Consider the following 57,671-nt stretch of genomic DNA (forward strand, 5'->3'; position numbering starts at 1 on the left):
GTGATAACTGGGAACCCATTCTTGAAGGAGCATGTCTCGCTCCTGCTCCACAAGCCTTGAAAAGTGAAGCACCTTTTGATACGTTCCCTGGTCCAGCTTGTCTCCGAATTGAAAACGAAGACTTCTTTCCCCCGTTCGCATCACCAACGGCAAACGGTTTTGCTCATCTTTACCTTCTGTCATCCGTTTCCCTCCATCCCCCGGTGTTTATAGCTTGAATCCTACAAAAATATTCGAATCTTTTCAATAGTTAAATCAGACAGGTTCCCAGAAAACTGGATGGTGCCTGTCACCTGGAATTGAACTGGAAGAACCTAAACATACACATAAGGAATAAGGAAAATAATGTGGTGTATAAAGGAGGGATTGTTCATCGAACAATAAGCTTATTGGAAATTTGATTGGAGGAATGCAGGATGGAGAATCAAAACCGACAGCAACAGATGAATCAGAGTCAGAGTCAAAGTCAAAGTCAAAAGCAGAACAACAAGACACAACCAAGTCCGCTAGACGGTCAAGTACATGGTGGAATAATGGAGTCTTTTGATCAATTCGCTAATGTGATTAGCGGAACGGTTGGCAACCTCACCGGTAATGAAGCACAAGAAGTGCCTCAACAAGGGCAAGGGCAAAGTAAAAATCAATAAGTTCTTACATCCATATATTTTGATCCGTTTACCTTCAAGTACAGGTGTTGGCTCTTATTTTTGTTCCATTAGACTAACCTATAAAACCAGCAAATACAGTCTATGCGTAAATTTGTATCACCCTATTTTGTGGTGAAATAAGTACCTGTCAGTTCGCTTTTTTGGGAGAAAATGGTTAGTGCCTGGCACCATCCATTTTCTCCCACCCCAAAGAATTATTATCAGAAATCCTTTTCTGATCTTTAGCCAAACGTATTTCCCCACTCCCAGACCCAAGAGCAGTGTCAATGCTAGGAAAAACCAACTTACTAAAGGATTGAACCGCGGGGTCGCTAGTTAAGGGGGCTGCTTTCTCCTCTACAGAAAAACCTACATAGAAAACAACCAAATTTCCGTCCTACTTTTATATACGTCCTCTTGTAGGAAAGAAGTCGAAGGGTAAATATTCTTGGTTAAGATAATCTTAATATCACCCCTTGAATTGGTAGGTTTCTTTCTCATTGCCGTCTCCGTTTACCGGAACTGCGCTGCCTGTTATGCCTTGGTCATTTAACAGCCCAATCAGTCGCTCTAGCTGCTGTCGGTCTGGCACAACGACAAAATTGTTCTGAAAAAAATTGAACTTTTTAAAGCGAAAAGTCAATTTATAGCCATTGTTGACACGGTCATCTAATCCATATAATTCATGCCACCGTATGATTTGTTCTACTTTGTACGATTCAATCTGTTTAGAAGAATAATACTTAGCATTCATAATCACTCCGTTCGGAAAAATAAATAAATTTCCTCGATGTGGAATCGCTTGAATCATAACAAAAAGGAAATAAATAACGTTAAAGAAAGAAGAGCTTAACCAATCAGTAAAAAGGATGATTCCCATCAAAACGGTCGCTAAAAATAAGACAGCCGCAGTCCCCCATTTAACATAAAGATAGGAGTTTTCTGTTTTTGAAAGTGGCTGCATTGCTTTCCATTCTGCGGGGATGAGTATATTATCAAACTCTTCCTTCAACTTTGGATATATAGCCTGATGAGCGATTTCAGCAGCTTTCTTCAAGTTCAACTGATAACTTACTATATAATAAACCGCAACAACAAAAATAACCCCATACACAACATCGAGCATGAAGCCAGTCCCCCCTCTCTTAAAGACTTCTATTCTGTTATTATGACATACATATGAAAGTGGGAAAACAGATTCCAAGGAAGCGGTTGGTAATTGTGGTAAAAAAATGGATGGTGCCAGGCACCATCCATTAAATTTCCATATTTGGTTTGCGTTTTTTTCGTCGGCCAGTCATCCATTTTGTGAGGTCGTCAAACATGCTGTAGATGACAGGGACAAGGAATAAAGTGAATAGAGTCGATACGCTTAAGCCAAAGATAATCGTTATCGCAAGCGGTTGTTGCATTTCGGCTCCTTCTCCTAAAGCCAACCCTAGTGGAATCATGGCAAGAACGGTCGTTAACGTCGTCATTAAGATTGGGCGCAACCTACTTCGTCCAGCCTCAACAATGGCTTCATTCCGTTCCATTCCACGGCCTCTTAAAATATTGATGTAATCCACCAACACGATTGAGTTGTTCACGACAATCCCGGCGAGCATAATGATTCCAATAAAAGCAGGAACACTCAATGGGATATCTGCAATAAACAAACCACCAAGAACCCCAATCACTGCTGTTGGCAAGGCGAACATGATAATAAATGGATATAAGAGGTTTTCAAACTGAACCGCCATCACGGCATAAACCAAGAAAATCGAGAAAACCAAAGCAACTGCTAGGTCAACGAAAGCGTCTGCCATGTCGGCCGCGTCACCACCTATGGTGTAGCTATAGCCTTCTGGGAAATTCATCGCATCAAGATGCGACTCGATATCCGATGTAACCTTTGCCAAGTTCCGTCCAGAAATATCACTAGTAACGTTTGCTTGTGGTTGCTGATTTTGTCTATGCAACGCTACCGGGCCTTGAGTTTCAATGAAATCTGCTACTTCGTCTAATGGAATTTGAGCACCTGATGCGGTTTGAATTTTCATATCCATTGCATCATTAATGGTGCTACGTTCACCCTCCGGATAGACGAGCACGACATTCATTTCTTGCCCTTCTTCACGATAACGTGTCGCCGTTTGACCCATAAATTGCATTTGAACTTGACTCATAATTTGCTCTTGAGTCAAGCCGTAAGACGCCGCTTTTCCCTCATCAATCACTATACTCATCTGGGGAACACCTTCGGATGCTCCAGTAGATGGATTTAACACCCCATCAATTGTGGAAATTTCCGCAACCACTTGATCGGATAACTCTCTTAAAACTTCATGCTCGGGACCATTTAATTCGATTTGAATTGGACTACCAGTGCTTAAGCCCGCATTCATTGCACTCGCGGTGATATCTGCCCCGGCAATCGATTGAAGTTTTTCATCCATTTCGAGCATGATATCGGTTGTTGATTGATCCCTTTCCGAAACTGGAATCAATTGCAGGGTATATGTGGCCTGATTGGATGAAGTTGGCCCCATCATGCCCATCCCACCGTTGCTCACCGTTACATAACTAACGTCCACCACATCGTCATACTCAGCGATGATTTCATTCACTTGCTCAACAATTCCGAGCATATAATCCGAATTTGTTCCGACCTCGGTCTCCACAGTAATTTGGGCTTGACCTTGATCCGCTGCAGGCATTAGTTCCGCACCAATCAAAGGAATCAACGCCAAACTTCCGACAATGGCTAAAATCGTAATAAATACAGTCGTTTTTCTGAATTTCAATATTCTTTTTAACCCGCTGCTATATCGCGTGCGAACCTTGTCAAGGAAGCGGTCAAACCAAGTGCGACGTCCATCTTTCTCCATTGCCTTTGACAACAACTTCGAAGACAACATTGGCACCAAGGTAATCGCGACCACAAGCGAGGCCACAAGTGAGAAGGCGACTGCTAATCCTAATGGCATAAATAGGTCTGAGGCAATTCCTTCAACAAACACCATTGGTAAAAACACGACGATCGTCGTTGTCGTTGAAGCAATAACTGCTGGAGCCAATTCAGAAGCACCTGTAATTGCTGCTTCTTTTAAACTGTAGCCTTTCTTTCGATAAGAATAAATATTTTCTAAAATAACTATCGAGCTATCAACCATCATTCCAACACCAAGTGCCAAACCACCAAGTGTAAGGACATTCAACGTCTGACCTGTAAAATACATAAGCGCAAACGTTGAAATCAGCGCAATTGGAATCGAAAGACCAATAACAAGCGTAGCTCTTACACTATTTAAAAATAACAGCAAGACAATGACGGCAATGACTCCACCAATTAAAATATTCGAAATAACAGAGTCAATGGACATCGTGATAAATTCAGATGTATCAATTAAAACCTTGAGTTCGACGTCGGAGCCCAACTCGGTTTCTAGTCCTTCTAGGCTATTTCGGATGTTGTTCGCCACTTCAACGGTGTTCGCATCCGTCTGTTTCATGACAGATAATACAAGCGAGGTTTCTCCATTCACAAACGCGCTTGACGTCGTCTCGTTAAAGGTATCTTGAACATCTGCGACATCTTTTAGTAGAATATTTGCTCCAGTTGGAGTTTTTATGATGGTTGAGCCAATATCCTCAACCGACTCAAATTCTCCTTTCACCCTTAACTGAAGATTTTGTTGCCCCTTATCGACCGTACCTACCGAACCCGATTGATTCGTGCTATTTAGCGCTTGAATGATATTCTGCGCATTCACACCATATTGCTGCATAGCTGCCAAATCTAACTCAATCTGAATTTCACGTTCTTTGGCACCCTCTACAGAAACCGATGCTACGCCACCTTGGCGCTCCAAATAAGGAACAATTTGCTCATTGCTCAATTCTGTGAGCTTAGCTGCGTCTTTTCCTGTTAACCCGATATACATCACCGGCATTGCTTCAGGACTGAATCGCAAAATAGTAGGGTCCCCTGCTTGTTCTGGCAGCATTCCTTTCACTTGATCAACCTTTTCTCGTACATCGAGAAGCGCTTGATCCAAATCCACATCATTTTTAAACATCATCATTACAAGTGAAGAACCTGCTTGTGATTGGGACTGAATCGTATCAATCCCTTCTACTGTACTAACCGAGCCTTCAAGAACACGGCTGATTAAATTTTCTACATCTTCTGGGGCGGCATCTTGATAGCTTGTGGCCACAACCGCAATCGGAAGGTCAATTTTAGGAAAAAGATCCACTGCTAAGCTGCGGACTGAAACAAAGCCAAGTGCGATGATGGCCAGCACAATCATAATGACGCCGACTGGACGTTTTACAGACGTTTCAACAAGTTTCACTTACTTTCTCCTTTCACGACGTTCACTTGAACGCCATCAGAGAGTGTCAGTTGACCTGTAACCACAAGTTGATCTCCTTGTTTGACTTCCCCTTTAATCGCAGACTCGACAGATTGCGTTTCCACAACAGTGACCGCTTGTTTTCTTGCTAGATTGTCTTCAACAATATATACATATGTTTCATCGTCTTCTTCAACAATCGACGCGGTTGGAATAATTACTGCGTCTTTTAACCGCTTTTCCGGAACAGCCAGTTCAGCTACCATCCCTGGTAAAATCTCTTTTTCTTCATTTTCTACTATTGCCTCAACTGGGTACAAACCGCTATCATCTGGCATCGTGCTAATAGAGGAGATTGATGCCTCATATTCTTTATTGTTGATGGTTGCCGTCATTTTTTTATCAACCTCAAACAAGTTCCGGACATCAGCTGTGACCGTGAAGTTCACCTTGATGGTTTCAAGGTCAGCTACAATCGCAAATGGCTCTTCATTTGAAACCGTACTGCCTTCGCTAGCCGCTAAGTTGGCAATCTCTCCGTCTTTAGGCGCGCGGATGTTTTGCGTTCCAACTTGGGTTTTAATTTTTGCGATGATTTCATCCTCTTCAACCTCATCACCATTGCTGACTTCTAATGAATCGATTTCACCAGGAGCTTGGAGAAGAATGGGCGTCGTTTGATTTGGAGCCGTACGTCCGAACAGGGAGCGTTCCAGGGTAAAATCTCCCTTCGTTGCTTCCTCCACTTCAACAGCAGCAATTCTTTTTTCCTCGCTAGCATCGGTTGAATCCGAATCTGCTCCTGAACATGCGGCTAACGTCGAAAGCATCAGCACCGCTGTGGCACTGAGAAGTATTTTTTTCATATAGGTTACTCCTTTCAATTGAGGGGATTATTAGGTGTTCTTCTATGGCAATAAGGTAATTTTTAAAAGCTTGGCTAACTCCTGGCATTCCTTCTGTACTTCAGGAAATTGGTTATAATGCGCGAATAATCCTTTTAGCACAACAGGCTGGCATTCGTCTTTTGCTAACTCCCCTTCTATGACTTGCATAACTTCCTGCAATTCATTCATTTTAGAAGCGGGAAGATTCATAGATTGTATTTTTTCCTTTAATTCCACCAGTAAACCATTCAGTTTTTTGGCGTCGGAGTCTTTGGTATGTACATAAATGGTTGGAACTTGGTTAGGAGAGAAAAGCGCAGACTCCTTCTCCATCATCCCAGTGACAAGATTGTCTAGCCTCTGAACGAGAAACTTTCCACCCTTTTTAAAATCAAACTCCACTCCCTCAAAGATCATCCATTTTAAGTAAGAGTGGAGCATGCCATCCATTTGAATCACTGCATCCATCAGAAAAGGTTGGATTTGACTGGCCCCATAGAGGTTTTCGATATTTCCACGTAACCAGTGGTAGTTATCCACTTTGATTTCTGTCGCCAGCTTCTCCAAACTCCCTGCAATTGTGATCTGCTCTTCCAAATGCATGATCAGAAAATCACGATGTTCATAGACATATTGAAACCAGTTGGCAATCTGAATGGCGAAACTTTCCCGTGGTTTAAGGTTTTCCTTTCTTACCTGCTCCATTTTCTCTTTCATTTGCGAATAAAAATACTGATAGGCCACAGCGATAAACTCTTCTTTTGATTGAAAGTAGAGATAAAACGCGCCTTTTGACACACCCGCTTCACTGGTAATTTCCTGAACCGAAGTCCGGTGATAGCCTTTGCTGGCAAATAATTTCATCCCAGCTTGGATCAAATTTCGTTTCTTTTCATTCATCAGCAACACCTACCTCAACATACGGTTTTGGTAAAAAAGCTGTCTTCATGGACAATTTGGTTTATCGTTTAACTTCTACAGCTAGCCTGTTTGCCCTAAAGTGAAACCAGTAGGCCAATTTCGTTAATGATAGAACGGTGCTCTGGATGCACAATCAATTTTCTTCTTTACAGGGCAAAAAGTAAAAGCAGAGTGCCAAGGGTAAAATAAGTTTTCTATAGAACTAATCCCATGGTTTGTTTACGGCTTAACCTGTCCAATGGTTTCTTTTTTTATTTGGAAAAACAGATATGACTAACTAGTCAGTCATAAATTTTTCACCTTTCGATCATATACAACTTCTAACCCTACTACAACTAAATGCATGGGTAGCATTTCAAAAGCTAAATTGGGAATAAACTGGATGGTGCCTGGCACCATCCAGTAATTCCCACCTATAAAGTTGGCAGGGTTATTTCAACCGTGGTTCCTTCCCCTACTTTGCTTCGATAGTGGATTTGACCATGATGTTGCTGAATAATTTTATGACAAATCATTAAACCTAAGCCGGTTCCTTTTTCTTTTAATGTATAAAAAGGCTCACCTAAGCGTGGCAGAAGTTCTTCCGGTATCCCGTATCCAGAGTCCTGAAAGCGGACCTGACATTGATCTTCTCCGGACTTCTTTAGTTCAACCCGAATTTCCCCTCCACTTGGCATCGCTTCCATAGCATTTTTTATAATGTTTAAAAACACTTGCTTTACTTGATTCTGCTCACAGGTAATGAAGATTGGCTCATCTGGAGCCTGAAATTCAATTTCAATATTACTCATAACAGCTTGAGGTGCCATAATTTCAAGTGTGTTTTCCACAAGCCTGCCTAGATTTGTTTGCGAAAGCGTTACTGCTTGAGGCTTCCCAAGCGACAGCAGTTCTGTTGTAATGCTTTCAATTCGCTCCAATTCACTTAAAACCAAATCATTGTATTGAACTGAGCCGCCTACTACCCTATTTAATTGTACAAACCCTTTAATGGTGGTAAGTGGGTTTCTGATTTCATGTGCAACTCCTGCTGCTAATTCACCAACAATCGAGAGCTTTTCTGACTGCAATAAAAGTTCCTCCGATTTTTTTCGTTCAGTAATGTCTCGACTAATATTGACAATATGTTTAACGCGATCATTTTCTCCCACAACCGGTTTACAGCGTGACTCGAATTCAATCCAATGTCCATCTTTGTGCTGTAACCGAAACTCAAGCGTTGAAGATTTTTTAGTAATAAACATTTTATCAATTGTCGTGAGAAACATTTCTTTATCATCAGGATGCAGCAAAGTGCCTAGCTTCATGTTCATAAAATGTGCACAATCATACCCTAGTACAGAGTGATGTGATGGTGATAAATAACTAATCTTTTTGTCTTCAGAAATGACTAAAATGAGGTCCGATGTATTTTCAGCAATCAGACGGTAGTTGGATTCACTTTCTGCAACCAACTTATACAATTTCGATAACTTTTGATTCATTCGATAAAGCTTTGCATACGATTCCAACAACACGGAACCGAGGATGACTGCAAAGAGAACAAACAACACGTATTCGAAGTGAAAAAACGGATTATCGACCATAATTTGAAAAACTTGTACTGTCAGTAAATAAAAACCTGTATAAACAATAAATAATGTACTAAGTTTTTTTATGAGACGGAGGTGCTTTATGAAAGGATAAGTGAGTGTGAATGCTAATAAAATACAAGACCAGCCGATTATCACTGGCAGCAAATTTCCACCTTCAATGAGTCGTGCAGCTAGTGCGAAAATCCCGGTCAAAAACCCTGGTATTGGGCCAAAATAAGTAAATACTAGAATTACCGGGGCATAGCGTAAATCATAAGAATACCCTTCTTGATGAATGGCCAACCTGACTAAAAGAAAAGAAACGACTCCTCCGTATAAACCAATCCATAACTTGTAGTGCTTAAGAGGTTGATACTGTTTATATCCTAGAAAAACTAGTGGCAAAACTACAAGCAACGAAAAAATTGCTAGATTGATTAGATAGTCCAATAAGTACAAATTACACTCCACCATTCTAGGAAAATTGTCAGATATTCTCCTATCTTAAAACACCTTCGTTCCATTTTCTATACTTATTTCGCTAAACTTATTCCAATTTTTTGTATAAATAGTGAAATTTAGTGATAAAGTTCTTTTTTATGGGGAGTCGACTGTCTTGTTTCAGTGTGATCAACTTTTGAATTACATTGTAGATGGGTCATTTTTCCCGTCTTTTAGAGAAGTTCTCATATCAATGCTCAGAAAGCTCGTTGCTTGGTAGTAAACGAGGATAGAAGAAGACATAGGTCCAATTTCGTACTTAAACGTTTGGGGAAGATAAATGGAGAAAAGAAAAAACCCTGCTCCTATAGAAAGAGCAGGGGCAAAATATGATAAAGAAAACGGTAATGAGAATTATATCATAGGATTCTACAAATCCCTAATCATTTTGCATACCAAATTTTAGAATCACGACGGCGAGGTGTTTACCAAAAGCTGGATGGTGCCTGGCACCATCCAGTTTTCTCCCAGTTAATCTCTATTAGATTAACTTAAATGAATTTAAAATCCTGCCAATGTATTAGGCGAGGAAGCTCAAGATGTTGATTATAGGATTGATCTTTCACATAAACTTTCAAAGATTCATTTCTCAAAGTCTCTAATACCTCTGGCTTATCGTCAAAATAATAGTCAAGCCTTAAGTCCCGAATAATTTCCACTTTCTCCGAGTCTTTCATTCCATAGTAAAATCGGCCTTCTTGTACAGGGAATCCTTGTTCAATCATCCACTTTTTCGTTCGCTCCCCATGTTCTTTTGGTCTTGACGTAATATAGTAGATTTCATGACCTTGTTCCGCCCACTCGTTCAGCTTTTCCAACGCACCCGGAAAAGCAGGGCAAGATGTATAATAGATCTCTTCTAATGATCCGTTCCACATCTGCTGCCCTTCTTCGTCACTCAAACCAAAAGGCTCATGAATTTCCACTCTATTCAAAGAGTGAAAAGCCTTTACATCAATGTTTTTCTTCAATTTATGATTATAAAGATGAAACGCATGCTCCCGTAAATTAATCAACGTATCGTCAATATCAAAACCTAATCTCATGTACCAAACACCTCTTTCCAGTAAAATGGATGGTGCCAGGCACCATCCAGAATCTGTTAACACTATGCTTTTGTGTAAACAGGATAGCCTACAATTTTAAAGTCTTTGCCAATCGGAGTGATGGTGGTATCTGCCAAGTCAATCGCGTCGCTCATTTCTGCGACTCCATCTCCTTCTAAAAACGTTGGAGCATTCTTTCCACCTACTAGTTTTGGAGCCATGTAGAGGACAACTTTGTCAATCAGCCCTGCTTGTAAGAACGCACCATTTACGGTTCCACCGCCTTCAATGAATACAGAGGAAACCAGTTTCTCACCTAATATAGCGACGACATCCTGTAAGTTGACTGTCTCCGCCCCACTTGTCACAAAAACAGAAACCCCCATATCCTCCAGCTTAACACGTTTTTCTGGATCATGTTTTTCACTCGTAAACACCCATGTCTCGGCTTTTTGATCGGTGACTACTTTTGACTCTAGTGGAATTCTTAAACTGGAATCCAAAACAAGTCGAATTGGATTGCGGCCGTTTGGTATTCTAGCTGTTAATTCTGGGTCATCATGAATCACCGTATTAACGCCAACCAAAATCGCCATATTTTCGCTTCGAAGTTTGTGAACATCCTGTCGCGCTTCTTCAGATGTAATCCATTTGCTGCTATTAGTATGAGTAGCAATTTTCCCATCTAAGGTCGAACCGGATTTCATCGTGATAAACGGTGTTTTTTCCACAATAAATTTGTTGAAAACTTCATTCATCTGGCGTGACTCTTCCTCACAGACTCCAGTAATGACTTCAATACCGGCATCCTCGAGGATTTTCACCCCATTCCCCGCAACAACTGGGTTAGGGTCTAAAGTGGCAATTACCACTTTCTTAAGACCTGCCTTAGCGATTGCCTCAGCACACGGACCTGTACGACCGTGATGGGAACATGGTTCAAGCGTGACATAAATGGTGCCACCTTTCGCCTTCTTTCCCGCCATTCGAAGCGCATGAATTTCCGCATGGGGCTCTCCAGCTTTCAAATGAGTACCAATCCCGACAATTCTGTTTTCATTCACGATCACCGAACCGACAATCGGGTTAGGGTCGGTCTGCCCTTTCATCGCCCGCGCATTTTGCAAAGCCAACTCCATATAAAACTCATGATTCATCCAGCCAACATCTCCTTTTTTGGAAGACAACTGGAAGGTGCCAGGCACCATCCAAGAAATTTCCATTTATTGTTTCAGGTGTCCTGACTTTTTGATTTTTGTTTGTAAGTAGCGTTCATTGTATTCGGATATGTCTCCCCATAATGGAGTACGCCCAGAAACAGGGAGTCCTGCTGCTTTTAATGCTTCTAGTTTTTTCGGATTGTTGGTAATCAAAGTAACGGGTTTTACAGGCCGTAGCGCTTTTAACACTTGGATGGCTTCGTCGTAGTCTCGTGAATCATCCTCAAATCCAAGTGCTTGGTTTGCCTCCACCGTATCATATCCATTTTCTTGAAGAATATAAGCCATAGCTTTGCTAAATAGCCCAATGCCACGTCCTTCATGATTTGCTAAGTAAAACAACGCTCCGGTTCCATGCTCGACCATCATTTTCATCGATTGACGAAGTTGGAAACCACAATCACAGCGTTTGCTTCCAAAAATATCACCTGTATGACAAATGGAATGCATGCGAATCAACGCATCCTCTCCATACTCAAAATCACCATAAACGAGTACGCTAGATTGTTGCATTTCCGCTAGTTTACTAGTCGACAACCGACGAATGACAGTCTCAAAATCCTCGATGACATCTTCTGTTTTCAACCAACTATACCATTTGAATTCTACCGTTTCCCCATCTAGTTTAACTGGGAGCTTAATCGGGCCAACCAAATAAATGGCTTCTTCTCCCGAACGAATCAATTGGATTTTATCTTCTAAAATCGAAAGCATATTTGTTTTTACTTGAACTTGTTCCATCTACGTTCCTCCATACCTCCCAATAACTACTCCTAGACGGAAGCAGGAACGGGAAAATTCTCTATATACGTTTCTTCTTTCAACCGTTGCATTTTTTGTAAGGTAAGCACTGCATCCCAACGCTGTGTTTCAAATTGTTTTAGCCTCTCCATGCTGACATCACCCGCTTGTAGCGCATCCACCAATAACTCACTCAAAACATTTGCATCAGCTAGTGCAGCATTAATTCCATACGCACCGGTAGGGCTCATCGTATGAGCTGCATCCCCCATAAGGACAACTCCGTCCTGCACCCATGTCTCACATTGAGAGCTATGGACATTTAATAAAATAAAATCATTCCAGGAGTGAATTTGCTTCCGTAGGCTGTTCTCCAAATCAGGAAACGCATCGATTGCTAACTGAAGAAAAGGCTCAAATGACTGCTTTCTTAAAAGCGGAAACGCCCCTTCCTCAATATTCCAACCAATTTGCACATAACCTCCTGCTTGGGTGAACAAAGCCAACTGCTTTTGTTGAATCAGAGCTTGGCGAATCGTCGGCTCCCAACCACTCGGGCTCTGAATTTTCGCCCAAAGAAGATCATATCCATGTTTATACGTTGAATACGGGATTCCGGTTAATTTACGAACTGTTGAAAACCGCCCGTCAGCCCCAATTACAACCTTACAATGGACGGTCACTTCCTGGCTATCTTTTTTAGCTTTTACAACCATATGTGAGTGATTTTCATCGTAATAGATATCGGTTACCTTAGCACCAATTTCTAAGCGATAATGAGGGAAAACTTGGGATTCCCCTAGCAAAATACTTAATAAATTTCGTTGAGGAACATGTATGCCGACATGGCGTTCATCACCACTTGGAGAAATGGTTTTAAAAGCTTTTCCATCCTGCCAGTACTCCACTCGCTCCATCAACAACAAACCTTCGTGTTCCACTTTTTCATATAAGCCATATTGACGTAAAATCGCTTCGCCTTCTTGATTCAAATGTTCGCCGCGGAATTCCTTATCGATTCCTGTATGTCGTTCAAGAACACTTACGGATATCCCCTGTTTTGCTAGCAATAGTCCTAACAACGCCCCTCCTGGTCCCGCACCAACAATACATACATCCTTTTCAAGTATCACAATTCTACACACTCAATTCAATTTTATTTCCAGAAGGATCCTTAACAAACAGTTTCCCTTGTACTTCTGTCACTTTAGCGCCAATATCCTGTAATCTTACTATCGCCTCTTCACGTGCAACTTCGCTTGGGAAAACCGTTGTATAAAAACTCATTCCAACACTGTTCTCTGCAGGTGCCGGAGCGCCTACGCCACTCCATGTATTTAAGCCAATATGATGGTGATAACCGCCTGTTGAGATAAACAATGCCTGGCCACCGTATCGACAAACAATATCAAAACCTAGCGCTTGACAGTAAAACTCTTCAATTTTTTTAAATTCAGCAACATGCAAATGGATATGTCCCATAATCGTTCCTGCAGGAAGTCCAGTAAATGCTGTTCCATCGTCTTCTCTTATAATGCTCTCCACATCCATCGGTTCCGTTGTCATCACGACTTCATCGCCGTTCCATTTCCATTCTGAAGCAGGGCGGTCCGTATAAACTTCGATTCCGTTCCCATCTGGATCCGCCAAGTAAAGAGCCTCACTGACATCATGGTCTGATCCGCCTTGCAATGGATATTGTGTTTTTACCATATGAAGAATGAATTTCGCCAGATCCTTTCGATTCGGCAACAACAATGCATAATGGTAAAGCCCTGTTGTTCGTTGTTGCTTTGGCTGAACGCCTTCTGGCTGTTCAATCGTAACAAGTGGTTGCTTTCCGTCTGCGGTAAGCACTGCCTTGTGATCATTTTTTTCTATTATTTTCAAACCAAGAATTTCTTGGTAAAACTTAAGTGAACGTTGCAAATCTTGTACATTTAAATGAACCTGTGAGACGAATGTGTGTGGTTTTTGGTGAAAGGTCATTTATTTATTCCTCCAATTTGGTTGTTTTGATTTTATATTAGTCAGTTACTTTATGTAAGTAATTATATTTTTAAAATTAACTTGTGTCAAGTTGGTTAATGAGGTATTGTAAATATATAGAGAATGTTAAAGACTATCATATAATAGATTAGAGGTGTTGGAGGATGGATCAAACAGTCATTTGCCCGCGGTTTGAAAAAGCAATGAGTATTTTAAGCCAACGCTGGACAGGATTAGTCATTTATCAATTGCTTCCAGGTCCAAAACGATTCTGCACTTTAGAATCATCCATGGGGATTAGCGGCAGGGTCCTTTCCGATCGGCTCAAAGAACTGGAAAACCAAGGCATCGTAAAACGAGATGTTTATCCGGAAACTCCGGTGCGCATCGAGTATTCGCTAACGGATAAGGGACTTGCTCTAGAACCCCTCATGAAAGAACTCGAAACCTGGTCGCAAAACTGGGTCAAAGTGGAAGATAATGAATAAAAGCCGATTGTCCTTTATTGGACAATCGGCTTTTTATCTTACTTTATCATACTTCCGTTCTTTTAGACCTTCTCCAAGTTTAACATGTGATTGCTCATTGCTCCTTTTAAGTTTTGCAATTGCATGAACTCGAATGGATTCAGTACATTTATCTCTTCTTACACTGCGCGACATATAAAAACAACTAATCCCTAGGATCTGATTTTCACTTTCCTACTACATACTACGTTCTGTCAGCTTATTGATCTTCTACTTATATAAAGAACCTAAAACTCAAACTTCTGAACAAACTGGCACCCTTCACATGCTCTGCCAATTTGCTTTTTGGTAGAAGGTTCAAGGTAGTATATTTCGTCAAAACCACAAACTTGACATTCCATCACATGCAAAATTTCTCTTTCTCCGAATAGGGCATTTAACAGGTTTTCAAAATACATCCCTAGCATCCCTCTCTCTCGTTCTGTCTGTTTCTAAAATAGCAAATTCAACAAGCGAAGTTACAAGAAACCTGTCAATAGGCCCCTCTTTTTTTCGACAAAACCCAAAAACTGGATGGTGCCAGGCACCATCCAGAAATTCCCACATTACTAGATTACATCCTTCTTACAATTTTCAATTTTCTCCCTTTTTGTCTAGTAAATGTGGTAAAATGACTTTCATTGTAGGGAAAGGAGAGATTAATTTGAATAGAATGTTTTTGAAAGGTTCGATTGTTCTAGCAATCGTTGTAATGATTTTAGGTGCTTGTAGCAATAATGACAGCAGTGATAAGAAGGAAAGCAGTAAAGAAGGCAGCAAAGTCGTCGCTACTGTGAATGGGGAAGAAATCTCAAGAGCTGACTTTGAAACTGAAATGGAAAATACGAAAGCTACTTACGCACAACAAGGGATGAACATCGATGAGATGGATAAAGAACAGCAAAAAGAATTCGAACAAGTTGTGTTAAACCAACTGATTAATACAAAATTAGTTCTTCAAACAGCTGAAGAAGGTAAAGTCTCTGTTGAACAAAAAGACATTGATGGCGAAATTAAAAACATCAAATCTCAGTTCGAAGATGAAGCAAAGTTTAAAGAGGCCTTAAAAGAAGGCAAAATAACGGAAGATGAATTAAAAGAACAAGTTAAAACTCAATTAACTGTAACCAAGTTTCTTGAAAGCAAAATCGGAGAAATCGATGTAACTGAAGAAGAATTAAAAGCGGTCTATAACCAATACAAAGAGGCTGCTGAGCTTCAAAAGCAAGAGCCTGAAAAATTTGAAACAATGAAACCTCAATTAGAACAGCAAGCAATTGCTCAAAAACAAGGCGAAAAAGTAAATGAAGTCATTGAAGAGTTACGCTCAAGCAACGAAAAGAACATTAAGATAACATTGTAATAACCAAAACCCCCTTGACGAAATTAAGTCAAGGGGGTTTTTTATTGGTAATGAAGATAAACGATTAATCAGACAAGACAGGATCCCAAACAAACAACCACAATGCAAATATAAAGACTACCAAGTTTTAAGCTGCGGTCGCTTCCGTCACCTTTTGCTTCGCCTCTTGTTTTTTTACCAAGCTAACAAGCAAGTAAACGACTGGCGTTAGCACAATTGTTGCAAGGAATTTAAAGGCGTATTGCGTGATAATTAACCCTCCGAGTACGGATAATGGCATCATGCCATAAAACGCAATCGTAATAAAAATCGTTGTATCAATTAACTGACTCAACATCGTCGAAGCATTGTTCCGTAACCACAGTTTTTTCGCTCCATGCTTCGTTTTCAAACGACCAAACACATATACATCAAGATGCTGGCTGATCGTATAAGATATTAAACTTGCCAACACAACACGGAAACTTCCACTTAAGATCGTTTCATAAGAAGTTTGTTCCGTAAACGTTGGCGCAGCTGGCAAGGCAATTGTGACCGCAATAAAGATGAGCGCCATCAATTGGGTAATTAATCCAGCACGAACGGTTCGTTGCGCTTCTTTTTTTCCGTAAACTTCAACAATAACATCGGTTAATGGAAACGTAAAAATATAAATAATGACTGCAGCCGGCAGCATCGCCCATGTCCCGATGCTAAACAGCTTTACCGCAACAATATTCGATAGAATCAATAAACCGACAAAAATTCCATTTAAATATAAAAGCATGAAAACTTCTCCCCTTTGATGATGTTCTTGCTGATTCCTGCAGTTTAGCGATTATCGACTTTTTCAGGATACAGGTCATGATTCATCAAGCGGAAGTTCGCCATTTCTTCATACTTCGTCCCTGGCTTACCGTAATTGCACCAAGGGTCTATTGAAATCCCTCCACGTGGCGTAAACTTGCCCCACACTTCAATGTATCGTGGATCTAAAAGATTAATTAAGTCGTTCATAATAATGTTGACGCAGTCCTCATGAAAGTCCCCGTGATTACGGAAACTGAATAAATACAATTTCAATGATTTGCTTTCCACAATTTTTTTATCAGGAATATATGAAATGTACATCGTCGCAAAATCCGGCTGCCCAGTAATTGGACACAAACTCGTAAACTCCGGGCAATTAAATTTCACAAAATAATCGCGGTTTGAATGCAAGCTATCCACGGCCTCCAACACTTCAGGCGCATAGTCACTTGGGTATTGTGTATTTTGATTCCCTAATAAAGTTAAATCCTGTAAACCTTGCTCTTCTTTACGTCCAGACATAAAAATAACCTCCCTGTATCATCTAACCCGACAATCGACAAGGAGGTTTCATAGCAATTTCTTTGGATGTAAAAAAGCCACATCCGGAATGGATATGGCTTTTGAAAAGTCATAAATCCATAGTTTTTTATAGAGGGTTTCCGCTATGAACCTCTCCCGTCTTGCGTACGGGTATTAAATTCATGTTTTATCATAATGAACATTTTTACATCCGTCAATGAAAAATTTCATATTCAAGGGATTTAGAAAAAGTTGGTTTAGTAGCTGCACCTGTACAATTGACTGAGTTGCTCTTTTAGAAAAAATAAAGAGATTCCATCAGATGCCTTTCACAACATTGCACCACATATAGTCAAGAAGTGGAAAACAACTGGAAGGTGCCAGGCACCATCCAGCTATTTTCCAGCATATTTGATTATCGCCGGTCTCCCTACCGGATAGTACTCGATTTTTGAACAACTGCGGATTTTCTCTTCGTTGAGGCAGTTACGGCCGTCGAAAATGATTGCTTCGTTCATATCTTCCACTAGTTTACTAGGTTCCAATTGTTTAATTTCGTCCCATTCAGTGACAATCAATACTGCATCTGCTCCCGCGATAGCCTCTTGAATAGTCTTAGCGTAAGCGATCCGGTTTCCTAATATTTTTTGCGCATTAGACGTTGCGACAGGGTCATAAGCAATTACGTCTGCTCCCTGCCTTGTTAGCTCTAGAGCGATCGGAATCGATGGGGCTTCTCGCATATCGTCCGTTTCCGGTTTAAACGCTAAACCAAGCATTGCGATTTTCTTCCTTGCAAGTTTTCCATTAAAACGTTCAAACGCTTTTTTCACTAACAAAACTCGTTGCTGTTCATTGAGTTCCATCGTTTTCCCTAGTAGTCCAAAATCAACATTGTGCTGCTTCGTCGTGTGATATAACGCCTGCACATCTTTTGGAAAACAGGAACCGCCATAGCCAATCCCCGCTTGGAGAAAACTATTTCCAATTCGTTTATCCATCCCCATCCCTTTGGCTACATCCAGAATATCCGCTCCAACCGCTTCACAAACATTCGCCATGCCATTAATAAAACTGATTTTCATTGCTAAAAAGGCATTTGACGCATACTTAATCATCTCAGCACTTCGCAATGAAGTCATCACAACAGGGACATTCAGCGGGCGATATAGCTCCCGTACTTTGTTCCCTGCTTTCCGTTCATCACAGCCGATAATAATCCGGTCGGCTTCAAGTGTATCCTTCATCGCCGAACCTTGTCGCAAAAATTCTGGATTGGATACGATCTGAATCGAAATATCTTCATTGCAATGAGCTTCAATTAGTTGTTTCATTTTATCATTCGTCCCGACCGGTACTGTACTTTTAATCACGACGATTGTATCTTGTTGAAGATGCACTGCAACATCCTTTGCTGCTTGTTCAAGATACGTTAAGTCAGCAGCTCCATCATTGCTTTGCGGCGTTCCCACTGCTAGAATCACAATCTCAGCTACGGAAATTCCTTCGCGGTGCGATGTTGTAAACCTCAATCTTCCCGCTGCTATATTTTTAACTAATAATTCTTCAAGGCCAGGTTCATAAATTGGCGATTTCCCTTGTTTCAATCGCGCAATCTTCTTTTCATCCACATCCATACAGCATACATGATGACCAATTTCCGCCAACGCCACACCTGTCGATAAGCCAACATAGCCAGTTCCTAGAATCGCGACTTTCATGCTACATCGGCTCACTTTCTTGTGGCTGGTCCTCTTTGACTCGCTTTTTTAGAAACGATAATACATCGTCACGGAGTTCATCTCTTTGTAGCGCAAAATCAACGGTTGCTTGAATAAACCCAAGCTTATCTCCAATATCGTAGCGCTCTCCTTCGAACTCATAAGCAAACACTGCTTGCTCTTGGACCAATAAATTAATGGCATCGGTTAATTGCAGTTCATTTCCTGCACCGATTGGCGTTTTTTCAAGAATTGTAAATATCTCAGGACGCAACACATATCGGCCCATAATTGCATATTGAGACGGCGCTTCCTCTAGCTTCGGCTTTTCGACTAGCGACTCAACAGGTAAAATTCTCGGGGCCATCATCATTCCTTTACTTTTAATGATGCCATATTTGCTCACGTCTTTTTCTGCAACCTTTTTAACCGCAACAATCGAGCTATTCATATATTCAAACGCCTTCGTTAATTGCTGCAAACACGGAGTATCAGACCGGACAAGGTCATCCCCGAGTAACACGGCAAACGGTTCATTGCCGATAAACTCTTTTGCCGCTAGAACCGCATCTCCTAGTCCGTTCGGTTCGTGTTGATAAAGATAATAAATTTTCACCAATCGCTGAATTTGTTGGACTTCTTCCAATTTATCTAGCTTTTGCTGTTTAACCAACATCGTTTCCAGTTGATGCGATTTGGTAAAATGATGTTCAATCGACCGTTTTCCTCTGCCAACAATGACGAGGATTTCTTCGATCCCAGATGCCACTGCTTCTTCGACAATATATTGGATTGTTGGTTTGTCAACAATCGGCAGCATTTCCTTTGCCTGAGCCTTTGTTGCCGGTAAGAAACGGGTTCCGAGTCCTGCAGCAGGTATAACGGCTTTTCGAATTTTCATTCACAGTCCCTCCTTGAACCACAATACTCACGAACAAGTGGGCACTTTGATAGCGCTTTAACTTCCTTGCTACCATCCTCCATCAATTCCTCATTTTCCTTCTTTTATTGGGCGATAAATACGCTTTAGAAAGCGTTCCATCAATTTAGGCAACACTTTATGACGCCGATACAGCAAAGCTGTAATGATTGCCTTCCGCTCTTCTTTTGTGACTTCCCATTGTTCTGGAATCAGCTCGACAATTTCTTCTAATAGTAAAATTGGAATACTTTGGATCACTTCGAGTTGCTGATAAAAATATTGTTCATGATCAATGAACTCAATGAGCATTTTATGAGCCGTGCTTTTAATTAGCTCTGTTGGCAATTGCTCGAGGTTGGAGAGATTCCAATCGAACCCAGTAAGAATCTCCGCTTGGTCAATCGCCCATAGTTGGTAGGCTCCATGTTGTTCTGCAGGTTGAAACAAAATATTCTTCCTTGTCCGGTCACGGTTTGCTACCCAATAATCAAAGAGAATGATGCCCGCTAAGCTTTCCGGGGTATTTGTGAGCGTTTCAATTCTCCCAACCTCATGACCGTTTATACAATCTGGGACGAAGAGCGAAGCAAAATGCTGTTGCATTTTTTCACCATTCTCTGCCACCTGCTGCTCATTTAGAAATTCAGCCGGAAACTCAACAATCCGACCGAAGGGAACAGGTAATTGTAAATAACGCGCTATTGCATATCCAAGCCACTCATTCGCCAAGCTCCGTGGATATTCAGGCTTCCATGATTTCACAACATAATCTTGACCATCATCAAATGTTAGCAACTGGGCATTTGATTTTCCCGGTAGGGTTTTTAGGGAAGCTGTTGGTTTAATCATCAGACTTCACCTCGTTTTTGCCTGAATCCATTGGTACGAGCTTCTTCAACAAATTAACATATTGCTCGGCAACGGTTTCAATCCCGAAATTCTTCTGAACATGCTGAATTGCTGCTGTAGACATTTTTTGATGAAGGGCTGGGTCATCAAGGAGCTTATGAATTTGCTTTACAGCATCTTCGACATTTTGACCGCGATATAGCAATCCTGTTTCTCCCTCTTTGACCAGTTCCGTCACCGGCATCATTCTTGAAGCAATGACCGGCACTCCGGAAACCATCGATTCAATAAAGGTATTGCCAAACGACTCAGACTTGGTCGTGGCGAGTGTACAGCCACCGGATTCTCGGATTTTTGCATACATATGTGGCATTTGTTGGTACGGAATAACTGGAAACCACTTTACAAACTCTGTGAACTGCTCAGCTCGCCAGCGTTCAGCAAACTCTTGGCGTTGAACACTTTGTGCCCCACCAACGACCCAGAACTCAACATCCTCACGCTCTTGGCGAACCTTTTTGGCGATTTCTAAAAACAATGGCCAGTTTTTACGTTTGTCCACACGACCAATATAAGCGATTACTTTCTTATCTTTTGGCATATGCGGCTCGCTTTTATAATCGATTTCGTCTAGGCGTAATGCTCTGAAAAAGCTTGTATCGACGCCATTGTAAATCACTTGAACTGGTACATCGTTCGTTAAAATCGATACCAACCGTTTTTGGTAATGAGAAGGGACAATAATGGTTTCCGGGGTGATTCCTCTGAAAGATTTCACATGTGGAGTAAGCTTAATGAGCTCTGGCGTCCTAGCCTCTACTATGACTGGACCTTGATAATTGGCTTTTTGCAACCATTTAAACGCCTTCCCTGTATCTACAACAATGATGGCATCATATTGATTTTCACGGATAATGTTGACGATTTTTTCCTCATCCTTTGTCAAATAAACAGGAGCAACATCCTCCATAATATGAAGTCCACCATGATCGGTCGTATAAAGAAATTCTGTTTCAATTCCATGTTTTTTAAAATAAACTGCACGATTTCGCCATCCGGCATTCACTCCCCCAACGGTGAGCAAACGCCAGATTATCAGCACTTTCAATTTGGTTTCTCCTCCTTTTTAATCACATCCTTGTATCATTCTCTGTTTATGCCAATCCAAAGGTCCACCAGCTGCTGTAGCCTTTTTTCAAGCCACTTTTATTTTGCTTTTTCTCCTTGTTGTCTTTCGATTTCTTTTCTGCTTTTTTATTCTTATCTTTTCCTTGCTTGTCTGCCTTTTTTCCCTTTTTGTCTACAGGCTGGGCTTTGCCCTTTTTGTTTTTCTCTCGATTCTCTCGTCTGGCCCGGATTCTTTCTAGCCGCTGCTTCTCCTTTTCTTTCTTAGCACGAAGTTTCTCCTGACGTAACTGTTCTTTTTTCTCCTCTTTTGTAAGCTCGCGTGGAGGCTGATTCTTGCGGTCGCCACCACCTGCTTCTAACTCCTTAAATTCGCGTTTCTGTTCATCCCAATATTCATCGATTGCTTCAAGGATTTCATTAGGATCTACTCCTTTAGCAATCATGGTTCGAATCCATTGTTCCTTAAACACTTTGTGCATCAAGCCATACATCAACACAACATAGCGTTCCTCATCTTCTCTCGTCAAAAGTTTGTGACTCATCGCTTTAACGGTTTCTGTTTTGCTCGCATCTTCTTCCATAATAAGTTGGTAGATTTCCTGCGATAGTTCTTCCATGCGGATATAATGGAGCCACTCTTGATACAAGGTCGGGGCCAATTCTTGGACATGTGTTAAAAACACTTCCTTGTTATCCTGGCCAAGTGAATTTAATAGTTTTCGAGGATATGGATAGACGCGATCCCGCCAAACTGTTCGAGCAACATCAATAACCTTCAAACTTCCATCCTTTTGAAGGTAGATTTGCCGTTTATGATGGTCAATTCGCTCATATCCTATTTCCTTAAACGTAATCAACATATCGATTAACTTAACCGAAAGTGATTTTGATAAAGGTTGAGACTGAAGATATTCGCGTAAATCTACGCCTCGGATGATTTCCATCGCAATATGAAGCGGTCCTTTATGATAGACCTTCGGAAAGAGGTCGGTGTGTTGTCCTAATGACAACGCGTAATATTCGCGGTCACAATCCTCCTGATTGCCAAATACTTTGACACAAATATCGGGCGTAACCGTATATACAGCCCCTTGCCGTCCTTTCCCTAACATTTCTAAAGGTGATTCATTAACCACCTCAACATCTTCATTCTCCAAAGTGGTCACTTTAATTTTAGCGACACATTGTTCTAAAAATTTTTCATCAAACATTCATGTTGCACTCCCCCCATTGATTTCATTACAACGAACATAAAATGGATCTGTAACTCCATTAGTACAGTGAATTCAAAAGAGGGCAAAAACGTCCGGACGAGTATCCCACCTAGCGCAAAATGTATGAATACCCATATTCTGGATGGTGCCTGGCACCATCCATTTACTGGCAATCCTATTTGGTTAGAACGGTTTTCCTATTTTACTAGCAAAATTATTATTTGGTTTTATGTCGATCTCTCGGTTTGGTTCATAAATAATATGTTAATATTCCTCAATAATTTATGGTGTTCAGATTTGATGCTCCCCTGTACGACAGCATTCCCGCGTGTCAAAGTCTAGAGAGAAATCACAAAATGGCCCTTCACGGATCATGTAATTCTTTTATAGAGTGAAAGATGCTTATTGGTTACATATAGCTTTAAAATTATCTGGATCTTTATTTACAGTTATTTTAATATATCAAAGCTTTCCGGCCCTTGTGACCACAACTGCTCATACCCAAGCAAAGGTTTGTAAATGAATCACTCTCAATCATATACCTATCCATATAATAAGAAGAAACACGGAAATTCTTCTTAACCGCAATGCTGACTCCTGAGAATATCCTCTCCAACTCCTTCAGTTAGATCCCTCCAACCATTTTTTTAAAATAATGTAAGCACCATTCTCCTAAAATATTTGTTGCCAAATAAAGCCTTCGCAACATATTTTGTCTAGCTTCGTCACTTCAAAAATTACACGAAACAAGGTCATAGAAAACACGATTACAATAGTTTTGTAGGAAAGATTAAAATTTTGTGAACATTAAAAAATCTTTTGACAAATTTCGATAATATTCACACATTGACAATCTTAGAAAACCGCGAAAACACGGGAATTCCCCTTTTCACCGCCTTAGGGAATAGGAGATAATGTCGAGATTTGTACGTTTACAAACTGCTTTTTCCTAACAATAATTGGGGATGGGGACACAATAGATATAGAGAAAAAGTGTTTACAAGGAAATTCAATTCGTCTAGGAGGGTATTGGGAATGGTCTATCAGCAAAAACCTTGGTTGAAGTGGTATGAATCACAAATTGATGAGCATGTAAGCGTAAAATATGAATCTCTTTATGACTTTTTAGAAGATGCGGTTAAGCGTTTCGGGGATAAACCAGCACTTACTTTTTATGGTAGAGAATTCAGCTACAATGAGACGAAAGCCATCGTTGATAAGCTATCTGCCTATTTACATAGTCAAGGATTTAAAAAAGGCGATCGTGTAGCAGTCATGCTACCTAATTCTCCGCATTATATTTTTGCACTATTCGCTATTTTCCGTTTAGGTGGAATTGCTGTACAAGTGAATCCAATGTATGTTGAAAGAGAAATCGCTTTCGTTTTAGAAGACTCTGGCGCGAAATTTATGTTTGCACTTGATGCCTTCTATCCAAAAATTAAAAAAGTACAAGGTGATACTTCCTTACAACAAGTCATCGCAATCGGCTTTGGTCCAGAAAAAGCAGAACTTGCTAGCGGAGATCTGTATTTTGAGGAAGCGGTTCAAAATGATTTTTCCGTGGAAGAAGAATCCATCAATCCATTTGAAGATGTTGCGGTTTTACAATACACAGGTGGTACCACTGGCGTACCTAAAGGCGTTATGCTGACACACAGTAACCTCCTCTCGAACTTCAACCAGGTGTGTGACGCCATTTACAACCCTTGTGAAAATAAACCTGAGAACTTTAAAATGATTACCGTTCTTCCAATGTTCCATGTATACGGACTTTCAAGTGTTGCTCTATGTGGGCTTCGTGAAGGCGCAAACCAAATTGTCTTGCCTCGATTTGACGCAAAAGAAGTCATTGAAACCGTTAAGCGTGAAAAGCCGTTTATTTTCGCAGCGGTTCCGACGATGTACTTTGCTTTAAATAGCTACCCTGAGCTGTTAAAAGATGCGGGCTTTGATCAATGCTATTTCGTTGGTAGCGGCGGTGCTCCACTACCAGTTGAACAAGCGAAAGCCTTTAAAAAGATTACAGGTGTACAAGTACGCGACGGATACGGGTTATCTGAAGCAGCGCCAACTTTAATTTTCACTCCTCCATTTGTTCCATCTAAAGATGGCAGCATTGGAATTCCAGTTCAAAGCACAATCGTTCGTATTGTGAACAAAACAGAAGACGGTACTTACGTTGACGCTCCAGTTGGAGAAGCTGGTGAGCTAATTGCTCAAGGACCACAGGTGATGAAAGGTTACTGGAACCGTCCGAAGGATACAGAGTCCACAATCAAGGATGGCTGGTTGCACACAGGCGATATTGCTAAAATGGACGAAGATGGTTATTTCTACATCCTCGACCGCAGCAAAGATATGATTATTGCAAGCGGCTACAATGTATATCCTCGTGAAGTAGAAGAAGTTCTTTACGGTCTTGAAGCTGTTGAAGAAGTGATTGTCATTGGGGTTCCAGATGAATACCGCGGTGAAACAGTTAAAGCTTTTATTAAGGTAAAAGAAGGTTATAGTCTTTCTGTTGAGGAAATCCTCGCTTATGGAAAAGACAATCTTGCTCCATACAAAGCACCTAAGTCAGCAGAAATTTTAGCAGAACTTCCGAAGTCTGCGGTTGGAAAACTGCTTCGTAGAGAACTTCGCGATTTAGAGTTGAAGAAAGTACAAGCTTAATAGACTATGAAGGCTGCCTTTGCTTAGGCAGCCTTCTTTGCTTTTAATAACTATAATGTTGTTCAGGTAAGTTGTCATAGATAGCTGGGTCAGCATTTTGAATTGAGCCGTCTGCAATGGCTTTGGCCGTCGTATCCATGGCAAGAAACGCTTGCTTTTTCAGGTATCCGTTTGATTTCTGCCCAAGTACATAAGGTTCATACGAGTGATCCGCCATACCGCGCATTTCAAAAAGGATGACAGGAATATCGTACTGCAGAGCCATGGCATTTGAGGCAACAGCTTCATTCTGAGTCGGCTCATCAAATTTTAAAATAAATGACCAACCTGTTTGATCGACTCCTTGATGTAAAACAGACGCCAATTTTCGGGATTTTAACAGCACATCCTCATCGACCTCAGGGTGTTGTGGAGTTAACAAAGCCCCGGTTGTCAGTTTCCCAAAATAGTCTTCCTGAGTCCCTTGATGATGAAAATCAATCATGTAGTCAATCTGATATTTTTGAAGAACATTCTCATGCAACGCTTTCGTTTCAGGAGCTACTTTTGCAACATGATCACGATTTAAGTCAATTCGATCAGCGTTATAGCGGGTCAAATGACGTCCACTAGCCATGTAATGATCAAGGGAAAAGTTCACATCCCCCATCGCTCCATCCACATTAAACATCGGGATAATAAGAATATTTACATTTTGAAGCATTTCTTGTGTTTTCTTGCTATTTGAACCAAGGTGGCGGATGTAATCGAGCGCCCCTTCCGTTGTCATCACTTCATTCCCATGCTGTTGAGTCAAAAATAAGATGGTCGGATTTTCAGGATCGGTTATGTATTTCGCTAGGTAAAGATCGCGTCCTTTAACCGACTGTCCGATCACTTCAAGTTCCATCTGTTCTTGTTTTGCTGCTTCTTTTTTAAGAAAAGCAGACATTTCATCATACGTCTTCAGCATAGCCGTTTGTACGGTTTCATTTCCATTTACATCTGGCCCGTTTCCTGCAGCCAATACGGGTGTAAAGGTCAAACCTGAAGCCAGTATAGCTGTCGATAGTGAAACTGCGATCATTTTTTTCTTCATATCGTTTCCTCCTCTATATTTCTATTAAAAAAGTACCTCCATTTTAAAATGGAAGTACCTGACAGTCTATTATTTATTTTACTAGTTTGAATTTTTACAACAATGGACCTACTCAAAGAGCTGGCACTAGGTCCGATGATACCGTCGATTAGACCTATTTTTCGGAGGCTTTACTCATGATTGAACGGAATTGGTTTTCATTTTTATCGTAAGAAAGCTCAATACGATGAACACAAAGACCATCACTCCCGAAAGGAAAAACCAGCCTGCGGCAAAGTTACCGGTTTGGTCAACCATAAATCCAAATAAAGGCGGAATGATAATGACCCCTGTTGAGCCGAATGTTAAACTAACTCCAGTAGAAATCCCGGATTGCTCCCGAGGAACAATCTCAGTCGCAAGGTTCATCCAGATTCCGTTAAATCCAGCAATTGCAAAGCCAAAAACAATGACAATAGGGACAAGCATCCAAAAGGAGGCATTGTTTGCTAGCGCCACGAGTAAACTGGATATCGCTGTTAACACACAGATCATGATTAAAATAATGACCCGGTTGCTATTGAATAAGTAATCACTAATCATCCCCCAAGCAATCCTTCCAAATGAGCCACTTACTTCCGAGATTACAAGAAGAACACCTGCTAAAAACAGGGAGATTCCAAGTTGTTCATGGGCATATAGCACAATATAGGTATTTAAACACATCTGTGACCCACTCATCCCAAAAGCACTTAAACTTACGAGCATCAATGGTTTGTTTTTTATCATTTTAAACATTGATTGGTATAAGGATTTAAGGCCTTTCTTGTTGATTGCTTGCGTTTGATCGGGTGGATCGCGGTAGAGAAAGTAAGAGAGAATGCCACTGAGAAGCAATAGCACGCATGCCGCCAACAAAACTGGTCGCCATCCATATTCTGCTCCTAACGGCAGTAAAATCAACCCAGCAAGCGCTGCGCCTGCTGTTACCCCTGTTTGCTTAATCCCCATTGCGGTTCCCCGTTGCTTGAGTGTAAACCAGTAGATAATGCCTTTATTGGTAATCGGATGCATGGATCCGTAGCCGAGACCACCTAAGGTTACAAACAGGAGGACGAGCCAAAATTGACTTAGGTAAGTCATCACCATAAAACCAAATCCGAGACAAAAAGAGGCGCCAATCAATAATCGTCTTGAACCAAACCGATCGGTTAGCATCCCTGCTGGGACAGCCGCTAAAGTTTGCCCTAAAAACAGAGCAGCAGGTAGCATCCCGATTTGCGATTTTGTTAAAGCTAAGTCTTTCCCAATCAATACACCCAGCGGCCCCACACTTCTCCCGACAAACGCAACAAGCAATTGTGCCAGTAGAAGAAACAACAGCATCCGCCATGGATTCAACTTTGCCATCGGCCTCTGAGTGTTTACCATCCCAAGATTCATCTTATTCGCCTCTTTACTTGGCCATTAACATTTCGCTAGCAACAGCCTTTCTTTACTTTCCAGAAGTACAGTATACCTGGAGCATACCTCACATGTTGGAAGATTGCTGGAAGGTGCCAGGCACCATCCAGTTAATTGGTAATTCTTTTTTTCTTTCGAAAATCCTGCTATCTGGGTACGTTTTTACCTTCAACTACAACCGCTTTTCAATCCATTTTAATAAATCTTCATATACTTCTTGTTTATTGGTTTCATTTAGGATTTCGTGTCTTGCTCCTGGATAAAACTTATAGGTCACATCGGTTAGACCAACGGATTTTAACTGTTGATAACTTTGTAGCACTCCTTTTGTATTTTTCCCAACCGGATCTTGATCTCCTGAAAGAAAAAGAGCAGAAAGCTGTTTAGGAATCTGATCATCCTCATCGTAAATGCATAAGAGGCCCTTTAAAAAGTCCTCAAAATAACCAGCTGTAAATACTCCCCCACATAAAGGGTCTTTGATATATGCATCCACTTCTGTTTCATCACGCGTTAGCCAATCAAATTCGGTTCGTCCTGGTGAAAATGCTTTATTATAACTTCCAAAAGTTAAACTATTCATGCGCTCACTAGGGGTTCGGCGTCCCTTTTTTCTTGCTTCCTGTGTTGCTAGGAAATGGCCAATTTTACCGATTAGCCCTGGATGACCTCCAGTCCCTGAAAAAATAACTCCCTGAAGTTCTTCTCCGTAGCGTTGAACGTATTTTCTACTCAAGAAAGACCCCATGCTATGCCCAAGGAGAAAAAGCGGTGCATCTGGAAATTCCTCTTTGACGACATCTGTTAACTGTTTCATATCTTCGACGACCGTTTCAAACCCGTTTTGGTCGGCGTAATAACCTCGGTCCTCGTCCCGCCTTACTGTATGCCCATGACCTCGATGGTCATTTCCAAAGACGTAAATCCCATGTGAAACAAGGAACCTCGCTAAATTACCGTAACGTCCAATATGCTCCGCCATTCCATGAGCAATTTGCAGCACTGCTTTTGGTTGTTGTTCCCCTACCCAACTTTTTGCAAACAGCTCCTTGCCATCTTGAGCGTGAAAGTAAAACGTTGATTCCTCCACACAAATTCCTCCCAGCGTCATTGCTTATCATTAGTTTATTTTGTATTAGTTAGTGAATATGTGCGCCTTCTTGTGCCATTTTCACCTATTTTCTTAATTGTACCTTACTCTGTGAATTCCTTCATTTTTTCAATCATAGAATACACAACTGGGGACAACTTGTGGATAGTGAAGCTATTTTCTGTTCACCATAACAGTTGAGGTGAATAACAGGATGAAAAAGTATACACAAGTTGGTACTGATATCGAGTCCGTCCGGCAGAAAAATGCGGACTCGGGGATGTCCTACAACGAGGTAAAACAATATTTGGCTAAAACAACCGGAGGCCGTGGAACAGCTCAATACAGCAATACCAATGTAGAAGAAGTAAAGCAACAACTAAAGTCGGGGCCGCACACAGAAGAAGAATAATAAAGTGTATGTAGGTAACTACCAAAAAACTGGATGGTGCCAGGCACCATCCAGTTTTTTGGTAGTAAACACCGCTAATTTAGTGCTTCCTATGACGGGGGAACTCGTCCTCCCGCTTAACCTTGTTTATGGTAATGTCTCATCCATTCGATAGAAGTTTTTGAGCAAAGCAGAAGCTGGTACTAGCTCCGCTTGTTGTTGATACTTAGGGAGATGCTGCGCAAGAACTCCCACAACCTTATCTCCTGTTACCCCCACATGCCCAATCGCAATAATTTGCTCTCTTTTCTCTAAATTCTTTCCTAACTTCGCTGCTTGACGTTGGATATGGTCCAACGAATATACGTGGTCAAAAAATAAATCATTCTCTAAATAAGGAACACCTAGCTCACTTGCCAGCCTTGGAATTACACTTTTCCCTGTAGTTTTACTATCTAAATAATAAAAGCCCTTTTCCTTACACACTTCCAGGATGATTCTCATCACTCGTTCATCCTCTGTTACCTTTGAACCCATATGATGATTCATCCCTACCGCATGCGGGACATCCGCAATCGCCTTTTCTACTTTTTCGCGAATTTCCTCATCACTTAAATCGGTTGTAATTGCCCCTGGGCCTAACCAACTTATCTTCCCTTTTTTCGGCTCCATCGGCAAATGCACGATAACTTCATGCCCCTTCGAATGTGCATTACGGGCATCTTCATGAGTTGTTGATAAAAACGGCATGACCGCTACCGTTAGCGGTGCTGGCAAATCCAGCATTTCTTCCGTCCCTTTCATCCCATTTCCAAAGTCATCAATCACAATGGCCAATTCTTTGGAAGCAGACTGCTCCGCCTGGACTTGAGTAAAAGAAATTAGACTCGCAAATGCAAGCAACATCGCCATTCGAAACATGCTCATTTTAACCACTCCTTTTCTTTTAAGATGGCTTAAAAGCAGGAGATTCATCCCAAACAAAGTGATTGTGCATAACTAATTGTGTAAAGGACTTTTTGCAAGATTCAGCTCGCAAGGTAGCGACCAAGAAAACCGTGTGGATAAGTTACTTTTCCACAGCTTCATGTTAATAAATTTTTATATTTAAAAAAGACCTCCACAACTGAAGGTCTTCCCAATCATCTAGGTAAAATAGGTTACAATCAGGATTAACAAGATTGGTCCAAAGGTAATGAAATACCCGATTGGATTAGCAAAATTTAATGTCCACCCAACCCCAAAACGTTTCTCCACAAAGATTGACGGGTCATTTTTATTAAAATAAAACAAGCCGCCTTTCCAGTATTGATCCTCATCAAAATCGCCAACTCCATCTCCCGATTGAACCCAATTGTCTGCGCCAGCTTTGCCCACTTTTACTGCAAAGACAATAGATCCAAGTAATAAGATTAATAAAAAGGCGAAAGGAATGAGCAACATCATGACTTCGCTTAATAAGTTTTCATGAACGGTCATTAATTGCAAAAAGGAAAACAGCATCGTAATAAGAATACTTGTAAGAAACATGAACCAACTTGTGTATTTGCGTAATGTCAATTGCCGGACTCTCGATGCTTCCGTACTTGTTGCACTAAGTTTTATGCCTGATCGCTTCGTTGTTTCATTGATGACTAAGAACATCACCTGCATGATGAAAAGCATGATTGGCGATGAGATTGCTGAAAAAGGGTTCTTTTCAGTGAAGGCATCAGGTTGCCCATTTGGACCCCAGTGCGTCGGAATTTGATTTGGAAGTTGTTGATAATGAACGATTGTATAAGCGATTATCCCCAAAGTGACAAGCATCGGTAAGGCAAACAAATACCAAGGGAGCATTTCGTCTCGGGAACGAACTGACAAGTCCGTAATTTGAAGTTGCTTAACTCCTTCTCCCCACTTCTCTTCCCTCTTTAGTTGAGTTGTTTTCGCGTGAAAATAAACATAGCATGCGAGGCTGACGAATAAAAGAGCAAACGGAGCAGCTGTCGTGATGAGAATCAGGGTTTCTTCCGTGCTATTCACTTGAATCCCCCAAACGAGCAGTCCAATGAAAAGCACCAAGGAAGTCGCCAACACCGTTAGCGAATAACGCCTTTTAAACTTCAACAAGCGGGGATCACGCATCTTTTTTTCTGGAACCGATACCCCAAACACAATGGTTGGCTTCACTAAGTAGGGAATCGCCATCTCAACCAAAGTGATAAAAAAGTAAAGAATGAGAAAAATCGTCACTGTCATAAAATTCGTCCTCCATTCTGTTCATGTTTCGTATTCATCAATAGGAGTGCAACTCTTTTTTTCCATTTCAGTGTAGAAAAGCTTATTGCTTGTTGTGTTTCAAGTCTTCCATAATCATCGCTAGTTCTTGTTCGAGTTGCTCGGTCTTCATTCCAAGGACGAGTGCCTCGGCAATCACCGTTTTTAATTCATGTTGTATCCGTTCAGCATGAGGGCTTCCCTGCAGCAGCTTTGTTTGAGCTTCAATGACTGCGCCCGACTTCGGAACAATTTTAATGATGCCTCTTTTTTCTAGCTCATGATAGCTTTTATTGACTGTATGCATGTTGACACCAAGGTCGGCAGCGAATGCACGAACGGAAGGAAGTGAGTCACCATGGCGCAAATGACCACGGGCAATTCCCTCAATTAATTGATTGGTGATTTGTTTATAAATCGCAACATCCGATTGAGGTTCAATTTGAATAATCATCTTTCAACCCCCATTCTGTTCTACCCTTATTATAACAGAATTGTTCTACACTTCATAGAACAAAATTATTTTTTGGAAAATCAATGGATGGTGCCAGGCACCATCCATTTATTCCCACTCCACCAAAGTGAACAGGCACGTTTGGGTAGGCGTTGTGTATAAAGTAATAGTAGCTCTCTTGTGCTGGGTATGTTTTCATGCAAACTTTGAAAACAAACCCTTTGAAACAGATGTGTTTCTCTTATTTAAAGGAGGGATTCTTACCGTGCATTCTCACTACAAGCGACAAACTTACTATCCACAACGCCCTTATTACTGTTATCCACCTTATCCACAGCCTCATTATCGACAATACCCAGATGTGGACGATACCGTGTTTATCCAATCTGTAGAATCATTTCAAGGTATTGCTAAAGATGCCATTACAATCTTAAACCGATTATCCAATCGAAAGTTTGCACATCAACTGATGACCCTTGCTCAACAAGGAAAACAACAAGAGGTTGACCAACTTATGAAGTCCATTGGCGTCAACGCCCCTATTAAAACAAGCTTTACTCCTTCAGGTCTTAAAATCGAAATCGATGCTTTATCGCAAGGCTCCCCATGTTGTAATTTATCGATGTATTTAAAATGGGGCGACTAATCCATGATTGTGGAAGAAGCAGTATGACAACACACAAGATTCCAACACACTATTCTTTTATAAGCCTAAAAAAAGAACCCCGAAGGTAACGGAGTTCAAATTCGCACTTTATGTAATTATTTTGTCCATTCCTATTTTGTTGTCTTTATACTGTTTTTTTTGGCAAAAAATTGGAACAGCCCGTGGCAACTCTCATATTGCCACTCTTTTTTTAGCTAAAAATAAATCACAGATAAAGCCTTCAGGTGTTGACCACTACGACCAGGCTCAGCACCTGACTTTTCAGAACGGTGTCATTTTCTACCTACTACTATAACAAGGTACCCCACCCAGCTTTGTTCATTTTTCAATTCCATAGTATGTAGGTTGAACAGCCAATCCGAACGTTTTCGTCTATCTCCTCATTTAAAGAGCGACATCCCTTTGGTAGATTTGAAATAATCAATAAAGCTTGCTTCCGATATTTTCAGTGATCTCCATTTTCACTTTTTCTGCTTCTTGATAGTTTTTCATCGTTAAGCCTGTACATAATAAATCAATCAAATAAAGCTGTGTAATTTTTGAAACCAATGACCCACTATCCAGCGGGTTTTCTTTTGCTGATGTGAGTAAAATATAATCTGCAAACTTTGTTAATGGAGATTTTGTATAGTTCGTTAACGCGATCACTGTTGCGTTTTTCTCCTTGGCAATTTCTACAGTATCAACGATATCCTTGGTGCTTCCTGTTAAACTAATCGCAATCACAACTGACTTCTCATTTAATGAAGATGCCCGCATCACTTGAAAGTGTGGATCGGTAAACACACTTACATGCTTCCCAATTCGCATAAGCCGATTTTGCATATCCAGTCCGGCGATTCCGGATGAGCCAATCCCAAAAATAACGACATCTTGGGACTGATTGATCACATCGACACAGCTCTCTAACGTTTGAACATCAATCATATCGAAAGTATCCTCAATTGATTGAATCATATTGGTGCGAATTTTTTCCATATAGGTTTCATCATGCTTATGATTAGAATCGGCATGAACCTCTTGAGCAAATAAAAACTTGAAGTCCTGAAATCCTTTAAATCCTAATTTACGGAAAAAACGCAATACCGTCGCTTCTGCCACTCCACTAGCCTCTGACAATTCTGTGAGGGAATGAAAGATCACTTGCTCCGGATTGGCTATAATGTATTCATAAATTTTTGAATCCGATTTCGTAAAACCTTGTTTATTTTGTTCCATTAGGATTGAAGGCTTCATCCCATTAATCGGTTTCGCTTCCACGACTCATCCCCCTTATGAATGTAGTACCGCTTCTTCTATTTTCAGTTGCTCATTCTATTTTTTCAACTAGAATGTAACATATAAAAATGCTTGGCTGCGCCTAGTAGGTTGGCTTGATTTTCATGCTCAGCCATTTTTAAGGTTAACCCTTTACGATGATTAGGAGTAAGTTTTTTATCTAGTGAGTTCTTGATTGCGTTTAATAAAAACTCGCCTTGAGCGGAAATCCCTCCGCCGATGACCACTAATTTTGGGTTAAAAAGATGAACAAGCGTCTGTAATCCAGACGTAACATCCTCAATCCACCCATTAAAAATGGCCACTGCTTGCGGTTCTTCTTGCTTCACGATGTCAAAGAACTGAATTAAAGAGATGTTAGAGCCTAACTCCTTTTCTACTAACTTAGCTAGAGCAGAACTCGATGCATATTGTTCATAACATCCACGATGCCCACAAGTACAAGGCTTTCCATCTGGATAAAGGCTAATATGTCCAATCTCACCGGCAGCAAAACGTGCGCCCCGATAAAGCTCACCATTTAAAAACAATCCACCACCAATCCCGGTCCCAATCGTAACACAAAGAAAATCGTTAACTCCTCTTGCTGCACCTTTCCAATACTCGCCCAATGCTGTGCAATTCACATCATTTTCTACCGTAACAGGCAAACCTGTATGCTGCTTCAAAAGTTCCGCGAGAGGCGTATCTGTATAATCCGGAATCGTATCCGCAGCGAACACAACCTTTCCTTGATAGGGATCAATTTGTCCTGCCGTACTAATAGCGATGCCTTCGAGGGAGTACTGTTTCATCCAGTCTTCACAGATCACAAACAATTTTTCAACGATGGATTTTCCCCCTTTAATCGCCTCGGTCGGAGTCGAATTGTGAGATAAGAGCTCACCCTGTTCGTTAAGAACGCCATATTTAATCGAGGTTCCACCAATATCAATCACACCAAGCAACATAAATTTTCTCTCCTTTTTTATCCAATGCTGAAAAAGAGAAAAACCCAGTCACGGGCTTTTCTCCATTACTTTGCTAAAAAAGCAAATTGAATTCCTTTCTCTTGGTCGCTGGTCACAAATAGTCGCTTGTTGTATTCAGGGTTTTCATTTGGATAATCTTCACGATAATGAGCGCCTCTACTTTCTCTTCGCTCAATCATTGCTTGTAAGAGAATTTGTGAAAGTTGAAGGAAATTCCGCAATTTAACAGCAAGTTTCCGCGTTGCTCGCTGTGCAAATAGCATTGCTAGATTAAGACTAGCATCCATCTGTTGGATCTCAGCAAGTGCCCCCGTTAATTGTTCCTCAGAGCGCACCACATTTCCATGATACCACATGATTTCTCTAATTCTCTCAATTGCTTGCTGCGCTTGCGTTTGAATATCCTCCACTAGAGCTTCCTTCTGGTTAGTTTGACCAAATAAACTTCCGATGTATTGAATAGCTCCTGCTTCAGAAATCTCTAGTCGCTCTACGTCATGGACATACTCGCCACAATGTGCCGCTGCACGTTTGCCGAATACCATACATGCTCCAGTTGAATTTCCACCAAGGCGATTGGCTCCTTCAATATTACAGGAAAGCTCTCCAATCGCATACAAACCATCTATACCAGTTCGACCTTCCGTATCAATATAAACGCCACCATTACTTGCATGAGCAAACGGCGCAATTCGAATTTCATCTTCTACTAAATGAATCTTCTTTTCTTTTAACCAATTTAAATAGACTGTATAAAATTCTTCTTCATTTTCATATAGTTCTGGCTGATACAACAGCTTAAAACCATCTTCATTCTCTGAGACCAGGATCTTTTTCATCATCGCGATATCAAAGTATTTTGATTCTAGCGAATGTGTAAAAGGACCATGAGTACTGCGAATTTCAAGGCAGTCCTGTTTGGAGACTTCATTTGGGAGGACATCAGCCAGTAAGCTGTTGCCCGCTTCATCCACGATATCTTCGCAATACATCAATGTATGCTCTCCAAACAATGTTTTATAGCGGGGAGTCGTAATCCCTGGGATGAATTGAATAAATTCCATATTCACTAACTGTGCCCCTGCATCAAGGGCAAGAATATGACCCGAGCCATCGACATCATTTGGATTCAGATTATGCTTATAGATGCTGCCGAACCCTCCTGTTGCCATAATAGCGGCTTTGCATTCAACCAGAATCATATCGTTATTTTCATCTAAAAGAAGGGCACCCGCGATTCGGTTCTGTTTTTTAAGCAGCGTAACAACAACCGTTTTTTCCAACACATGCAAATGCTCATATTGGCTAAAAATCGAACGCACATTTTCGCGGATTTGGTCCCAATCGCTTAATAAATAGATATCACGTTCATGGTCAGCAAAGCAGGCTTTCCGTTCCCCAGCTAATTTTTTCGCATTCACACCGATTTCCTGATATTCTTTGACACGTTCGGGAATCTCTTTCACATATACTTCTGCTAAATCCTCCCGGTGCATGCCACGACTCAAATCGGCAATGTCATTTAAAAAGACTTGTTGGTCAGGTTCATCTTTCGTTACTTGAGTTCCAAGAGACGCTTTTAAAGGATAGAAACTTGAACCAGAAGCCACCTTCATTTTCGTTACCATCAAAACATTTAGATTCTGATCGGCAAGCTCTTTGCTAACCTTTATTCCCGCTAAACCGCTTCCAATAACTAATACGTCAGTCTGCAGTTTTTTTCTAATGTGATACATGTTGTCACCTACTAAACTGCTTTTTCTTTGTCGTAATAAGTTAGGTCGCTATCTTCCGCCTTGCTTTTCCCTCCAAACAGAAGACTAAAAACATAACCTAGGACTAAAGATACGACTAAGTTGATAATGGAATAAGCCCATAAAGATATGTCAGTGAAATAAGAGACATAGATTGCGACTAGTGTGGTTCCAATAAACCCATAGAGAGCACCTTTTGTATTGGCCTTTTTCGTCATGACTCCTAACGTAAAGGTTCCTCCAATGATCCCCAACACTAAGCCCATTAAACCATTAAACCAGGAATAAGCAGATCCAACATCGGAATAAGCTAAGACAATCGCAAAGGCGATGGAGAAAATCCCTACAATCGTTGAAACATTCCGGGCAACTTTCGTACTTTTTTCATCACTCATATTCGGTTTCATAATTTTTTGAATATCCAATGTCCAGCTGGTCGCAACACTGTTTAGACCAGTCGATAGCGTTGATTGACCTGCAGCAAATAAACCTGCGATCAATAGACCGGAAACCCCTGCCGGAAGCTCACTCACGATAAAGTTGGCGAAAATCAAGTCGGCTTTTCCTTCTGGCATTGGTCCGGCTTGTTGGGTATAGAACACATATAAACCTGTCCCAATGAAGAAGAACAACGTTGCGGTTCCTAGAGATAAAATCCCGTTGGCAACGGTCATTTTATTCATTTCTTTTGGATCATTTGTTGTCAAATATCGCTGAACCATATCCTGACTGGAAATGTAGGAGAACGCAGTTGATAACCCTGCCCCTACAATCAGAAGTAGAATACTGTTATTCACAAAGTTTGGATCAAAAAAGGCAATATCGCTGAAGAATTTTTCATCCTGAACACCGACGCGGAATACCTCTCCAACACCACCATCAATCGAGAATAGGAGAATGATTAACGCGAAAATTCCGCCTCCAATGAGGACAACGCCCTGGATAAAGTCTGTCCAAAGAACCGATTTGATTCCACCAAAAGCAGAATAAATCGTCGCGATTACTCCCATAAATAAGATGATTATGACTGTATTTATTCCTGTTACCGCAGCTAATGCTAAGGCTGGCAAATACATGATAATCGACATCCGTCCGATTTGATAGATGATAAACAAGACACTACCTAGGACGCGCATATTTTTATCAAAACGTCGCTCTAAGTACTCATAGGCGGTATCTAAATTGAGTCTTCGATAAACTGGCAGGAAGAAGTACATGGCAACAGGTACTGCAATCAATAATCCTAATTGCGCAAACCACAGCTCCCAAGAACCTAAATACGAATTTCCTGCAAGTGACAAGAACGAGATAGGACTGAGTAACGTCGCAAATAAACTAACAGAGGTAACCCACCATGGAATGGATCCATCTCCTTTAAAGAACTCTTTCCCTTTCATTTCTTTTTTTGCGACAGCCATCCCAACATACAAGATAAACAATAAATAGGCGAATAAAATAATATAATCAATGACTGCGAATTTTCCCATTCGATCTTCCCCCTATTTCCTTAGCTTACAGATACTTTTCTGCAATCTGCTTCGCTTTCTGGATTTTGTCCTCCGGAAGCGATTTCATTGGTTTCCTACATACACCTGCATCAACACCTTGTGTTTTCAACATTTCTTTAATCGTTTGATATAAGCCATTCTCTAAAATTGCTGAGATCAGATCATTCGTTACTCTTTGAATTTCTCTTGCCTCATCAATTTGACCAGTTTGCGCTAATTCAAAAATTTGCTTTGCACGTTGGCCGTTTACATTAAAGGTGCTACCAATTGCTCCATCTACATTAAGCACGCTCGCGGAAAGCAACATTTCATCGAATCCAGAATAGATCAGTTTCTCTGGGAAAGCATGACGAATTCTTTCTAGTAAATAAAAGTCAGGTGCCGTGAATTTTACCCCAATGATTTTTTCATTCTCAAATAGCTCCGCAAATTGTTCAAGGTTCATGCTGACACCAGTTAAAGCAGGAATCGAATAAATAATCATTTGGTTGTCTACATTTTCAAGAATCGTATTGTAATAGTCTTTGATTTCTTCAAAATCAAATTTATAGTAGAATGGCGTCACAGCTGAGATGGCATCGTATTTTAAATCGGTTACAAATTGAGCTAACTCAACAGCTTCATCGATATTCAATGACCCTACTTGAGCAATCAATTTAACTTGGTCCTTTACTTCATCTTTGACAATTTCAAAGATTTGCTTCTTTTGTTCTGTAGAAATTAAGAAGTTTTCTCCTGTGCTTCCGTTCACATATAAACCATCAACCTTTGAAACTTCGATGTTATGACGAATAATTTCACGTAATCCTTTTTCGTTTACTTGTCCCTGCTCATCGAATGAGCACATTAATGCTGTAAAAATCCCTTTCATGTCGTCACCCTCATTTTCTCTTTTTTTGTAATGAATGCTTATCTTGTTTGTCTTTCTAAAACGATTGCCGAATTTACGGCTTTCGCAAATTTTTCTGTAATGAGCTTCGGACGCGTGATGGCGCTTCCAACGACAACCGCATGTGCCCCGAATTCCAACGCTTGCTTGGCTTTCTCTGGTGTATCCATATTTCCTTCGGCAATCACCGGAACCTTGACTGCTTCCACAACTTTCTTTAAGACCTCTAATGGCACAAAGCCTTTTGATTGTGGCGTATAACCAACCATTGTTGTCGCAACGATGTCGACTCCAGCTTTTTCTGCTACAATCGCTTCTTCAAGAGTAGAAGTGTCAGCCATAAATAATTGATTAGGATACTTCGCCTTTACTTCGGCAAAGAACTCGACAAAACTTAAGCCACCCGGGCGTACTTGTTCAGTTGCATCAAAAGCGATAATGTCAACACCCTCTTGGTATAAGTCGTCAATCTCCTGAATGGTGGGAGTGATGTAAACCTCACTATCGGAAAAATCCTTTTTAATAATTCCAATAATCGGAAGGTCTACTGCTTTTTTAATTGCTTGAATATCTTTTACGGTATTTGCCCGAATCCCTGATGCCCCACCTTGTTTGGCAGCGAGTGCCATTTTGCTCATGATATAAGAGTCATGAAGTGGTTCGTCTTCTAGTGCTTGACAGGAAACGATCAATTTTTTGTTGAGTTGCCCTAAAATGTCCATTTTTCCCTCTCCTACCTAGATGTCATTATCCCTCGGGTGATCAGCCCAAAGCAAAAAGCGCTTTCACAATGTGACTATATCATTCTTGAAAGTTAGCTGTCAATTTAATTTTTAAAATTGACAATCTAATATCAAATTTCTGCCAATTTTATTAAAATGGTGATTAAATGTTGTCCAAATTGAAAATCCCACCCTAAACTAGGATGGGATTTTCAATAATAAAAAGAACATTATCTCCGTTCTTGCTCTTCATTTATCTCCTGCTCGTTCTTCCAAGCAATAAATTTATCCAGGTCCTTTTTTACCTGTCGTAGCGTGAAGCCGATTACTGCTGCATCGTCTGTTAATCCAATCACTGCGATAAAATCGGGAATCGTGTCCGCTGGCATGACAAAGTAGGCAATTGCTCCGACAATTAAGAGGAGGGATCCATAAGGAATTTGGCGATATTCTCCTTTTAGATATGCGCGTACCAGCTCAACCATTGCTTTCAAGTTCTCCCAGGTTTCCTTAACAAAACCCTTATTGGTCTCTTTGCCAGTATTCACTTTAGTATCCGCATCATTTATTAGCTTCCGGAGCTTTTCTTGGTCTTGTAGATACTCTCTTGCCTTACTTTTGACCTCTGGTGGTGTTTCACTAATGTTGTCGTTCCCGACAGTAGAAGGTTTGTCCATTTTCTTGTTTCGTCCCCACTTCATGTGTGCACCCCCTATATTTATCTTATTTTATCACGGCAACCTCTTCAAATATAATAAGGCATCATCCTGAGGAAGCTCTCTTGTTTATGTGCGATGTTATACTTTACCTTAAACAACATAGTAATGTTACTTATACCTAAACCTCATTTTTAGTTGATTTACCAAGGGCAATTTAATCAATCGTTTGATTAAAACGTTAGCGGAAGCAGCTTGTTGAGATCCGACTAAGATAGGACAAACCAAAGTTGCATGCTTCTCACCCTCCATTTTAGGAGCTTTCTACCCTAGGAGCTTCCCCAAATAGAAAAGCAGTAGAGCCCTAGCCCAAGGAAGACGAGCTTATGGGAAGCCAACTAGAAAGTAGTTTTACTATTGGAGCTGAGTCAGACCATTCCCACAACAGCAAGGCCTTTTTCCTGCCAGAAATGAAACCTCACCTCCTCCTCATCCGTACAAATAAGAGGAGAAAACATTGTTAACGGAAAAGATAACAAGAGAAAGCGGTGAGGAAAATGAAAAAATGGATTTTAATCATGATGATGATTACCGGTTCATTGTTGAGTGGCTGTTCAATGTTAGGAGAGGTGAACGAAACTCTTGATTACGCCAATACGACGATGAGCCATTTGGAAAATCTGAACAGTTTTGCAGAGGAAGCTCCGCAAATGGTACAGGCTGCTATGACTGATTCAGAAATGAAAGAAGAATTAGAAGCCCAACTAGTCACAATCCAACAAGATATCGAGGAATTTATAAGCCTCACGGATATTCCTGAAGTGGCTGAAAACATCCATCAAGAGTTGGTAACTAAAAATGAAGCGTTACTTGCCGAAGTGAATAAGGTGTTGGACAACGGCCAGCTCGCTCTCGATAAACTTGAGAACTCGGAACTGTTGACAACCGCTCAAGAAGTTTCCTCGCTCATGACCCAAGTCGAGGGTTTATTAGAATAACAACATAACCAAAAGAGTCCACCTGATTGGACTCTTTTTTGGTTACCACCTACCGGTGACAAAAACTGGATGGTGCCAGGCACCATCCAGTTTTTTACCATTAAAGGTTTTTATAGCGGACTTGAAAGAGGTCTTGGCGGCGGTCATGGAGTTGTCGGACCGTTCCAGACCGGCGTTGTCTTCGCAAGATTTCTAAGTCGACATCGCCAACGACAACGGTTTCGATATTCGGCGGGCATTCCCCTACGATTCCATCACGCGCAAATTCAAAATCAGAAGGGGTAAAGATGCCTGACTGTGCATATTGGATATCCATATTTTCCACTTGTGTTAAATTTCCTACCGTTCCTGCAATGACGGTATAAACTTGATTCTCAACCGCGCGTGCTTGAGCGCAATAGCGAACCCGTAAATATCCTTGGCGATCATCGGTACAGAATGGCACAAAAATAATATTGGCTCCTTGGTCGACCGCGTAACGGGCAAGCTCTGGGAACTGAATATCATAGCAAATCTGAATGGCAATTTTTCCACAATCGGTATCAAAGACTTTCACTGTGTTTCCTGGCTGAATTCCCCACCATTTGCGCTCATTTGGGGTCACATGGATTTTATACTGCTTTTCAATTGTCCCATCTCGGCGGAACAAATAAGCAATATTATAAATCTGGTCTTCTTCTTCCACAAAGTGCGAACCGCCAATGATGTTCACGTTATAGCGAACGGCCAACCTTGTAAACAATTCAATATACTCCTCTGTATACTCTGCTAGCTTCCGAATTGCTTTCGAAGGTACCTTCTCCTCCAAATAGGACATCAACTGAGTCGTGAAAATTTCCGGGAACACCGCAAAGTCACTTCCGAAGTCGTATGCAACATCCACATAATATTCCACTTGCTTCGCAAACTCTTCAAATGAATCAATGTTCTTCATCATATATTGAATGACGGTAATCCGCACAGGATAAGCCGTTTTAAAATGGCGCTTCGTTTTGGCCTGATAATCGATATTATTCCATTCCATCAACGTCGCATATTGCAATGACTGGCGGTCATCAGGCAAATACCCTGGATTGATTCGCATCAGGTTAAACCCGTTCATAATTTGAAACGTAAGGACCGGGTCATAGATGTTTTGATTCCGAACTTCCTCCACATACTCACGAGGAGAATAACGATCTTTGTATTTATAATAATTCGGAATACGCCCACCGATGATGATGCTTTTCAAGTTCATTTCGCGCGCCAATTCTTTGCGCGCTTCATAAAGCCTTTTGCCGATTTTCATTCCTTGATATTCCGGGTCCACCATCACTTCAATTCCATAAAGATTAAACCCTTCAGGATTATGATTGGTAATATACCCACCATCCGTAATGTCGTCCCATGTATGTTTGTCATCGTATTCATCAAAATTTACAATTAAACTAGAACAACTCCCAATAATCTTTCCATCAAATTCCACGCAAAACTGGCCTTCAGGAAAAATCCGCAAGTGACTTTCTAGCTGAACCCGTTTCCAAGGCTCCATATTCGGAAAACAAACTTTCTGCATTTCAAGGATTTGGTCCAAGTCATCCTTTTGAATATTTCGAACCTCGAGCTTTTTTTCAAAATTTGATAAATCTAGTTTCTTTGACATTCCTATTTCCGCCTTTCTCACTTTGTCCGACTCTTCCATGCAGAAGTGTACCGAAGAGTCGAACAGGGCAGGACGGTTCAATATGAACCACCATTTTTTAGTAAAACACTTCTCACACTTCTAGAAGTGAGGTGCTCGAAGCTATTTTATCGATTAAAAGAGAGTCTACCTTCAATCAATAAAATCGCTTGTTGTGATTGCCGAACAAACTTTCCGAACACGACCTAGGTAAATAATTGGTCCAAATATACTTTGAAATTTTTTCCTTTATTAAAAGACTCTTTTTATTTTTATATCCTATTCTGACCGAAACGAAACATGCCCACTCCTATGCTTCGAATGGATAAGTTTTCTAGCTTTAGCGAATGCTATTTTTATCATGCCTTTATGAGGTGAAATACTTTGATTTCAAAGCGAAAAGTGAAAAAGTACCCTTATCTGTTGCTAGGCATCATTCATTTAACCATGGTCTTTTTCACCTTTTATAAAAGCAAGAATCGAAAGCGGTCTTTTATTCTGTTTCTTTCTTATACAGGATTTGCTTATCTATTCGAGTACTTTGTTGTGATTTTAAACCGCGGTTATGTGTACCGACCAAAGTTTATGAAAGAAAAAAACTTGGACCATATTCTCGGTTCGATTTGGTCGCAGTTCTTTTATGTACCGACAACCGCTTTGTTTATTTCAACTTTTCGTTTCGGATGGAAAGTCAAAGTCTTCTTTAGCTTTTATTTCTTTTGTATTGAAAGATTGTTTATTTCCATGGGGATCTTTAAAACGCGCTGGTGGAAAACAGGTTATACGTTCCTTCTAATCCTGGTCTCTTTTTTCGCCAATGATCTTTGGGTCAAATTGTTTAATCAGCGGAACCCAGTTGTTTTGTGGATTACTTTTTTTCAAACCATCCAAGTTACTTGGATGAACACATCCTTTCTATTTGCAGCCATGAAGAAAGTCCGTTACGGCCCAAGGGCGATTCGTTCTTGGGAAAAACATTTTATCGTTGGTCCGGCTGTAGGCATGTTCATTTCCCTCCTGATTACTTGGCAACTTCGCAGGGATGGAATAGGCGGGAAGATTCGATCATTCCTTCTAATGCTATTCGTGGATTCCTTGTTAATCAAACAAGGTCAGTTAAAAGTTAAAAAAGGCTTTTTCTTACCAGTATCCTATAGCCTTATATTAGCAACCGGTAATCTGTTTCAAAGGTGGATTTATCGACACCAGAAATAGAAAAAAGGCAACCATAACTGTCACCTTTTCATTTGGGCACTGAGAAACCTGAGTGCCTATTATTTTTTCTTTTTGTCAAAGCGATAGAAGGTGCCTGAGGTCTTGCATAACAAATCGCCTTGTTCATTTTTAACCTCTGCTTCCATGAAGCAAACTTTATAACCATCTTTTAAATAGCGTGCCGTTGCAATCAATTTCCCCGCAGTTGTGGCGTTAAAAAAGGATGTTTTCAATTCAAGTGACACATAGGGAGCATCTTTATGGCGGAAGTTTAGATGCCCCATTGCCGTGTCCGCAATAAATGTGAAGATCCCTCCATGAACAATGCCCGCAGGATTGTGCATAATTTCCGTCACTGGACATGTAATTGTACAAGTCTTTGCCTCATCATCATAATCAAAATCAAAATCTAGCAGTTTAAACATAAAAATACTTTCTGGTTTTGCTTCATACGTATCATAAGCCCTTTCGACATGGGCCATAAACTCTTGCTTGTCCATCATCGTTCCCCCTATTAACTAGTCCATTCTTCTTCAATCATAACATATTAGTTTGAATTTTAAGAATATAGTAAGTAAAAAAAGGACGTTTTAATGCTGGGGCATGGTTCACAACCGTTCTCATTGTATATGAGTCCTTTTTGTAAAGATTGTTGTTAAGCAAATTTCAACTCAACAGAACCATTTCGTACGTTTAAAATTAAGTTTGCTATTTATCAGGTTTACATTATCCATTCAGTCGTATTTTCCCAAAAAGTAACAATAAGAAAAAGCAGAGAAAACCTTCCCTCTGCTTTTTACTCTTTCTGATCCTCTTCGTCATAAGCGATTAAAACAATATTTTCATTCGTTTCGTTGCGTAACTCCTTTTCAAGCTGTTGGATTTTATCCAATTGCGCCGCTTGTAAATTTGCTACAGGAAAGTCTTTGTCCATGCTAAACCTCCTTTGGTACTATCTTTACAATTTCCTTAAACCAAAAGCTTATACACAAAAAAGATTTAAAAAAACCCGAGGCATGTGCCCCAGGTTTCTGATTAAGACGCTTTTTCCATATTAGCCACTTCATTAACAGGAGTGAATTTGCCTTCCCACTTTGAAATGGCAATGGCAGCAAGTGAGTTTCCAACGACGTTTACAGCGGTACGTCCCATATCAAGGATACGGTCGATTCCAGCAATGAACGCCAATCCTTCAACAGGTAATCCAACAGTACCTAATGTCGCTAACAGTACAACGAACGAAACACCTGGTACACCGGCAATTCCTTTCGAGGTAACCATCAAGACAAGCATCAAGGAGACCTGTTCAGCAATGGTCATATCGATTCCATACATTTGCGCGATGAAAATCGCTGCCAACGCTTGGTAAAGGGTGGAACCATCTAGGTTAAATGAGTATCCTGTTGGAATAACGAATGACGCAATATGCTTCGGACAGCCAATCTTCTCCATTTTATCCATAATTCTTGGCAACACGGTTTCCGAACTTGCCGTTGAGAACGCTAAAAGAAGTTCATCTTTTAGTAACTTGATTAATTTGAAGATGGAGTAGCCAGACATCTTCGCAACAACACCTAAAACAACGAGTACGAAGAAAATCATTGTGCCGTATACTGTAATGACTAGTTTTCCTAGTGGGATTAGGGATGCTAGTCCAAACTTCGATACCGTTACCCCGATTAGCGCAAAAACACCGAATGGCGCAAACTTCATAATTTGATTCGTAGCCCAGAACATCGCATCAGCGGTTCCTTGGAAGAACGCCAGAACTGGCTTTCCTCTTTCTCCAATAGCCGATATCCCTAGTCCAAAGATAAGGGAAAAGAAAATGATTGCTAGCATATCACCTTCAGCGAATGCAGCAATTGGGTTGGTTGGTACAATTTCAACAATCGTATCCACTAATGATTTGGTCTCAGTGGATTCCGTTGTTTCTACGTAACTACTAATATCGGTTTGATCCAACTGGCTCATGTTCACACCAGTACCAGGATGAAAAATATTTGCTGCCGCAATTCCTACGATAATGGCAATTGTCGTAATGATTTCGAAGTAAAGCAGTGTTTTACCACCAATTTTACCTAACTGCTTTATGTCCCCAACACCCGCAACAGCGACAACAATACTTGCCACCACGATTGGGACAACGATCATTTTAATTAAACGGAGAAATACATCTCCAATCGGCTGTAAAACTTCATTTACTGTTGGATTGCCGTAAAAAATTGCACCGACTGCAATCCCCACAACCAATCCAATAAAAATTTGTCCTGCTAGACTAATCTTTTTCAACGAACATCCTCTCCTTCTGAAAATTTATATGCTGAAATAGCAAATGTGTCAGAAGAGAACGACGATAGGCCCTGTTACCTTGCATATAAAAAAGACACGACTTCTGGTGTCCTTTTTAGCAAAAACAATTATTATCTGTTCCCCATAAGACGCTGACGAGGTTAGCTGTCGGATTAGGACTAGGAAACATTCAAAGCCCTTTCATCAATGATGAATTCACCCCAAGCAGACTTAACTGCAAAAATTGGGTCCCCCGTTCTTTTTAATAAGATTAAGCGGAATTTCCGTCTAATAGAATTTTATATTTAAATAATAATTATGTAAATGAAAAATTTTTCTAGTTATGGGTTTACTGGTTTATTTTCCACAAAGAAAGACTAACCCGCTTTGGGGTTAGTCACTTTTTTGTTAATCTCTTTCCGCTTAACTCGGTAAAGCCATACTAAATTGGCTTTGAACGCTTTTTTTCACTTCAAGATAATGAATTTGGTGGCCATCGATTTTTTGAATGGTAAACACATAGCCTTCCGCTATAATTTCTGTTCCAACATGTGCATCGATGTTCTGCGTTAAGAACCAACCACCGATGGTATCGACTTCCTCTGCTTCTAACCTCGTACCTAATAAAAGATTCACATCTTCAATCAAGACTTTGGAATCAAGAATGTAATGGTTGTCGCTAACTTTCCGGATTTCTGGTACTTCATCCTCGTCAAACTCGTCGCGAATTTCACCAACAATTTCTTCAAGGATGTCCTCAACGGTAACCATTCCGGAAGTTCCACCATATTCATCCATCAATATCGCCATATGTGTGCGTTCCTTCTGCATCCTTACCAATAAATCTTGGATTGGAATGGATTCAATGACGTGAATCATCGGATTGATATAATCTTCAATTTTAAAATCTTTGGCTGGTTCTACTTTTGTTAATGTTGAAGTTAATAACTCTTTCACGTTTATAAATCCAACAATATTGTCTTTATCCCCATCTTCCACTGGGTATCTTGTATAGTTTTCTACTTGAATCTTTTGTAAGATTTCTTGGTACGTGTCAGTCACAGAAATGGTTGCGACCTCTGTTCGTGGTACCATAATCTCGCGAGCAACTCGCTCATCGAATTCAAAGATATTGTTCATATATTTTAATTCAGTTTGATTAATTTCTCCGCCCTTATAACTCTCAGACAACAAAATTCGAAGCTCTTCTTCTGATAATGCTGCTTCATGTTCGGACGCCGGTTTCAACCCGAAAAGCCCTACTAATACTCGAGCCGATCCATTTAATAACCAAATGAACGGGTACATGATTTTGTAGAATAAGATGATCGGTTTCGCAAACAGGATTGTAACTTTCTCTGCCATTTGAATCGCTACCGTCTTTGGAGCTAGTTCTCCGACCACAACGTGTAGGAACGTTACAATTCCAAAGGCGATTGCAAACGAGACAATCTTCGTAATGGACTCATTTAAATGAAATTGATCCACCAAGAGTGGGCGCAAAAGATGTGCAATCGTTGGTTCTCCTAACCAACCTATTCCTAACGCGGTTACCGTAATTCCGAGCTGACAGGCAGACAAGTATTCGTCCAAGTGGCTGACGACTTTTTTCGCCGCTACAGCTCCCTTGCTTCCTTCTGCAATCAACTGATCAATTCGTGAAGAACGAACTTTTACAATCGCAAATTCTGTCGCTACGAAAAACGCCGTTAAGGCAATTAAAACCGCAAGTAAAATCAAATTAATGGTTGTTGTCAACAAGTAGTCTTACCGTGAAGTAAGACGTACACCTCCTGTAAAAAAATCTATTTATCTATTCCCTAATTTTTTAATGTTTTAACCAAAGCTAGTTCAACAATAACAATAGAGTTTGAATCAAAGCCAAACTATCCTTTTTGACAGCGTCAAACTTTTTCGGATCTGACTTTTCGAGCTGTGCAAGTGCCTGTGAGACTTCTTTCTCTAACCCCTGCATTTTGACTCTTAATTCTAGAACATCAATTTCTTCAAACACGTTCGCAGAAGTACTGAATTCCTTTTTTATTTCCTCTAAAGCCATACCTTCTGCTTTCTTCTTTTCAATCAGGTGAATCCGCTCGACCGAGGACACATCATAGTACCGGTAGTTCGAAGGGGAACGTTCTGCTTGTAAGAGTCCAAGATTCGTATAATAGTCAATCGTCCGTTTTGTAACCTTCGTTCTTTCCGCCAATTCACCAATTTTTAGCTTCTCAGCCCCATGAACATCCCCTCCTTAACCGTAACGTGATGGTTTTAATAGTATTATATATAAAAAGAGGCATTTGCACAACTAGAAATCTAGCGTGGATATATTTAAAAGTAGGCTGTTTTCGTAAAGTTTGTTGTTAAATCCTAAAGCCGATTTTAACGAGAAATAAGCCTTTCACTAAGTTACTACTTAGTTTGTAAGCTCTTTTCTCATCTCGTAAACGAACTTTGGAATGGAAGCATAGCTAATTCATTCTATATTTCCTTTAAAAAGCAACATTCTTTGAGAAAACATAAAAGAGCCTTAAAGTAAAACCAGGCACAAAGAGGATGTGCCTGGCCTGTGAGTACCAATTTTTAAAAGAGGAGAAAAGGTGGGTGTCCTTTTCTATTTCTATTTTACACTGAAGTTATGAACAAATTATGAACAAGCGTTTAACAATTTTTAAAGCGATAAAAAAGGAATCTTTGATAAAGAGGACTGCACGATGTTCTTTACAATTCCCACTTGGATAGATGCTTGATTTCAACCTGCTTGTCAGCAAAGAAGCTAATCCCTGTTGCTTGTTGGGTTGGGAAAATTCTTGCTGTCAGCACTTTTTCTCCCCCATTGATAAAGACCTCCATAGAGGAATGGTCGATAAAAATTTGCAAATGAAGGGTTTCGAGCTGCTCAAGCTCCGCTTTCCGCACACCACTTGGGCCAGCACCAGAAGAATTCCGATCAAAGGTTACTAGCTGGTTTGCAACATCAAAGTGCAGCACAGTCTCTTGGTCAGCTTCTTCGTCAATCCTCAATTTCAAGCCAAACTCGGAAGCATCTTTCACATCGATTTCGATTACTAATTCAAGGCATTCTCCAGAAACATCTTGAAGTGACCTTTCGCCTTCAATCAGGATATTCTCATATTCCACCTTATTTTTCCGTAGATTTTGCAGCTCGGGTACAGGTGTTGTGTATAACTTGTCATTTTTCATTGTCACCAAGCGTGGAATCGTCATTGCTCCAGCATAATCATGATTTTGGGTGGGCATCTCACTTTCCCACATATCCATCCACGCAATTAAAATCCGCCGCCCTTGGTCATCTAGCATCGTCTGCGGTGCATAGAAGTCAAAGCCATGATCAAGCAAGTTTAGCGGTCCGTGCTCGAGCTGGCCTGTTTCGTAATCAAGCTCGCCGATTACATAACCGGATTGATGGAGATTGTGATATAGGTCGCCTTCTGGCTTAACTCCTTGGGGACTCATTACAAGAACATCTTTCCCGTTCAGTTTAAACAAATCGGGGCATTCCCACATAAAACCGAAGTTCCCCTCACCTTTAGCCATGATTGATACAAATTCCCACTCAAGTAAATCAGGAGAGCGATACAATAACACTTGCCCCTTATTTTGCTTTGTTTTTGAACCAAGCACCATATAAAAGGTGTCATCTTTTTTCCACACTTTTGGATCACGAAAGTGGAAAGTGTTGATGTCGCCAGCTGGCGTTTCCGTAATCACCGGATTGTGATCCAGTTTGGTAAAATGAATTCCATCTTCACTCACAGCCACTGCTTGTACTTGTTTTAAATCCTCATCTAGTGGTCCATCAATCCAGACATTGCCGGTATAAATCAAATACAGCTTCTCATCTTTTTCGATTGCACTGCCTGAAAAACAACCATCTTTGTCATATTCTTCGCTCGGCGCTAAAGCAATGGGTAGCTGCTCCCAGTGCACCAGATCCTTGCTCTTCACATGCCCCCAGTGCATCGGTCCCCACTTTGGTCCAAACGGATGAAACTGATAGAACAAATGATACTCGCCTTTATAAAAAGAAAATCCATTCGGATCATTCATCCAGCCTGCCGGCGGCATGACATGGTATTGCAGGCGCCATGGATGCTGACCCACCTTGTCTTTACGCTCAGCAATCGCTTGCTCCGCTTTTTGAATGTTTTGTTCATGCGTGCTCATTCGTTTTACACTCCTTTTAAAGACTCTTTTCTCAATCCTTGTGCTTTTTAGCTGATTTTCCTTTTCAAGTATCAATCAGCCTTTATAAGAAAAAGATTTACGTTTTGCTTTAACCATTAAAAGAGCTTTTGTTTGTGCGTCTTTATCATTTTAACAATCATCTTGATGAAAACCTTTTAAAACAAGGGAACGGTTAAGAACCGTTCCCTTATGCTCTGATTATTTTAATTTGTACACCCTTGCTTCATATGGCTTTAGTAGAATTTGGTCTATGCCGTCTGTCTCAACTGGGTAGTTGCTGAGGCAAAGTTCCGCTTGTTTTGCAGTTAAATTCTCCGGTAAGACAAATTCTGCTTCATCTGCGAACAGATTTGTAATAACCACGTAGGTTTCATCGCCCAGTATTCTTGTGTACGCGTAGATTTGGTCGTGGTCTTCTAAAATCAAATCATAGCTACCATAGATTAATGTCTCACTGTTTTTACGAAGCTGAATTAATTTTTTGTAGTAATGGTAGATTGAATCTGGGTTTTTCAGAGATTCTTCTACATTGATTTCTTGATAATTCGGATTCATTTTTAACCATGGCTGGCCAGTGCTAAAGCCTGCATTATGTTGATCGTTCCACTGCATTGGGGTCCGCGAGTTATCACGGCTATTCTTCCAAATGATTTCCATGATTTCTTCATGCGATTTGCCTTCTGCACGTTCTTCTTTATAGAAGTTACGGTCTTTGACATCATTGTAATCCTCAATTGAATCGAATTTTACATTGGTCATGCCGATTTCTTGCCCTTGATAAATAAACGGTGTTCCTTGCATCAAGAAATACATGGTTGCTAAACCTTTCGCAGATTCTTCGCGCAGCTCAGCATCGTTCCCCCAAGTGGAAACAGAACGAGGTTGGTCATGGTTTTCAAGGAACAAAGCGTTCCAGCCCATTCCATCTAGACCCTTCTGCCACTTCGTTAACGTCTTTTTCAAGGCGTGAATATCCAGTCCGCCACTCTTACTTGTTCCCCAAAGGTCTAAATGTTCAAATTGGAAAATCATATTAAACTTGCCGTTGTCTTCTCCGACCCATTCATCTGCTTGCTCAACGGTCACACCATTCGCTTCGCCAACCGTCATAATATCGTATTTTGCAAAAGTTACTTCTTTTAATTCCTGAAGATACTCTTGAATTCCTTCACGGTTGCGGTGTCCGTCCATGGATGGAACGTATTTTTTCTTTTCTGGGTTTGGAAGGTCTGGAAAACCTGGAACTTTTTTAATATGGGAAATGGCATCCACACGGAAGCCGTCAATTCCTTTGTCTAACCACCAGTTGACCATATCATAAAGCTCTTGGCGCACCTTTGGATTCTCCCAGTTTAAATCTGGCTGTTTGCGAGAGAAAATGTGCATATAATACTCTTTTGTTTCTTCATCATATTCCCAAGCTGGACCGCTAAAAATCGATTCCCAGTTATTCGGCTCTTTGCCGTTTTTGCCTGGATGCCAAATATAATAATCACGGTATGGATTGTCTTTTGAAGAACGTGATTCAATAAACCAAGGATGTTCATCAGAAGTATGGTTAATCACAAGATCCATGATTAGTTTCATGCCACGACTGTGGACTTCTTCAAGCAATTGATCGAAATCCTCCATCGTTCCGAACTCTTCCATAATCCCTTTATAATCGCTGATATCATATCCGTTATCATCATTTGGTGAAGAGTAAATTGGACAAATCCAAATCACGTCGATTCCTAGATCCTTCAAATAATCTAGTTTCGAAATTACGCCTTGAATATCACCAATTCCATCGCCATTTGAGTCCATAAAACTCCGTGGGTAAACCTGATAAGCTACCGCTTCTTTCCACCATTGTTTCTTCATGATAATCCTCCTTGATGCAGATTAGCTTCGTCAATCTCGTTATTTCCAATTTTCTGGATGGTGCCTGTCACCTGGAAGTTCACTTCCAGGTGACAGGCACCATCCAGTTTTTTCCTTAGGCTCTTTTCCTGCAATTGATGAGAAAAGAGCTTGCAAACTAATTTGAAACATACGAAATGGCTACTATATCGTTAAAATCGGCTTTAGGATTTTAACACTTATACGAAAACAACCTTTCCTCAACTCATTTCTCCGGTTTTGTTATTTTTAAATACAGTCGATAAAATGCGGAGAAAGATAAAAAGGCTGTTAGTGATCCTGTAAAGAAAACCAGTAAGAATAAGGGGCCACGAATGCTCACATACATGAGTATGACACCGCTGATGATCACTGCCAGTAATAACACTGGGCTTCCGAATGTTAGAAGCAAAGCTCGCTTCAATAAAGCCCTTAAATTCATTTCATAGTGTGCATTCACTGAGAAAAAGTTTATCGTTAAAGCATATAATAGTGTTCCGAAAATAATGAAAACCAATGCCAAAACAGGACTTTCCTCTCGCAGATACAAATAATCCGCAATGAGAACTAACCACAGTGCTGCAAACACCCAACCAGCTAAAAAACTTTTTTTATAATTTGCTTTGAAATAGCGGAAATAACTCCGTAGTAGCGATGAGCCTTCTTGCTCTAAAATCCAATCTCGGACACTTGAGAAAACCGCTGCCGTCGCCGGGAAAAACAGAACTGGCATGAGCAATACAATTGGGAGAGCAAATAAAAGCGCGTTACTTTTAACAAAAAGAAAAACGAACAAGACGAGAGGAAGATTCACAGCAAGCCACAGCAGATTGATGACCGCAAACCTCATAATCCATTCGCTGGTCACATATAACCCATTAACGAAACTATTCATTTGTGAATCCTCCTTCCTATCTGTTGTTCTTTTACTACTATTACCCATGATTGTATAAGTTAAAAACCGCCAGTGCAACAATTTGCGAAATCGTTTGCGCAAATGTGGTAAAAAAAATTGCTGGGCCTATTCGGCCAAGGCAACAATTTTTTTACAAGACTCACGCTCTTCGATAATCGTCGGAATGATGACTGTTTTTTTAAACATCGAGGGGGTTTTAATTTCATCAATCAAACATTTCGCCGATTCATAACCAAGTTGATAAATTTGTGTATCAATCGAAGTTAATGGCGGCGTTGCGAGTTTTGAAATAATCGTATTATTAAAGCTGATGATGCTCACATCTTCAGGTACGCTAATATTTTTTTCACGCAAGCAAAGCAATAAATTCAATGCCGCAATATCATCGGTAACCACGAAACCTGTTGGCAACTTGTTATTGTCCACAAGTTCCTCCACCATGTCCTTCATCGGTTCCTTTGTGTCTACATGGCGCACATAATTAGGATCAGGTTTTAGTTGATGGAGTTGCATCGCTTGCTGATAGCCTGTTAAGCGGGCAATCGACACTTCGTAATCTGGTTGTTCACTGATAAAACCAATTTTCTGATGACCAAGGCGAATGAGATATTCGGTCGCTTCTTTCGCTGCTTGGACATTGTCATTATCGACACTCATGATTTCATTCGCCTTGCCAATTGGTTTCCCAACGACAACGAACGGAATTCCGCTATCGACAAGGTACGGAACGACTTTATCATCTTTTTTCGAATAAGAAACAATGAGTCCGTCGACTCGCTTTCCTTGCACCATTTTCACCACATCATTAAAGATCGCTTCTTCGGATTCTCCGGTGGTGATGCTAATATTAAAATCTTGTTGATTGCAATAGGCACTGATTCCCCGTAAGACCTCTGGAAAAAAGGGATCATGCAATGAAGCACTGGTACTATTTTTCATCACAATCCCAATGGTTTGCGTGCTCTTTTGCACCAAGTTACGAGCATTGTGGTTGATATAATAGCCCATTTCCTCCATTACTTTGCGAACCTTTTTTTTCGTTTTCTCACTGATACGAGGGCTATCCGAAATCACGCGAGAAACTGTGGAGGGAGCCACATTCGCCTGTTTTGCTACATCTTTAATCGTGACTGCCATCATCTACACCTTCTTTACCTATCCGATAACTGCTTTCTTTATTTTAATGGAAAAAGGCTGAAACCTCTAGAGAAATCCTTTATTTCACGGCCCCTTCTGAAACTCCTTCAATGATTTGCTTCTGAGCGAAGAAGTAAGCCACAATTACTGGGATAATCGCAATCGTTAACCCTGCAAGTGCTAAATGCCATTGTTTTGTATACTGTCCAAAGAAATAGAACATTTTTAATGGAATGGTTGCACTTTCCTCACTTAAAATCAAGGAAGGCAATAGATAGTCGTTCCAAATCCAAATGATATTTAAAATCGCAACTGTAACTGAAATCGGTTTTAATAATGGGAAAATAATATGCCAAAACGTTTGGAATTTATTTGCTCCATCAATTAAAGCTGCTTCATCCAGGGATACTGAAACACCTGTCATGGCACCATGATAAAGGAAGATCGATAAACTACTTCCAAATCCTAAATACATAAAAATTAGACCAGCTTGATTTAGCATATCCGCTTGACCGAAAAGTGACACTAGTGGAATCATAACCGACTGGAACGGAATCAACATCGCAGCAACAAATAACATCAAGACTGCCGCACTGACCTTGCTTTTATTCCGTGACAACGCATAGCCGGCCATGGAAGAAAACAAGATGATGATCAAGACACTGACAACCGTGATTAACACAGAGTTCCAAAGCGAGTTGACAAAGTTCAAGTCAATGAACGCTTCCACAAAGTTGTCAAAAGACCATGCTTCTGGAAGGCCAAGAACGCCCATGAAAATTTCTTTCTTCGATTTGAAGGCGTTGACAAGCATCAAGTAAAACGGAGATAACCACAATAGTCCGAGCAGGATGCCGACAATCCCGAGAATGTATTTCGTTGATTTGCTCTCCATTATAGGTCAACCTCCCGTTTCTTGTTGTAGTACACTTGTGTCAAGGCAATCGCCGCAACAATGAAGAAGAACACAACCGCTTTTGCTTGTCCATAAGCCATTTCATTCGCGCTGAACGCCGTTTTTACGATTTCCATCGCAACCATTTGCGTAGATTCGTATGGTCCACCGTTTGTTAACGACAAGTTTTGGTCATAAATTTTAAACGAGTTCGAAAGCGTTAAGAACAAACTAACAGTAAATGCCGGTGCAACAAGTGGGAACGTAATGCTTTTGAAACGTTGCCAGCTGCTTGCGCCGTCAATTTTCGCCGCTTCAATTAATTCACCAGGAATGTTCTGTAAGTAAGCAATGTAGATAATCATGATGTAACCAGACATTTGCCATAAAGTTAGAATGACAAGTCCCCAGAAACCTGTATTCGTTGTGGATAACCAACCTTGTAATGCTTCAATACCAAGCGCTTCACCAATATCACTGAACACGCTGATAAAAATAAACTGCCAGATGAAACCAAGGATTAATCCACCGATCATGTTTGGCATGAAGAAAATAGTTCGTAACAAATTGCTTGTTTTTAATTTTTGTGTAACAAGTAACGCCAATCCTAAACCAATGATATTTAACAAAATAACGGTGACAAAAGCGAACTTAATCGTAAACCAGATTGAACTTAAGAATGCTTGGTCTTGGAATAATCGTACATAATGGTCAAAGCCGACAAACTCGTTAGCTGATAACCCATTCCAATCCGTAAACGAATAATACGTACCGTAAATCAAAGGAACGATGACAACAAGTCCTAAACCTAGTAATACTGGTGTTAGAAACAGCCAAAATGATACGTCCCGATTCCTCATTTTGAATCCCCCCGATGTGTTTGCTTGCTTTTAAATGAACAAAACAGCTAGATAACAGCTGTTTTGTTCATTATATCTAGCTATAACGGCTAGCTGTCGAGCCGCTTCCGCTTTTATCTTATCCAGCTACAGCGGCTTGCCCCTCGAGTCATAAGCTTGTCCAGCTTTAGCGGCTAGGGGCTCGGGTCATAAGCCAAATCTCTCCAGAGGCTAACGCCTCTTACGTGATTCGCCTTATGCCTGTCGCCCCTGTTCGAGCCGCTCCACTTTTCTTTCAATCCGTCAAGAAGGTTAAAGAACAACCTTCTGGCCGGCTCGTCTTATGCTTGTCGGGGCAGATCGAGCCGCTTCCGCTTTTAAATTTACTTACGCTTGTCTTCCCATTGCTTGATAGAATCTGCTTCAACTTCATCCCATGTCATGCCACCATCAAGGTATTTCTGCATGTTTGGTCCTGCAACGCCAGTTCCCCAAGGGTTGCTTGGATATCCAGCGAAGATCCAGCCAATTGTTTTTCCTTCAGATGAATAACGGTAAACGTCTTTTGAAAGTGGGTCAGCGATTTTCTCTGTGTCATAGCCTTCGTAAGCAGGGATAAATTTGAAGCTTGTTAATACCGCTTCTTTACCTGTGTCAGAAGTGTACATCCAGTCTAAGAAATCTTTCGCTGCTTTAACTTCAGCTTCATCTGCTTGTCCATTTACAGCCCAGTAACTTGAAACGCCAACTGGAATGCTGCCTTCATAGCCTTCAACAGGAATTGGAAGAATTCCAATGTTTTGTGCAACTTCTTCATCCATTTGTTCTACAGAAGGGTAAATCCAGTTACCTTGTTGAATCATCGCTACTCTTTCTAGAGAGAAGTACTCTTCAACTTGTTGTGAGTAGT

General features: G+C 40.7%; 52 protein-coding genes and 2 riboswitches (2 of these 54 only partly in view). Of the genes, 8 read left to right on the forward strand and 44 right to left on the reverse strand.

Annotation, left to right across the window (positions count from 1 at the left end):
- On the reverse strand, positions 1–183 hold the beginning of the coding sequence (gene pxpB / locus M3182_RS05925; protein ID WP_251426374.1) for a 5-oxoprolinase subunit PxpB. Its footprint begins 585 nt before the window's first position; only the first 183 of its 768 coding nucleotides appear in the window; its start codon is at positions 181–183; the stop codon falls past the left edge of the window.
- Positions 184–416: 233 nt separating this feature from the next.
- Between pxpB and M3182_RS05930 the strand changes: the two genes are divergently transcribed.
- A complete protein-coding gene (locus M3182_RS05930) occupies positions 417–647 on the forward strand; it encodes a hypothetical protein (RefSeq protein WP_251557383.1) in 231 nt (76 codons plus the stop codon).
- A 469-nt stretch (positions 648–1,116) separates the two neighbouring features.
- Here the strand turns inward: M3182_RS05930 and M3182_RS05935 are convergent, their stop codons facing one another.
- The 10 genes from M3182_RS05935 to M3182_RS05980 form a co-directional block, all read right to left on the reverse strand.
- Positions 1,117–1,773 (reverse strand): hypothetical protein, encoded by a 657-nt coding sequence (locus M3182_RS05935; RefSeq protein ID WP_251557384.1) that lies wholly within the window; start codon positions 1,771–1,773, stop codon positions 1,117–1,119.
- Between the two features lie 130 nt (positions 1,774–1,903).
- On the reverse strand, positions 1,904–4,987 hold the full coding sequence (locus tag M3182_RS05940) for an efflux RND transporter permease subunit (RefSeq protein ID WP_251557385.1): 3,084 nt from the start codon (positions 4,985–4,987) through the stop codon (positions 1,904–1,906).
- Positions 4,984–5,853, reverse strand: coding sequence for an efflux RND transporter periplasmic adaptor subunit (locus M3182_RS05945; RefSeq protein ID WP_251426378.1), 870 nt, complete (start codon positions 5,851–5,853; stop codon positions 4,984–4,986). Before M3182_RS05945 ends, M3182_RS05940 begins: the two co-directional genes overlap by 4 nt.
- Positions 5,854–5,895: 42 nt before the next feature.
- Positions 5,896–6,774, reverse strand: a complete 879-nt coding sequence (locus M3182_RS05950) for a TetR/AcrR family transcriptional regulator (protein WP_251426379.1) — start codon at positions 6,772–6,774, stop codon at positions 5,896–5,898.
- A 434-nt stretch (positions 6,775–7,208) separates the two neighbouring features.
- A complete protein-coding gene (locus M3182_RS05955; protein ID WP_251557386.1) occupies positions 7,209–8,828 on the reverse strand; it encodes an ATP-binding protein in 1,620 nt (539 codons plus the stop codon).
- 533 nt (positions 8,829–9,361) lie between these two features.
- The gene (locus tag M3182_RS05960) at positions 9,362–9,916 is read right to left on the reverse strand and encodes a 5' nucleotidase, NT5C type (protein WP_251557387.1); all 555 of its coding nucleotides are present in this window, start codon (positions 9,914–9,916) and stop codon (positions 9,362–9,364) included.
- A 62-nt stretch (positions 9,917–9,978) separates the two neighbouring features.
- A complete protein-coding gene (gene ribD / locus M3182_RS05965; RefSeq protein WP_251557388.1) occupies positions 9,979–11,073 on the reverse strand; it encodes a bifunctional diaminohydroxyphosphoribosylaminopyrimidine deaminase/5-amino-6-(5-phosphoribosylamino)uracil reductase RibD in 1,095 nt (364 codons plus the stop codon).
- A 66-nt stretch (positions 11,074–11,139) separates the two neighbouring features.
- Complete coding sequence (locus M3182_RS05970) at positions 11,140–11,877, reverse strand: GTP cyclohydrolase II (protein WP_251426383.1); 738 nt, start codon at positions 11,875–11,877, stop codon at positions 11,140–11,142.
- A gap of 32 nt (positions 11,878–11,909) precedes the next feature.
- Positions 11,910–13,010: an FAD-dependent monooxygenase gene (locus M3182_RS05975; RefSeq protein ID WP_251557389.1), complete on the reverse strand. Its 1,101-nt coding sequence runs from the start codon at positions 13,008–13,010 to the stop codon at positions 11,910–11,912.
- Between the two features lie 4 nt (positions 13,011–13,014).
- A complete protein-coding gene (locus tag M3182_RS05980; protein WP_251557390.1) occupies positions 13,015–13,866 on the reverse strand; it encodes a VOC family protein in 852 nt (283 codons plus the stop codon).
- 164 nt (positions 13,867–14,030) lie between these two features.
- Here M3182_RS05980 and M3182_RS05985 point away from each other — a divergent pair, with 164 nt between their 5' ends.
- Both M3182_RS05985 and M3182_RS05990 read left to right on the forward strand, forming a co-directional pair.
- Positions 14,031–14,354, forward strand: a complete 324-nt coding sequence (locus tag M3182_RS05985; protein WP_251426386.1) for a winged helix-turn-helix transcriptional regulator — start codon at positions 14,031–14,033, stop codon at positions 14,352–14,354.
- 691 nt (positions 14,355–15,045) lie between these two features.
- Positions 15,046–15,735, forward strand: coding sequence for a SurA N-terminal domain-containing protein (locus M3182_RS05990; protein ID WP_251557454.1), 690 nt, complete (start codon positions 15,046–15,048; stop codon positions 15,733–15,735).
- Between the two features lie 127 nt (positions 15,736–15,862).
- On the opposite strand, the gene M3182_RS05995 is transcribed toward M3182_RS05990, so the two are convergent.
- From M3182_RS05995 to M3182_RS06025, 7 genes are all read right to left on the reverse strand, one after another.
- A complete protein-coding gene (locus M3182_RS05995; RefSeq protein ID WP_251557391.1) occupies positions 15,863–16,501 on the reverse strand; it encodes a queuosine precursor transporter in 639 nt (212 codons plus the stop codon).
- A 44-nt stretch (positions 16,502–16,545) separates the two neighbouring features.
- Positions 16,546–17,046 carry a preQ(1) synthase gene (gene queF / locus M3182_RS06000; RefSeq protein WP_251426388.1) on the reverse strand — a complete coding sequence of 167 codons (501 nt, stop codon included), beginning with the start codon at positions 17,044–17,046 and terminating at the stop codon, positions 16,546–16,548.
- A 113-nt stretch (positions 17,047–17,159) separates the two neighbouring features.
- A riboswitch (PreQ1 riboswitch) is annotated at positions 17,160–17,206 on the reverse strand.
- A 235-nt stretch (positions 17,207–17,441) separates the two neighbouring features.
- Entirely contained in the window at positions 17,442–18,767 is a 1,326-nt protein-coding gene (locus M3182_RS06005; RefSeq protein WP_251557392.1) for a UDP-glucose dehydrogenase family protein, read from the reverse strand.
- Between the two features lies 1 nt (position 18,768).
- Positions 18,769–19,668, reverse strand: a complete 900-nt coding sequence (galU, locus tag M3182_RS06010) for a UTP--glucose-1-phosphate uridylyltransferase GalU (protein ID WP_251557393.1) — start codon at positions 19,666–19,668, stop codon at positions 18,769–18,771.
- A gap of 90 nt (positions 19,669–19,758) precedes the next feature.
- Complete coding sequence (locus M3182_RS06015) at positions 19,759–20,538, reverse strand: HipA family kinase (RefSeq protein ID WP_251557394.1); 780 nt, start codon at positions 20,536–20,538, stop codon at positions 19,759–19,761.
- The gene (locus tag M3182_RS06020) at positions 20,531–21,640 is read right to left on the reverse strand and encodes a glycosyltransferase family 4 protein (protein WP_349775427.1); all 1,110 of its coding nucleotides are present in this window, start codon (positions 21,638–21,640) and stop codon (positions 20,531–20,533) included. The genes M3182_RS06015 and M3182_RS06020 overlap by 8 nt, the downstream gene beginning before the upstream one ends.
- A gap of 52 nt (positions 21,641–21,692) precedes the next feature.
- Complete coding sequence (locus M3182_RS06025; RefSeq protein WP_251426393.1) at positions 21,693–22,877, reverse strand: hypothetical protein; 1,185 nt, start codon at positions 22,875–22,877, stop codon at positions 21,693–21,695.
- 1,038 nt (positions 22,878–23,915) lie between these two features.
- On the opposite strand from M3182_RS06025, the gene M3182_RS06030 reads away from it, so the two are divergent.
- On the forward strand, positions 23,916–25,556 hold the full coding sequence (locus M3182_RS06030; protein WP_251557396.1) for a long-chain-fatty-acid--CoA ligase: 1,641 nt from the start codon (positions 23,916–23,918) through the stop codon (positions 25,554–25,556).
- A gap of 43 nt (positions 25,557–25,599) precedes the next feature.
- Here the strand turns inward: M3182_RS06030 and M3182_RS06035 are convergent, their stop codons facing one another.
- The 3 genes from M3182_RS06035 to M3182_RS06045 form a co-directional block, all read right to left on the reverse strand.
- Positions 25,600–26,634 (reverse strand): M14 family zinc carboxypeptidase, encoded by a 1,035-nt coding sequence (locus M3182_RS06035; RefSeq protein WP_251557397.1) that lies wholly within the window; start codon positions 26,632–26,634, stop codon positions 25,600–25,602.
- Positions 26,635–26,808: 174 nt separating this feature from the next.
- Positions 26,809–28,056: an MFS transporter gene (locus M3182_RS06040; protein WP_251426396.1), complete on the reverse strand. Its 1,248-nt coding sequence runs from the start codon at positions 28,054–28,056 to the stop codon at positions 26,809–26,811.
- Between the two features lie 193 nt (positions 28,057–28,249).
- Positions 28,250–29,167, reverse strand: coding sequence for an alpha/beta hydrolase (locus M3182_RS06045; protein ID WP_251426397.1), 918 nt, complete (start codon positions 29,165–29,167; stop codon positions 28,250–28,252).
- Between the two features lie 214 nt (positions 29,168–29,381).
- On the opposite strand from M3182_RS06045, the gene M3182_RS06050 reads away from it, so the two are divergent.
- Positions 29,382–29,579: a gamma-type small acid-soluble spore protein gene (locus M3182_RS06050; protein ID WP_251557398.1), complete on the forward strand. Its 198-nt coding sequence runs from the start codon at positions 29,382–29,384 to the stop codon at positions 29,577–29,579.
- 126 nt (positions 29,580–29,705) lie between these two features.
- On the opposite strand, the gene M3182_RS06055 is transcribed toward M3182_RS06050, so the two are convergent.
- The 3 genes from M3182_RS06055 to M3182_RS06065 form a co-directional block, all read right to left on the reverse strand.
- Positions 29,706–30,485, reverse strand: a complete 780-nt coding sequence (locus tag M3182_RS06055) for a divergent polysaccharide deacetylase family protein (protein ID WP_251557399.1) — start codon at positions 30,483–30,485, stop codon at positions 29,706–29,708.
- A 219-nt stretch (positions 30,486–30,704) separates the two neighbouring features.
- Positions 30,705–31,799: a DUF1648 domain-containing protein gene (locus M3182_RS06060; RefSeq protein WP_251557400.1), complete on the reverse strand. Its 1,095-nt coding sequence runs from the start codon at positions 31,797–31,799 to the stop codon at positions 30,705–30,707.
- An 82-nt stretch (positions 31,800–31,881) separates the two neighbouring features.
- Positions 31,882–32,271 carry a GntR family transcriptional regulator gene (locus tag M3182_RS06065; protein ID WP_251557401.1) on the reverse strand — a complete coding sequence of 130 codons (390 nt, stop codon included), beginning with the start codon at positions 32,269–32,271 and terminating at the stop codon, positions 31,882–31,884.
- A 265-nt stretch (positions 32,272–32,536) separates the two neighbouring features.
- Here M3182_RS06065 and M3182_RS06070 point away from each other — a divergent pair, with 265 nt between their 5' ends.
- Positions 32,537–32,917 carry a YuzC family spore coat inner layer protein gene (locus tag M3182_RS06070; RefSeq protein WP_251426402.1) on the forward strand — a complete coding sequence of 127 codons (381 nt, stop codon included), beginning with the start codon at positions 32,537–32,539 and terminating at the stop codon, positions 32,915–32,917.
- Positions 32,918–33,358: 441 nt separating this feature from the next.
- Here M3182_RS06070 and M3182_RS06075 read toward each other — a convergent pair whose 3' ends face one another.
- From M3182_RS06075 to M3182_RS06105, 7 genes are all read right to left on the reverse strand, one after another.
- Positions 33,359–34,198: a MurR/RpiR family transcriptional regulator gene (locus tag M3182_RS06075; RefSeq protein ID WP_349775424.1), complete on the reverse strand. Its 840-nt coding sequence runs from the start codon at positions 34,196–34,198 to the stop codon at positions 33,359–33,361.
- Between the two features lie 62 nt (positions 34,199–34,260).
- Entirely contained in the window at positions 34,261–35,166 is a 906-nt protein-coding gene (locus tag M3182_RS06080; RefSeq protein WP_251557402.1) for an ROK family protein, read from the reverse strand.
- A 65-nt stretch (positions 35,167–35,231) separates the two neighbouring features.
- Positions 35,232–36,923 carry an FAD-binding protein gene (locus tag M3182_RS06085; protein ID WP_251557403.1) on the reverse strand — a complete coding sequence of 564 codons (1,692 nt, stop codon included), beginning with the start codon at positions 36,921–36,923 and terminating at the stop codon, positions 35,232–35,234.
- 11 nt (positions 36,924–36,934) lie between these two features.
- Positions 36,935–38,428, reverse strand: coding sequence for a sodium:solute symporter family protein (locus M3182_RS06090; RefSeq protein WP_251557404.1), 1,494 nt, complete (start codon positions 38,426–38,428; stop codon positions 36,935–36,937).
- Between the two features lie 25 nt (positions 38,429–38,453).
- The gene (locus tag M3182_RS06095) at positions 38,454–39,320 is read right to left on the reverse strand and encodes an N-acetylneuraminate lyase (protein ID WP_251557405.1); all 867 of its coding nucleotides are present in this window, start codon (positions 39,318–39,320) and stop codon (positions 38,454–38,456) included.
- A gap of 38 nt (positions 39,321–39,358) precedes the next feature.
- Entirely contained in the window at positions 39,359–40,060 is a 702-nt protein-coding gene (locus tag M3182_RS06100) for an N-acetylmannosamine-6-phosphate 2-epimerase (RefSeq protein ID WP_251557406.1), read from the reverse strand.
- 230 nt (positions 40,061–40,290) lie between these two features.
- Positions 40,291–40,761, reverse strand: coding sequence for a YkvA family protein (locus M3182_RS06105; RefSeq protein WP_251557407.1), 471 nt, complete (start codon positions 40,759–40,761; stop codon positions 40,291–40,293).
- 512 nt (positions 40,762–41,273) lie between these two features.
- Here M3182_RS06105 and M3182_RS06110 point away from each other — a divergent pair.
- Positions 41,274–41,714, forward strand: a complete 441-nt coding sequence (locus tag M3182_RS06110; protein WP_251426569.1) for a DUF6376 family protein — start codon at positions 41,274–41,276, stop codon at positions 41,712–41,714.
- A 100-nt stretch (positions 41,715–41,814) separates the two neighbouring features.
- On the opposite strand, the gene M3182_RS06115 is transcribed toward M3182_RS06110, so the two are convergent.
- Positions 41,815–43,356, reverse strand: coding sequence for a bifunctional GNAT family N-acetyltransferase/carbon-nitrogen hydrolase family protein (locus M3182_RS06115; RefSeq protein ID WP_251557408.1), 1,542 nt, complete (start codon positions 43,354–43,356; stop codon positions 41,815–41,817).
- A 402-nt stretch (positions 43,357–43,758) separates the two neighbouring features.
- Here M3182_RS06115 and M3182_RS06120 point away from each other — a divergent pair, with 402 nt between their 5' ends.
- Positions 43,759–44,589 carry a hypothetical protein gene (locus M3182_RS06120; protein ID WP_251426405.1) on the forward strand — a complete coding sequence of 277 codons (831 nt, stop codon included), beginning with the start codon at positions 43,759–43,761 and terminating at the stop codon, positions 44,587–44,589.
- Between the two features lie 59 nt (positions 44,590–44,648).
- Here M3182_RS06120 and M3182_RS06125 read toward each other — a convergent pair whose 3' ends face one another.
- The 12 genes from M3182_RS06125 to M3182_RS06180 form a co-directional block, all read right to left on the reverse strand.
- A complete protein-coding gene (locus M3182_RS06125) occupies positions 44,649–45,092 on the reverse strand; it encodes a PaaI family thioesterase (protein ID WP_251426406.1) in 444 nt (147 codons plus the stop codon).
- A gap of 293 nt (positions 45,093–45,385) precedes the next feature.
- Complete coding sequence (locus tag M3182_RS06130; RefSeq protein WP_251426407.1) at positions 45,386–45,523, reverse strand: hypothetical protein; 138 nt, start codon at positions 45,521–45,523, stop codon at positions 45,386–45,388.
- A gap of 101 nt (positions 45,524–45,624) precedes the next feature.
- Complete coding sequence (locus M3182_RS06135) at positions 45,625–46,881, reverse strand: cation:dicarboxylate symporter family transporter (RefSeq protein ID WP_251557409.1); 1,257 nt, start codon at positions 46,879–46,881, stop codon at positions 45,625–45,627.
- A gap of 135 nt (positions 46,882–47,016) precedes the next feature.
- Positions 47,017–47,169, reverse strand: a riboswitch (cyclic di-AMP (ydaO/yuaA leader).
- Positions 47,170–47,304: 135 nt separating this feature from the next.
- On the reverse strand, positions 47,305–48,639 hold the full coding sequence (locus M3182_RS06140) for a hemolysin family protein (RefSeq protein ID WP_432806687.1): 1,335 nt from the start codon (positions 48,637–48,639) through the stop codon (positions 47,305–47,307).
- 88 nt (positions 48,640–48,727) lie between these two features.
- A complete protein-coding gene (locus tag M3182_RS06145; RefSeq protein WP_251426410.1) occupies positions 48,728–49,093 on the reverse strand; it encodes a MerR family transcriptional regulator in 366 nt (121 codons plus the stop codon).
- Between the two features lie 512 nt (positions 49,094–49,605).
- Positions 49,606–51,072, reverse strand: a complete 1,467-nt coding sequence (locus tag M3182_RS06150; RefSeq protein WP_251557411.1) for a glycoside hydrolase family 32 protein — start codon at positions 51,070–51,072, stop codon at positions 49,606–49,608.
- A 219-nt stretch (positions 51,073–51,291) separates the two neighbouring features.
- Entirely contained in the window at positions 51,292–52,956 is a 1,665-nt protein-coding gene (locus M3182_RS06155; protein WP_251426412.1) for a glycoside hydrolase family 13 protein, read from the reverse strand.
- Positions 52,957–53,200: 244 nt separating this feature from the next.
- Entirely contained in the window at positions 53,201–53,869 is a 669-nt protein-coding gene (locus tag M3182_RS06160) for a YesL family protein (RefSeq protein ID WP_251557412.1), read from the reverse strand.
- Positions 53,870–53,995: 126 nt separating this feature from the next.
- On the reverse strand, positions 53,996–55,027 hold the full coding sequence (locus M3182_RS06165; protein ID WP_251426414.1) for a LacI family DNA-binding transcriptional regulator: 1,032 nt from the start codon (positions 55,025–55,027) through the stop codon (positions 53,996–53,998).
- A gap of 79 nt (positions 55,028–55,106) precedes the next feature.
- Entirely contained in the window at positions 55,107–55,922 is an 816-nt protein-coding gene (locus tag M3182_RS06170; protein ID WP_251426415.1) for a carbohydrate ABC transporter permease, read from the reverse strand.
- Complete coding sequence (locus M3182_RS06175; protein WP_251426416.1) at positions 55,922–56,782, reverse strand: carbohydrate ABC transporter permease; 861 nt, start codon at positions 56,780–56,782, stop codon at positions 55,922–55,924. Before M3182_RS06175 ends, M3182_RS06170 begins: the two co-directional genes overlap by 1 nt.
- Positions 56,783–57,144: 362 nt before the next feature.
- A protein-coding gene (locus M3182_RS06180) for an ABC transporter substrate-binding protein (RefSeq protein ID WP_251557413.1) crosses the window boundary here: on the reverse strand, positions 57,145–57,671 show its final stretch. Its footprint extends 787 nt past the window's final position; the window shows 527 of its 1,314 coding nt (coding positions 788–1,314); its start codon lies beyond the right edge, outside the window; the stop codon is at positions 57,145–57,147.

It is taken from the genome of Mesobacillus maritimus, assembly GCF_023715205.1.
Taxonomy (GTDB): Bacteria; Bacillota; Bacilli; order Bacillales; family Cytobacillaceae; genus Mesobacillus_B; species Mesobacillus_B maritimus_C.

Bases quoted from the DNA above. Each gene is read 5' to 3' on its own strand.
- M3182_RS05930 (WP_251557383.1), top strand. From the start codon at position 417: ATGGAGAATCAAAACCGACAGCAACAGATGAATCAGAGTCAGAGTCAA.
- M3182_RS05935 (WP_251557384.1), bottom strand. From the start codon at position 1,773: ATGCTCGATGTTGTGTATGGGGTTATTTTTGTTGTTGCGGTTTATTAT.
- M3182_RS05945 (WP_251426378.1), bottom strand. From the start codon at position 5,853: ATGAAAAAAATACTTCTCAGTGCCACAGCGGTGCTGATGCTTTCGACG.
- M3182_RS05950 (WP_251426379.1), bottom strand. From the start codon at position 6,774: ATGAATGAAAAGAAACGAAATTTGATCCAAGCTGGGATGAAATTATTT.
- M3182_RS05960 (WP_251557387.1), bottom strand. From the start codon at position 9,916: ATGAGATTAGGTTTTGATATTGACGATACGTTGATTAATTTACGGGAG.
- ribD (WP_251557388.1), bottom strand. From the start codon at position 11,073: ATGAATCATGAGTTTTATATGGAGTTGGCTTTGCAAAATGCGCGGGCG.
- M3182_RS05970 (WP_251426383.1), bottom strand. From the start codon at position 11,877: ATGGAACAAGTTCAAGTAAAAACAAATATGCTTTCGATTTTAGAAGAT.
- M3182_RS05980 (WP_251557390.1), bottom strand. From the start codon at position 13,866: ATGACCTTTCACCAAAAACCACACACATTCGTCTCACAGGTTCATTTA.
- M3182_RS05985 (WP_251426386.1), top strand. From the start codon at position 14,031: ATGGATCAAACAGTCATTTGCCCGCGGTTTGAAAAAGCAATGAGTATT.
- M3182_RS05990 (WP_251557454.1), top strand. From the start codon at position 15,046: ATGTTTTTGAAAGGTTCGATTGTTCTAGCAATCGTTGTAATGATTTTA.
- M3182_RS05995 (WP_251557391.1), bottom strand. From the start codon at position 16,501: ATGCTTTTATATTTAAATGGAATTTTTGTCGGTTTATTGATTCTATCG.
- queF (WP_251426388.1), bottom strand. From the start codon at position 17,046: ATGTCTGGACGTAAAGAAGAGCAAGGTTTACAGGATTTAACTTTATTA.
- M3182_RS06005 (WP_251557392.1), bottom strand. From the start codon at position 18,767: ATGAAAGTCGCGATTCTAGGAACTGGCTATGTTGGCTTATCGACAGGT.
- galU (WP_251557393.1), bottom strand. From the start codon at position 19,668: ATGAAAATTCGAAAAGCCGTTATACCTGCTGCAGGACTCGGAACCCGT.
- M3182_RS06015 (WP_251557394.1), bottom strand. From the start codon at position 20,538: ATGATTAAACCAACAGCTTCCCTAAAAACCCTACCGGGAAAATCAAAT.
- M3182_RS06025 (WP_251426393.1), bottom strand. From the start codon at position 22,877: ATGTTTGATGAAAAATTTTTAGAACAATGTGTCGCTAAAATTAAAGTG.
- M3182_RS06030 (WP_251557396.1), top strand. From the start codon at position 23,916: ATGGTCTATCAGCAAAAACCTTGGTTGAAGTGGTATGAATCACAAATT.
- M3182_RS06035 (WP_251557397.1), bottom strand. From the start codon at position 26,634: ATGAAGAAAAAAATGATCGCAGTTTCACTATCGACAGCTATACTGGCT.
- M3182_RS06040 (WP_251426396.1), bottom strand. From the start codon at position 28,056: ATGAATCTTGGGATGGTAAACACTCAGAGGCCGATGGCAAAGTTGAAT.
- M3182_RS06050 (WP_251557398.1), top strand. From the start codon at position 29,382: ATGAAAAAGTATACACAAGTTGGTACTGATATCGAGTCCGTCCGGCAG.
- M3182_RS06055 (WP_251557399.1), bottom strand. From the start codon at position 30,485: ATGAGCATGTTTCGAATGGCGATGTTGCTTGCATTTGCGAGTCTAATT.
- M3182_RS06060 (WP_251557400.1), bottom strand. From the start codon at position 31,799: ATGACAGTGACGATTTTTCTCATTCTTTACTTTTTTATCACTTTGGTT.
- M3182_RS06065 (WP_251557401.1), bottom strand. From the start codon at position 32,271: ATGATTATTCAAATTGAACCTCAATCGGATGTTGCGATTTATAAACAA.
- M3182_RS06080 (WP_251557402.1), bottom strand. From the start codon at position 35,166: ATGTTGCTTGGTGTGATTGATATTGGTGGAACCTCGATTAAATATGGC.
- M3182_RS06085 (WP_251557403.1), bottom strand. From the start codon at position 36,923: ATGTATCACATTAGAAAAAAACTGCAGACTGACGTATTAGTTATTGGA.
- M3182_RS06090 (WP_251557404.1), bottom strand. From the start codon at position 38,428: ATGGGAAAATTCGCAGTCATTGATTATATTATTTTATTCGCCTATTTA.
- M3182_RS06095 (WP_251557405.1), bottom strand. From the start codon at position 39,320: ATGAAAGGGATTTTTACAGCATTAATGTGCTCATTCGATGAGCAGGGA.
- M3182_RS06100 (WP_251557406.1), bottom strand. From the start codon at position 40,060: ATGGACATTTTAGGGCAACTCAACAAAAAATTGATCGTTTCCTGTCAA.
- M3182_RS06105 (WP_251557407.1), bottom strand. From the start codon at position 40,761: ATGAAGTGGGGACGAAACAAGAAAATGGACAAACCTTCTACTGTCGGG.
- M3182_RS06110 (WP_251426569.1), top strand. From the start codon at position 41,274: ATGAAAAAATGGATTTTAATCATGATGATGATTACCGGTTCATTGTTG.
- M3182_RS06115 (WP_251557408.1), bottom strand. From the start codon at position 43,356: ATGTCAAAGAAACTAGATTTATCAAATTTTGAAAAAAAGCTCGAGGTT.
- M3182_RS06125 (WP_251426406.1), bottom strand. From the start codon at position 45,092: ATGATGGACAAGCAAGAGTTTATGGCCCATGTCGAAAGGGCTTATGAT.
- M3182_RS06130 (WP_251426407.1), bottom strand. From the start codon at position 45,523: ATGGACAAAGACTTTCCTGTAGCAAATTTACAAGCGGCGCAATTGGAT.
- M3182_RS06150 (WP_251557411.1), bottom strand. From the start codon at position 51,072: ATGAGCACGCATGAACAAAACATTCAAAAAGCGGAGCAAGCGATTGCT.
- M3182_RS06155 (WP_251426412.1), bottom strand. From the start codon at position 52,956: ATGAAGAAACAATGGTGGAAAGAAGCGGTAGCTTATCAGGTTTACCCA.
- M3182_RS06160 (WP_251557412.1), bottom strand. From the start codon at position 53,869: ATGAATAGTTTCGTTAATGGGTTATATGTGACCAGCGAATGGATTATG.
- M3182_RS06165 (WP_251426414.1), bottom strand. From the start codon at position 55,027: ATGGCAGTCACGATTAAAGATGTAGCAAAACAGGCGAATGTGGCTCCC.
- M3182_RS06170 (WP_251426415.1), bottom strand. From the start codon at position 55,922: ATGGAGAGCAAATCAACGAAATACATTCTCGGGATTGTCGGCATCCTG.
- M3182_RS06175 (WP_251426416.1), bottom strand. From the start codon at position 56,782: ATGAGGAATCGGGACGTATCATTTTGGCTGTTTCTAACACCAGTATTA.